This is a genomic window from Amycolatopsis ponsaeliensis, from assembly GCF_030182635.1.
GTDB classification, from domain to species: domain Bacteria; phylum Actinomycetota; class Actinomycetes; order Mycobacteriales; family Pseudonocardiaceae; genus Amycolatopsis; species Amycolatopsis ponsaeliensis.
The window spans coordinates 109,452-165,133 of sequence record NZ_JAPZLD010000021.1 but is presented as its reverse complement, the minus strand read 5'-3'; the positions used below and the strand labels follow the sequence as shown (position 1 = coordinate 165,133).

Annotated in this window: 56 protein-coding genes (2 of these 56 cut by a window edge); 27 read left to right on the top strand and 29 right to left on the bottom strand. The window is 71.8% G+C overall.

The window, feature by feature from the left end:
* On the top strand, positions 1-544 hold the 3' portion of the coding sequence (locus tag QQ657_RS29545; protein WP_284745522.1) for a permease. 5 nt of this gene lie to the left of the window's left edge; only the last 544 of its 549 coding nucleotides appear in the window; its start codon lies off the left edge, out of view; it ends in the stop codon at positions 542-544.
* Here QQ657_RS29545 and QQ657_RS29540 read toward each other — a convergent pair whose 3' ends face one another.
* Together QQ657_RS29540 and QQ657_RS29535 are read right to left on the bottom strand one after the other, a co-directional pair.
* Positions 545-841, bottom strand: coding sequence for an SH3 domain-containing protein (locus QQ657_RS29540; protein ID WP_284745521.1), 297 nt, complete (start codon positions 839-841; stop codon positions 545-547).
* 179 nt (positions 842-1,020) lie between these two features.
* Complete coding sequence (locus QQ657_RS29535) at positions 1,021-2,244, bottom strand: NADP-dependent isocitrate dehydrogenase (protein ID WP_284745520.1); 1,224 nt, start codon at positions 2,242-2,244, stop codon at positions 1,021-1,023.
* 257 nt (positions 2,245-2,501) lie between these two features.
* Here QQ657_RS29535 and QQ657_RS29530 point away from each other — a divergent pair, with 257 nt between their 5' ends.
* Genes QQ657_RS29530 through QQ657_RS29515 form a run of 4 tightly spaced genes read left to right on the top strand, consistent with a single transcriptional unit; the run spans position 2,502 to position 4,718 of the window.
* Positions 2,502-3,011, top strand: coding sequence for a hypothetical protein (locus QQ657_RS29530; RefSeq protein WP_284745519.1), 510 nt, complete (start codon positions 2,502-2,504; stop codon positions 3,009-3,011).
* Positions 3,012-3,036: 25 nt separating this feature from the next.
* A complete protein-coding gene (locus QQ657_RS29525) occupies positions 3,037-3,417 on the top strand; it encodes a DUF2203 domain-containing protein (RefSeq protein ID WP_284745518.1) in 381 nt (126 codons plus the stop codon).
* A 9-nt stretch (positions 3,418-3,426) separates the two neighbouring features.
* Positions 3,427-4,044 (top strand): class I SAM-dependent methyltransferase, encoded by a 618-nt coding sequence (locus QQ657_RS29520; protein ID WP_284745517.1) that lies wholly within the window; start codon positions 3,427-3,429, stop codon positions 4,042-4,044.
* The gene (locus QQ657_RS29515; RefSeq protein WP_284745516.1) at positions 4,041-4,718 is read left to right on the top strand and encodes a hypothetical protein; all 678 of its coding nucleotides are present in this window, start codon (positions 4,041-4,043) and stop codon (positions 4,716-4,718) included. Before QQ657_RS29520 ends, QQ657_RS29515 begins: the two co-directional genes overlap by 4 nt.
* On the opposite strand, the gene QQ657_RS29510 is transcribed toward QQ657_RS29515, so the two are convergent.
* Together QQ657_RS29510 and QQ657_RS29505 are read right to left on the bottom strand one after the other, a co-directional pair.
* Positions 4,708-5,196, bottom strand: a complete 489-nt coding sequence (locus QQ657_RS29510) for a hypothetical protein (RefSeq protein ID WP_284745515.1) — start codon at positions 5,194-5,196, stop codon at positions 4,708-4,710. The two genes, QQ657_RS29515 and QQ657_RS29510, sit on opposite strands and share 11 nt — an antisense overlap.
* 78 nt (positions 5,197-5,274) lie before the next feature.
* Positions 5,275-5,688, bottom strand: coding sequence for a DUF2000 domain-containing protein (locus tag QQ657_RS29505; protein WP_284745514.1), 414 nt, complete (start codon positions 5,686-5,688; stop codon positions 5,275-5,277).
* Between the two features lie 50 nt (positions 5,689-5,738).
* Here QQ657_RS29505 and QQ657_RS29500 point away from each other — a divergent pair, with 50 nt between their 5' ends.
* Both QQ657_RS29500 and QQ657_RS29495 read left to right on the top strand, forming a co-directional pair.
* Complete coding sequence (locus tag QQ657_RS29500) at positions 5,739-6,515, top strand: helix-turn-helix transcriptional regulator (RefSeq protein WP_284745513.1); 777 nt, start codon at positions 5,739-5,741, stop codon at positions 6,513-6,515.
* A 30-nt stretch (positions 6,516-6,545) separates the two neighbouring features.
* Entirely contained in the window at positions 6,546-7,127 is a 582-nt protein-coding gene (locus tag QQ657_RS29495; protein ID WP_284745512.1) for an HhH-GPD-type base excision DNA repair protein, read from the top strand.
* Positions 7,128-7,279: 152 nt separating this feature from the next.
* Here the strand turns inward: QQ657_RS29495 and QQ657_RS29490 are convergent, their stop codons facing one another.
* Positions 7,280-7,747, bottom strand: coding sequence for a spermidine synthase family protein (locus QQ657_RS29490; RefSeq protein WP_284745511.1), 468 nt, complete (start codon positions 7,745-7,747; stop codon positions 7,280-7,282).
* A 175-nt stretch (positions 7,748-7,922) separates the two neighbouring features.
* Positions 7,923-8,357, bottom strand: a complete 435-nt coding sequence (locus QQ657_RS29485; protein WP_284745510.1) for a TrmH family RNA methyltransferase — start codon at positions 8,355-8,357, stop codon at positions 7,923-7,925.
* A 194-nt stretch (positions 8,358-8,551) separates the two neighbouring features.
* Here QQ657_RS29485 and QQ657_RS29480 point away from each other — a divergent pair, with 194 nt between their 5' ends.
* Positions 8,552-8,740 carry a DUF1918 domain-containing protein gene (locus tag QQ657_RS29480; protein WP_284745509.1) on the top strand — a complete coding sequence of 63 codons (189 nt, stop codon included), beginning with the start codon at positions 8,552-8,554 and terminating at the stop codon, positions 8,738-8,740.
* Here QQ657_RS29480 and QQ657_RS29475 read toward each other — a convergent pair.
* Positions 8,737-9,912, bottom strand: coding sequence for an MFS transporter (locus QQ657_RS29475; protein WP_284745508.1), 1,176 nt, complete (start codon positions 9,910-9,912; stop codon positions 8,737-8,739). The two genes, QQ657_RS29480 and QQ657_RS29475, sit on opposite strands and share 4 nt — an antisense overlap.
* A 109-nt stretch (positions 9,913-10,021) precedes the next feature.
* On the opposite strand from QQ657_RS29475, the gene QQ657_RS29470 reads away from it, so the two are divergent.
* Together QQ657_RS29470 and QQ657_RS29465 are read left to right on the top strand one after the other, a co-directional pair.
* A complete protein-coding gene (locus tag QQ657_RS29470) occupies positions 10,022-10,345 on the top strand; it encodes an ArsR/SmtB family transcription factor (protein ID WP_284745507.1) in 324 nt (107 codons plus the stop codon).
* Positions 10,346-10,539: 194 nt separating this feature from the next.
* Complete coding sequence (locus tag QQ657_RS29465) at positions 10,540-11,721, top strand: MFS transporter (protein ID WP_284745506.1); 1,182 nt, start codon at positions 10,540-10,542, stop codon at positions 11,719-11,721.
* A 228-nt stretch (positions 11,722-11,949) separates the two neighbouring features.
* Here the strand turns inward: QQ657_RS29465 and QQ657_RS29460 are convergent, their stop codons facing one another.
* Together QQ657_RS29460 and QQ657_RS29455 are read right to left on the bottom strand one after the other, a co-directional pair.
* Positions 11,950-12,273 (bottom strand): DUF3017 domain-containing protein, encoded by a 324-nt coding sequence (locus QQ657_RS29460; protein WP_284745505.1) that lies wholly within the window; start codon positions 12,271-12,273, stop codon positions 11,950-11,952.
* On the bottom strand, positions 12,270-13,127 hold the full coding sequence (locus QQ657_RS29455) for a bifunctional methylenetetrahydrofolate dehydrogenase/methenyltetrahydrofolate cyclohydrolase (RefSeq protein WP_284745504.1): 858 nt from the start codon (positions 13,125-13,127) through the stop codon (positions 12,270-12,272). The genes QQ657_RS29460 and QQ657_RS29455 overlap by 4 nt, the downstream gene beginning before the upstream one ends.
* Positions 13,128-13,315: 188 nt before the next feature.
* On the opposite strand from QQ657_RS29455, the gene QQ657_RS29450 reads away from it, so the two are divergent.
* On the top strand, positions 13,316-16,126 hold the full coding sequence (locus tag QQ657_RS29450; RefSeq protein ID WP_284745503.1) for a glycohydrolase toxin TNT-related protein: 2,811 nt from the start codon (positions 13,316-13,318) through the stop codon (positions 16,124-16,126).
* Between the two features lie 40 nt (positions 16,127-16,166).
* On the opposite strand, the gene QQ657_RS29445 is transcribed toward QQ657_RS29450, so the two are convergent.
* A complete protein-coding gene (locus QQ657_RS29445) occupies positions 16,167-16,754 on the bottom strand; it encodes a pentapeptide repeat-containing protein (protein WP_284745502.1) in 588 nt (195 codons plus the stop codon).
* 28 nt (positions 16,755-16,782) lie between these two features.
* Positions 16,783-17,241, bottom strand: a complete 459-nt coding sequence (locus tag QQ657_RS29440; RefSeq protein ID WP_284745501.1) for a VOC family protein — start codon at positions 17,239-17,241, stop codon at positions 16,783-16,785.
* Between the two features lie 76 nt (positions 17,242-17,317).
* On the opposite strand from QQ657_RS29440, the gene QQ657_RS29435 reads away from it, so the two are divergent.
* The 3 genes from QQ657_RS29435 to QQ657_RS29425 are packed head-to-tail and all read left to right on the top strand — an operon-like array spanning position 17,318 to position 19,300.
* Complete coding sequence (locus tag QQ657_RS29435) at positions 17,318-18,142, top strand: helix-turn-helix domain-containing protein (protein ID WP_284745500.1); 825 nt, start codon at positions 17,318-17,320, stop codon at positions 18,140-18,142.
* Complete coding sequence (locus QQ657_RS29430) at positions 18,111-18,539, top strand: acyl-CoA thioesterase (RefSeq protein WP_284745499.1); 429 nt, start codon at positions 18,111-18,113, stop codon at positions 18,537-18,539. Before QQ657_RS29435 ends, QQ657_RS29430 begins: the two co-directional genes overlap by 32 nt.
* 32 nt (positions 18,540-18,571) lie before the next feature.
* Positions 18,572-19,300, top strand: a complete 729-nt coding sequence (locus tag QQ657_RS29425) for a class I SAM-dependent methyltransferase (protein ID WP_284745498.1) — start codon at positions 18,572-18,574, stop codon at positions 19,298-19,300.
* On the opposite strand, the gene QQ657_RS29420 is transcribed toward QQ657_RS29425, so the two are convergent.
* The 4 genes from QQ657_RS29420 to QQ657_RS29405 form a co-directional block, all read right to left on the bottom strand.
* Positions 19,293-22,598, bottom strand: a complete 3,306-nt coding sequence (locus QQ657_RS29420; protein ID WP_434056793.1) for an error-prone DNA polymerase — start codon at positions 22,596-22,598, stop codon at positions 19,293-19,295. The two genes, QQ657_RS29425 and QQ657_RS29420, sit on opposite strands and share 8 nt — an antisense overlap.
* Before the next feature lie 509 nt (positions 22,599-23,107).
* Positions 23,108-24,670 carry a DNA polymerase Y family protein gene (locus tag QQ657_RS29415; protein WP_284745543.1) on the bottom strand — a complete coding sequence of 521 codons (1,563 nt, stop codon included), beginning with the start codon at positions 24,668-24,670 and terminating at the stop codon, positions 23,108-23,110.
* Between the two features lie 244 nt (positions 24,671-24,914).
* Positions 24,915-25,613 carry a DnaE2-dependent mutagenesis accessory factor ImuA' gene (gene imuA' / locus QQ657_RS29410; protein ID WP_284745497.1) on the bottom strand — a complete coding sequence of 233 codons (699 nt, stop codon included), beginning with the start codon at positions 25,611-25,613 and terminating at the stop codon, positions 24,915-24,917.
* Between the two features lie 153 nt (positions 25,614-25,766).
* Positions 25,767-26,327: an HD domain-containing protein gene (locus QQ657_RS29405; protein WP_284745496.1), complete on the bottom strand. Its 561-nt coding sequence runs from the start codon at positions 26,325-26,327 to the stop codon at positions 25,767-25,769.
* A 55-nt stretch (positions 26,328-26,382) separates the two neighbouring features.
* Between QQ657_RS29405 and QQ657_RS29400 the strand changes: the two genes are divergently transcribed.
* The 3 genes from QQ657_RS29400 (at position 26,383) to QQ657_RS29390 (ending at position 28,180) form a co-directional block, all read left to right on the top strand.
* Positions 26,383-26,850, top strand: coding sequence for a GNAT family N-acetyltransferase (locus QQ657_RS29400; RefSeq protein WP_284745495.1), 468 nt, complete (start codon positions 26,383-26,385; stop codon positions 26,848-26,850).
* Positions 26,851-26,918: 68 nt separating this feature from the next.
* On the top strand, positions 26,919-27,668 hold the full coding sequence (locus QQ657_RS29395) for a hypothetical protein (protein WP_284745494.1): 750 nt from the start codon (positions 26,919-26,921) through the stop codon (positions 27,666-27,668).
* A complete protein-coding gene (locus QQ657_RS29390) occupies positions 27,665-28,180 on the top strand; it encodes a GNAT family N-acetyltransferase (RefSeq protein WP_284745493.1) in 516 nt (171 codons plus the stop codon). The genes QQ657_RS29395 and QQ657_RS29390 overlap by 4 nt, the downstream gene beginning before the upstream one ends.
* Here the strand turns inward: QQ657_RS29390 and QQ657_RS29385 are convergent.
* The 9 genes from QQ657_RS29385 to QQ657_RS29345 all read right to left on the bottom strand — a co-directional run bounded on the left by QQ657_RS29385 (position 28,164) and on the right by QQ657_RS29345 (position 38,050).
* Positions 28,164-28,913: a hypothetical protein gene (locus QQ657_RS29385; protein WP_284745492.1), complete on the bottom strand. Its 750-nt coding sequence runs from the start codon at positions 28,911-28,913 to the stop codon at positions 28,164-28,166. The two genes, QQ657_RS29390 and QQ657_RS29385, sit on opposite strands and share 17 nt — an antisense overlap.
* A gap of 25 nt (positions 28,914-28,938) precedes the next feature.
* Entirely contained in the window at positions 28,939-30,501 is a 1,563-nt protein-coding gene (purH, locus tag QQ657_RS29380; protein ID WP_284745491.1) for a bifunctional phosphoribosylaminoimidazolecarboxamide formyltransferase/IMP cyclohydrolase, read from the bottom strand.
* Positions 30,491-31,108 (bottom strand): phosphoribosylglycinamide formyltransferase, encoded by a 618-nt coding sequence (purN, locus tag QQ657_RS29375; protein ID WP_284745490.1) that lies wholly within the window; start codon positions 31,106-31,108, stop codon positions 30,491-30,493. The genes purH and purN overlap by 11 nt, the downstream gene beginning before the upstream one ends.
* Before the next feature lie 77 nt (positions 31,109-31,185).
* On the bottom strand, positions 31,186-32,646 hold the full coding sequence (locus QQ657_RS29370) for a cell division protein PerM (RefSeq protein WP_284745489.1): 1,461 nt from the start codon (positions 32,644-32,646) through the stop codon (positions 31,186-31,188).
* Positions 32,647-32,791: 145 nt separating this feature from the next.
* The gene (locus QQ657_RS29365) at positions 32,792-33,571 is read right to left on the bottom strand and encodes a DUF5336 domain-containing protein (protein ID WP_284745488.1); all 780 of its coding nucleotides are present in this window, start codon (positions 33,569-33,571) and stop codon (positions 32,792-32,794) included.
* 207 nt (positions 33,572-33,778) lie between these two features.
* Positions 33,779-34,669, bottom strand: a complete 891-nt coding sequence (gene sucD, locus QQ657_RS29360; RefSeq protein ID WP_284745487.1) for a succinate--CoA ligase subunit alpha — start codon at positions 34,667-34,669, stop codon at positions 33,779-33,781.
* 1 nt (position 34,670) lies between these two features.
* Positions 34,671-35,840 carry an ADP-forming succinate--CoA ligase subunit beta gene (gene sucC / locus QQ657_RS29355; protein ID WP_284745486.1) on the bottom strand — a complete coding sequence of 390 codons (1,170 nt, stop codon included), beginning with the start codon at positions 35,838-35,840 and terminating at the stop codon, positions 34,671-34,673.
* 118 nt (positions 35,841-35,958) lie between these two features.
* A complete protein-coding gene (locus QQ657_RS29350) occupies positions 35,959-36,288 on the bottom strand; it encodes a hypothetical protein (RefSeq protein ID WP_284745485.1) in 330 nt (109 codons plus the stop codon).
* Positions 36,278-38,050 (bottom strand): hypothetical protein, encoded by a 1,773-nt coding sequence (locus tag QQ657_RS29345; protein ID WP_284745484.1) that lies wholly within the window; start codon positions 38,048-38,050, stop codon positions 36,278-36,280. Before QQ657_RS29345 ends, QQ657_RS29350 begins: the two co-directional genes overlap by 11 nt.
* 1,516 nt (positions 38,051-39,566) lie before the next feature.
* Here QQ657_RS29345 and QQ657_RS29340 point away from each other — a divergent pair.
* The gene (locus QQ657_RS29340) at positions 39,567-40,247 is read left to right on the top strand and encodes a M23 family metallopeptidase (protein ID WP_284745483.1); all 681 of its coding nucleotides are present in this window, start codon (positions 39,567-39,569) and stop codon (positions 40,245-40,247) included.
* 834 nt (positions 40,248-41,081) lie between these two features.
* Here QQ657_RS29340 and pcrA read toward each other — a convergent pair.
* A complete protein-coding gene (gene pcrA / locus QQ657_RS29335; RefSeq protein ID WP_284745482.1) occupies positions 41,082-43,502 on the bottom strand; it encodes a DNA helicase PcrA in 2,421 nt (806 codons plus the stop codon).
* 108 nt (positions 43,503-43,610) lie between these two features.
* On the opposite strand from pcrA, the gene QQ657_RS29330 reads away from it, so the two are divergent.
* From QQ657_RS29330 to QQ657_RS29300, 7 genes are all read left to right on the top strand, one after another.
* Positions 43,611-44,036, top strand: a complete 426-nt coding sequence (locus tag QQ657_RS29330) for a DUF1707 SHOCT-like domain-containing protein (RefSeq protein WP_284745481.1) — start codon at positions 43,611-43,613, stop codon at positions 44,034-44,036.
* A 159-nt stretch (positions 44,037-44,195) separates the two neighbouring features.
* Entirely contained in the window at positions 44,196-44,492 is a 297-nt protein-coding gene (locus tag QQ657_RS29325) for a chorismate mutase (RefSeq protein ID WP_247060676.1), read from the top strand.
* 64 nt (positions 44,493-44,556) lie between these two features.
* A complete protein-coding gene (locus QQ657_RS29320) occupies positions 44,557-44,871 on the top strand; it encodes a hypothetical protein (protein WP_284745480.1) in 315 nt (104 codons plus the stop codon).
* Between the two features lie 668 nt (positions 44,872-45,539).
* Entirely contained in the window at positions 45,540-46,568 is a 1,029-nt protein-coding gene (locus QQ657_RS29315) for a hypothetical protein (RefSeq protein ID WP_284745479.1), read from the top strand.
* Positions 46,569-46,829: 261 nt separating this feature from the next.
* On the top strand, positions 46,830-47,690 hold the full coding sequence (locus QQ657_RS29310; protein ID WP_284745478.1) for a hypothetical protein: 861 nt from the start codon (positions 46,830-46,832) through the stop codon (positions 47,688-47,690).
* A gap of 215 nt (positions 47,691-47,905) precedes the next feature.
* Positions 47,906-49,522: a serine/threonine-protein kinase gene (locus QQ657_RS29305; protein WP_284745477.1), complete on the top strand. Its 1,617-nt coding sequence runs from the start codon at positions 47,906-47,908 to the stop codon at positions 49,520-49,522.
* 16 nt (positions 49,523-49,538) lie between these two features.
* Positions 49,539-50,633: a serine/threonine-protein kinase gene (locus QQ657_RS29300; RefSeq protein ID WP_284745476.1), complete on the top strand. Its 1,095-nt coding sequence runs from the start codon at positions 49,539-49,541 to the stop codon at positions 50,631-50,633.
* Here the strand turns inward: QQ657_RS29300 and QQ657_RS29295 are convergent.
* Positions 50,630-51,532 carry a LysR family transcriptional regulator gene (locus QQ657_RS29295; protein WP_284745475.1) on the bottom strand — a complete coding sequence of 301 codons (903 nt, stop codon included), beginning with the start codon at positions 51,530-51,532 and terminating at the stop codon, positions 50,630-50,632. The genes QQ657_RS29300 and QQ657_RS29295 overlap by 4 nt on opposite strands.
* Positions 51,533-51,638: 106 nt before the next feature.
* Between QQ657_RS29295 and QQ657_RS29290 the strand changes: the two genes are divergently transcribed.
* Together QQ657_RS29290 and QQ657_RS29285 are read left to right on the top strand one after the other, a co-directional pair.
* A complete protein-coding gene (locus tag QQ657_RS29290; RefSeq protein WP_284745474.1) occupies positions 51,639-52,607 on the top strand; it encodes a DMT family transporter in 969 nt (322 codons plus the stop codon).
* Between the two features lie 78 nt (positions 52,608-52,685).
* Complete coding sequence (locus QQ657_RS29285; RefSeq protein WP_284745473.1) at positions 52,686-53,249, top strand: hypothetical protein; 564 nt, start codon at positions 52,686-52,688, stop codon at positions 53,247-53,249.
* Here QQ657_RS29285 and QQ657_RS29280 read toward each other — a convergent pair.
* The 3 genes in view from QQ657_RS29280 to QQ657_RS29270 are tightly spaced (at most 46 nt apart) and all read right to left on the bottom strand, a layout consistent with a single transcriptional unit that may run on beyond the window.
* A complete protein-coding gene (locus tag QQ657_RS29280) occupies positions 53,207-53,887 on the bottom strand; it encodes a response regulator (protein WP_284745472.1) in 681 nt (226 codons plus the stop codon). The two genes, QQ657_RS29285 and QQ657_RS29280, sit on opposite strands and share 43 nt — an antisense overlap.
* Before the next feature lie 7 nt (positions 53,888-53,894).
* A complete protein-coding gene (locus QQ657_RS29275; RefSeq protein ID WP_434056792.1) occupies positions 53,895-55,196 on the bottom strand; it encodes a PspC domain-containing protein in 1,302 nt (433 codons plus the stop codon).
* A 46-nt stretch (positions 55,197-55,242) separates the two neighbouring features.
* Positions 55,243-55,682, bottom strand: partial view of a restriction endonuclease gene (locus QQ657_RS29270; RefSeq protein WP_284745470.1) — the 3' portion only. 184 nt of this gene lie beyond the right edge of the window; only the last 440 of its 624 coding nucleotides appear in the window; its start codon lies beyond the right edge, outside the window; its stop codon occupies positions 55,243-55,245.

Sequence of the window (55,682 nt, the reverse complement as noted above, 5' to 3'; positions counted from 1 at the left end):
CGCCGGGCACTTCGGGCTCGCGGCCGCCGTCAAGGCGGGCCGGCCGGCCATCCCCGTGTGGACGCTCATGCTCGCCACCGCCTGGCTCGACGTCGTCTTCGTGCCGCTCTACCTCAGCGGCATCGAGACCGTCGACGGCGCGGGCTACGGCGGCGGCGTCATCCACGCCGACTACACGCACTCCCTCGTCGGCGCACTTGTCCTCGCCGCGCTCTTCGGGGCGGTCGCGAGTCATTGGCTCGGCCGGGAAGCCGGGCTCATCCTCGGCGGTGTCGTCTTCTCGCACTGGCTGCTCGACCTCGTCGTGCACCGCGCCGACCTGCCGATCCTGCCCGGCAACGCCGGCGACCTGCCCACGTTCGGCTTCGGGCTCTGGCGGCTGCCCGCCGTCTCGGCCGTCGTCGAACTGCTCATGTTGGTGATCGGCATCGGCCTCTACTGGCGCGCCGCGGCGAAGCGCGACCCGAAACGCGCGCGAGTGCTGGGGCTGACCGCCGCGCTGTGCGGCGTCATCACCCTCGGCACCGACCTGCTGGGAGTCTGATCAGCAGGCGGAACCGGCGACCGGTTCGGTGAACGCGGCGGCGACCCACTTGTCGTCGGCCACCTTCCGGAAGCCGTTCTGCACGCCCGGCAACGCGTCGAACTGGGCGTCGCGCAGGTACTTGCCGACGACCTTCGCGTTGCCGTCGGCCGTCTCGCGGGCGTTGAGGACGTCCGCGGTCACGGTCACCTTGCAGCCGGTCGCCGAAGCTCCCGAAGCCTGCTTGTCCGTGTTCATCACGTAGACGATGACGACCAGGACGATGGCGCCCAAGATGAGCAGAGTCTTCTTCGACATGCCTTCCTCCAACCGCGTGCCCCGTCCCCCGCCAAGGGTAGGCAATCCTTTACCCGGACCGACAGCGCCGGACGCAGCAACCACCCGGAGGCGCCAGTCCACATCCCCACCGGTGACGCGCTGTGAACACGCGAAAGCCCCCTTCCCGGCAAACCGGGAAGGGGGCTTCGAAAAAGGGCTCAGCCCTGGGCGATCTTCTTGGCCAGGTTGTCGTCCAGCGTCGCGAGGAACTCCTCGGTCGTCTGGAACGGCTGGTCCTTGCTGATCAGCAGCGCCAGGTCCTTCGTCATCTGACCGCTTTCGACGGTCTCGACGACGACCTCTTCCAGCTTGTTCGCGAAGCCGATCAGCTCCTGGTTGCCGTCCAGCTTGCCGCGGTGCTCGAGGCCCCGGGTCCAGGCGTAGATCGACGCGATCGGGTTCGTCGAGGTCGGCTTGCCCTGCTGGTGCTGGCGGTAGTGCCGGGTGACCGTGCCGTGCGCGGCCTCGGCCTCGACGGTCCGGCCGTCCGGCGTGCGCAGCACCGACGTCATCAGGCCGAGCGAGCCGAAGCCCTGCGCGACCGTGTCGGACTGGACGTCACCGTCGTAGTTCTTGCACGCCCAGACGTAGCCGCCCTCCCACTTCATCGCCGCGGCGACCATGTCGTCGATCAGGCGGTGCTCGTAGGAGATGCCCTTGGCGTCGAAGTCGGCCTTGAACTCGGCCTGGAAGATCTCCTCGAAGACGTCCTTGAACTGGCCGTCGTAGGCCTTGAGGATCGTGTTCTTGGTGGAGAGGTACACCGGCAGGCCGCGGTCGAGGCCGTACTGCAGCGACGCGCGCGCGAAGTCCTCGATCGACTTCTTGAAGTTGTACATCCCCATGGCGACGCCGCCGCCCTCGGGGAACTTCGCGACCTCGAACTCCATCGGTTCGGAGCCGTCGTCCGGGGTGTAGCTGATGGTCAGCGTGCCCGGGCCGGGGACCTTGAAGTTGGTCGCCTTGTACTGGTCGCCGTGGGCGTGGCGGCCGATGATGATCGGCTTCGTCCACGTCGGCACCAGGCGCGGGATGTTCTGGATGACGATCGGCTCGCGGAAGATCACGCCGCCGAGGATGTTGCGGATCGTCCCGTTCGGGGACAGCCACATCTTCTTGAGGCCGAACTCTTCGACGCGTGCCTCGTCCGGGGTGATCGTGGCGCACTTGACACCCACGCCGTGCTTCTTGATCGCGTTCGCGGAGTCGACCGTGACCTGGTCGTCGGTGCGGTCCCGCTCCTCGATGCCCAGGTCGTAGTAGTCCAGGTTCACGTCCAGGTACGGGTGGATCAGCTTGTCCTTGATGAACTGCCAGATGATGCGGGTCATCTCATCGCCGTCGAGTTCGACGACGGTGCCCTGGACCTTGATCTTGGCCATGAGCAGCGGTGCTCCTTCCGCGGATCTTCGCGTTACTTCGATACGTCTCGCCGGTAGCGGTACAAGCGTACTGCTTGACCGTCCTGGATGGTTCCAGTAGTGGCCGGTATCAAGTCTCCCCCCGCCGATTGTGGCCAGGGTCACCGGGCACGACCAGCCGTTAGGCCGATCCGACCGCTCATCGAGCGAGCGTCGCGCTTCCGGGTGAACCAGGGCACGATGCCATCCGTGAACTCATCATGCGGGAGGTGACGGCCATGTCGACCCATCGGTACGGCGAGTACGAAGACGATTACGAGGACTACGACGACACGACGGAAGCGCTCGACGAACAGCCGCGCCGCGGTGTCGCCCACCTGGTCAGCGCGCTGAGCGGGCTCCTGCTCACGCCGGTCGCGCTGGGCCTGCTGAGCTGGGGCGGGCTGCGCCAGCAACAGCTGATCCAGGCCACGCTGAGCACCAACCGCGACCCGCTGGGTATCGCGCTGCTGGCCGGCGGGGCGATCCTGCTGCTCGGCGTCGCCGCGCTCGGGGCGCTGTCGGCGGTCGGCCCGATCCTCGGCGGCCTGATCTACGGGGTGCTGCCCAGCGTCGCCACGATGGCCGTGCCCGAGTGGGGATTCCGCCTGGTGAACCGGATGCCGAAGAGCGACATCGCGTACGGCATCACGGACTTCCTCTTCATCGGCGGCCTGCTCGGCGTGGGGTTCCTGCTGGTCGGCAGCGGGCTGGCCAACGCGCTGGTGCGGCGGCGCCGGGAGGCCTGAACCGCGCCGGTGGGATCATCGGCCGATGGGTTTGTTCACCGTCGCGGAGGCATGCGACGAACTGGCGCGGCTGCGGCCGGTCCTCGACGAACTGGTGCGCGTCCGGGCCGACGCGGCCGAGCTCGCGGCGTCGCTGCGTCCGGGCGGGCGCGAGACGGAGCTGGGCGGGCTGCCCGAGTGGAAGGCCGCGCAGGCCCGGCTCGACGACCTGATGACGACGGTCCAGCGCACCGGCGCCGAGCTCAAGGGGTTCGCGCCGCTGCTGGTCGACTTCCCGGCCGAGCTCGACGGGACCGACGTGCTGCTGTGCTGGCTCGAGGGTGATCGCGAGCTGAGCTGGTACCACCGGGCCGACCTGGGCTTCGCCGGCCGCCGGCCCCTGAAAATCGCTGGTCGGCCCGGCTAGGTTGGGTCCGTGGACCACGACGCGAGGGCAGCCCTCTTCGACAGCACGGCCGAGCACTACGACGAAGACACCTTCCACGCCCGGGTCGCGGACGAGCTGGTCGCGCCCCTGCCACCCGAGCCGGACCTCGTACTGGACGTCGCCACGGGGACGGGCTTCGCGGCGTACGCGGCGTTGCGACTGAAGCCGTCTCGCGTGCTGGCTGTCGATCTCTCGCCGGCGATGGTGGCTCAGGCGACGGCGAAGGCGGCTGAGCTGGATCCGTCGGGGGTGATCACCTGGCAGGTCGGGCCGGCGGTGCCGATGCCGTCACCGGACGGGTCGGCCGACGTCGTGCTGTGCGCGTCCTCGCTGCACTTCCTGGGGGCGGTCGCGTTCGCGGACTGGCGGCGGGTGCTGCGGCCGGGTGGCCGGCTCGCGTTCTCGGTCGTCTCTGGGGCGCGGTTCCGGCCTTCGGGGGCCTTCGCGGACTTCGTGCCGAGGGACATCACGTTCCCGACCGACGACGCCGAGGCGGCGGCACTGGCCACGTCGGCCGGGTTCGTGGACGTTTCGGCGCGGACTTTCACGTACCGGGGCGCGGACCGGGTGCGGAGCACGTTCGTGGTGCACGCGACGGCCCCGTGAACCTGGAGCGGTTCGCGGACGGCCACCTGACGCAGGTCACCGCGGACGGCAGCCGGGTTTCGCTGCTGCTGGAGGCGTACTCGGAGTACCGGCGCGTGCCCGGTGAGGTCTCGGTCCTCGAGGTCTTTGAGCTGAGCGCCGATCCGGCGGAGCTCCAGGCGGCCGAACCGCCGGCGCCTGACCACGCGCTGGAAGAGCCGAGCAGCCGGGAACACGACGGACTGGTGACCGTCGAGTTCTTCGCCCCGCTGCGGATCCGCGTGACAGCCGCCGCCTTCGACCTGACTCTGCTGCGAACCGAGCGGCGGGTCGTGCTCCCCATGCCGTCCGCAAACGCTTGCACCTTGGACATCGCCGAGGTGCCCCAGCTCGGATCCGACATCGTCTGGCGGATGCTCGGCGGTGACGCGGGCACGCCCGCCGATCCCGACGGCTGGTTCCTCCAGCGCCGGGACCGGCTGGCGACCTCGCAGACCGGTGTCTTCTGCCGCACGACCGCGAACCGCGTCACCTTCGAGCGGCACGACGCCGACGACGACCTCTGGCGAGCCGTCCGGTTGCTCGGCCGGCACGCGAGCCGCGTGTGGTCCGGGAACTGCGTGTTCGAGCCCGCGGACTGGGTCGCGTGGGTGACCGCCGGGACGCTACCGCCGGTGGAGCGGCTCAGGCCGTGAAGTGGACCTGGCCATGGGTGGCCGGGCCGTCCGGGCTGCCGCAGCGATGGACGAACGTCAGATCCACCCCGGTCGCATCAAGCCGGTCGATCGTGAAGTCCGCGTAGTCGTCGCCGCACGACAGGCCGCCGGTGTAGACGAAGATCCCCGGGGTGCTCAGCGCCGGGTCGCTCTGGCCGCGGAACCGCGCGCCCGTGTACGTCCCGGTGTGCAGGGTCTCCCCCGCCGGTGCGCTCAGCTCGACGCGCATGTCCTTCAGCCCCGACTGGACGTCGATCTTCAGCACGCCGTTGTACTCCCAGACGGCGATCTCGTCGCCCGGCGTCGCGTAGTGGGCGCTGCCCTCCAGCGGCCCGGCGCCGGCTTCCGAGGTGTAGTCCACCGTCTGCACCGGATCCGCCGAAGCGACCGGGACGAGCGCCAAGCCCAGCCCGGCCGCCGCCGACAGGACCACGCAGGCGCGACGAAGTGAATTCACGGAACCTCCCCATCCCGAGGCCGCCTGATGCGGCGTCATCGATCATGCTGCCAGCGCGACCGATGCCGGGGACAGGTCTCAACGGTGCAATGAAGCGCCCTTGAGGATCTTGTCCACCGCGTTCTTCGGGCCGTGCAGCGCCAGCCCGGCCAGCGCCAGCTTCTCCCCCGGCACCGCGCGGACCGCCGCCCGGTTGTCGACGTCGTTGCCCGTGTGGAACAGCTCGTCGGTGAAAAGGGAAATCCGCAGGCCGCGGCCCAGTGCGCGGGTGTGCGCCGCCGTGAGGACGTCCGCGGTGCCCGAGAACACCATCACCGGCTGGCCGAACATCGGCAGGTACTCGGTGTCGTCGGCGTCGAGGTACGGCTCGCCCATCAGCTCCGGCGTCACGTGGGCGATGCCGCTCACCAGGAACGCGGTGACGTTGAGCCGCTGCCAGGACGCCAGGTCGTCGCGGAGCAGGACGGCGATCTTCGTGTCGAAGGAACTCATGCCGGAAAGAGTCCCCCGCCGGCGACCCGCGCGTCTTGTACGTTCTTGACATGGCGCACGTCGAAGCTTGGCGGCCGGCGGTCCCGGGGATCGCCGAGGTCTTCCACGCGCGCTTCATCACGCACGCCTACCCGCTGCACACCCACGACACGTGGACGCTGCTGATCGTCGACGACGGCGTCATCAGCTACGACCTCGACCGCCACCACCACGGCGCGCTCGGGCCGGCCGTGACGCTGCTGCCGCCGAACGTCGCGCACGACGGGCGCGCCGCCACCAGCCACGGCTTCCGCAAGCGCGTGCTCTACCTGGAGACGTCGGTGCTGGGCGAGGACCTCATCGGCGCCGCGGTCGACCAGCCGAGCGTCGCCGACGGGCTGCTGCGCACCCGCATCCACCAGCTGCACGTGTCGCTGGCCGAGCCGGGCGACGCGCTCGAGGCCGAAAGCCGGCTCGCGCTGGTCGCCGAGCGGCTCCACACCCACCTCGGCCGGCCGGCAGTGCACGAACCGAAGCGCGGGCTCGCGGACGACCTGCGCGACCTCCTCGACGCGAGGCTGCCCGAAGCGCTGACGCTGGCCGAAGCGGCCGAGACGCTCGGCGCGCACCCGGCGCACCTCGTCCGCTGCTTCGGGGCGCGGTTCGGCCTGCCGCCGCACCGCTACCTGACGGGCCGCCGCGTCGACCGGGCGCGCCGGCTGCTGCTCGACGGCTCGCCGGCCGCCGAGGTCGCCGCCGTCGCCGGGTTCACCGACCAGGCCCACCTCACGCGGCACTTCAAGCGGTACCTGGGCACCACACCGTCGAGGTATTCGAAGGCTCGTTGACCTGTCCGCCGGTTGTGTCAAGATGGCCGCATGCTGCGCGAACTGCACCTGACCGGCGACCCGGCCGCCGACAAGCTGCTCAACGACGACCCGTTCGCCCTGCTCGTCGGGATGCTCCTGGACCAGCAGTACCCGATGGAGCACGCCTTCGCCGGCCCGCGAAAGATCGCCGACCGGATGGACGGTTTCGCCTTGGCGAAGATCGCCGCGACCGACGTCGAGACGTTCGTCGAGATGTGCGTCGTGCCGCCGGCCATCCACCGCTACGGCGGCTCGATGGCCCGCCGCGTCCACGCCCTCGCGGAACACATCATCGAGAACTACGACGGCCGGACCGAAGGCATCTGGCTCGACGGCCGCCCGAAGCCAGACGGCCCGGAAGTCCTGAAGCGGCTGCGTGCGCTGCCCGGGTTCGGCGAGCAGAAGGCGAAGATCTTCCTGGCCCTGCTGGGCAAGCAGCGCGGCATCCAGCCGAAGGGCTGGCGCGAGGCGGCCGGGTCGTACGGCGACCGTGGCTCGCGCCGGTCGATCGCCGACGTCACGAGCGCCGAAACGCTCGGTGAGGTCCGCGCGTTCAAGAAGGCCGCCAAGGCCGCGGCCAAGGCGGGCTAACGCACCCAGACGCGCAGCGGGCCGAGCCGTCGATGAACGGGAGGACGTCGGCTGCCGTGGCGGCGGGGTCGAGCGTCACCGCGTCCGGGTAGTACTCCGGTGTGCGCGCGCGGCCGGTCCACGCCCGCACCAGGCCGTGTTCTCCGCGACCGCTAGTTCCGCGCGAACCACAGCACGTCCGGCACGCCACGCGGGACCTCGACCGGGACCTCGCGCACGTCCCCGAAGTGCGCCCGGAGACGCGCGGTGAACGCCGGCGCCGCGCCCGCGCTCCACACCGCCAGCACGCCACCCGGGTTCAGCAGCGAGGCCAGCCGCGTCAGTCCCGCGTCGGAATACAGCTCGGCGTTGCCTTCCGTGACCGTCCACTCGGGACCGTTGTCGATGTCGAGGCACAGCGCGTCGAAGCGGTCGGACGTCCGGGACAGCCACGACACGAGATCAGCCGGAACGACCCGCACCCGCGGATCGGACAGCGCGTCTCCGTGGACCGTCCGAAGTGGACCGGACCGGTTCCACGCGATCACCGCCGGCTCGCGTTCCACGACCACGACCGAAGCCGCGCCCGCGTCGAGGGCCGCGCGCAGGGAGAAGCCGACGCCGAGGCCGCCGATCAGCACGTGGGCTCCCGGGGTCAGCGCGCGTCACCAGGAGGCGCTCGGACTCGCCGTTGCGCGTGTCCATCAGGAAGACGCCGTTCTCGATCACTTCGAGCGCTTCGCCGTCGCGGCGCAGGACCAGCTCGCCGCCACGGCCACGGACCGTCTCCACCACCTCGACCACCGTTCGACCCTCTCACAGCAGTCCAGCGAGTTTGTACAACACCAAACTCCCCGCCACCGCGACGTTGAGACTCGCGCCGGTGCCCACCATCGGGATTTCGACGACGGTGTCGAGCAGGTCGAGCGCCTCGGGCGGGATGCCGGTCTGCTCGTGGCCGAGCACGGCGATCGTGCGGCCGCGGGCGGCGGGCAGGTCCGCCAGCCGCACCGCTTCCTCCGCCAGTTCGACGCCGACGACCCGCGTGCCCGCCGCCCGCTCGCGGGCCAGCCAGCCCGGCGGATCGTGCACCCAGTGCACGCATGCCGGGCGTCGCAACGTGTTTCCTCGGCGCAACGCCTCGGGCACCCACGGGAACCGCGGCACCGCGAGGCACGCGCCCACCGCGTCACAGGTGCGCAGGAGCGTGCCGAGGTTCGCGCCGTGCAACGGCCAGAGCGGGGCGGCCACCAGGTGGCCCCAACAGGAATGTGCTTTGTTCCGCCGGGACTTCCGCAGCTCGCGCGGCGTGCGGACCCGGACCGCGGGGCTCACCGGCGCTGAGGCGCGGCGCCTCCGATTTCGCTGTTCATGCCCGGATTCTAACCCGTTCGCCGGGACCGCGGAACGATCCGCGCTCCTACCCTGGACCCGGAGGTGCAGTCATGCACGCAGGAGTGGGAGACGAAATCCAGGTACACGGCCGTACCGTCGGCTCGGCGGAACAGCGCGGCGAAATCCTCGAGGTCCGCGGGCCCGACGGCGCCCCGCCCTACCTGGTGCGGTTCGCCGACGGGCACGAGGCGCTCGTCTATCCGGGCCCGGACTGCGAAGTCCAGGCCCACGCCGACTAGACGGCGACCTCTTCCCGCGGCGCACGGACCCGGCCCCACGCGGTCCCGACGAGCACCAGCGCCACCAGGGTCAGCGCCGCCGCGACCTCGGGCAGCACCAGCGGCCCGCCGGACGTCAGCACCGCGCCCCCGACCACGCCGGACAGCCCGACGCCGAGGTAGATCGCCGACGCGTTGAGCGAGAGCACCAAGCCCGCGTGGCCCGGAGCCAGCTCGATCAGGCGGTGCTGCACCGGCGGGCTGAACGACCACGTCGCCACCCCCCACACGAACAGCGCGACACCGGCCGCGATCGGCGTCGTCGTCGCGATCGGCAGCAGCGCCAGCACGACGGTGATCCCGGCCGTCACGACGAGCAGCGGCGCGCGCGAACCCCAGCGGTCGGCCGCCCGGCCGCCGGCGAAGTTGCCGACCGCGCCGCCGACGCCGTAGCAGAAGAGCAGTACCGTGACCGCCGTGCCGTGGACGCCCGCGGTCGCGGCCAGCAGCGGGGACACGAACGTGTAGACCATGAACGCGGCGAGGCACCCGAGGACCGTCACGGCCAGCATGACGAGCACGCGCGGGTCGCGGCCGGCGGCGAACCGTTCGGCCAGGGTCACCCGCGGCGGCGCGGCGACCGACGGCAGCGCCATCCGCACGGCCAGCGCGCTCGCCAGCGAGAACGCGGCGACCAGCGCGAACGCCGTCCGGTAGCCGAGGTGCTGCGAAATGAGGCTGCCCAGCGGCACGCCGAAGATGAGCGCGACGGTCAGCCCGCCGAACACGAGCGCGATCGCGCGGCCCCGGCGTTCCGGGCTCGTCAGCTGGGCCGCGACGGCACTCGCCGCGGGGGTGAACACCGCGGCGCCGATCGCGGTCACCACCCGGGCCAGCAGGAGCGTGCCGTAGCCGGGCGCGAGTGCGGCGAACAGGTTGCCGGCGGCGGTCACGGCGAGCGCGGCGACCAGCAGCGTCCGGCGCTCCCAGGTGCCGGTGACGGCGGCGAAGATCGGCGAGCCGACCGCGTACGCGATGGCGAAGGCGGTGACGAGCTGCGCCGCGGCGGTGGCCGAGACGTGCAGCTCGCCGGTCAGCGCCGGTAGCAGCCCGGCCACGATGTACCCGCTGGTCCCGACGCCGAACGCGCCGAAGGCCAGCACCGAGATCCTCGAGGACGAGGGTGTGGACATGGGTGGGTCCCCCAAGCGGAACGGGTGATTGGTTCGACGAACGTCGTAGTTCGACCATCACCGTACTACGGCCCTCCGACAATTTCGACCGGCGTCGTACAATGAGCTCATGGCCAAGACCGCCCCACTGCCGCCGATCTTCCACCCGGCACTGGACGAGATCACCGTCGAAGGGGTGCTGCGCGCCCTGGCCGACCCGGTGCGGCTGGGCATCGTGCGCCAGCTCGCGGCGGCGGACTGCGAGCTCGCGTGCGGCGCGCTGACCGTTCCAGTGACCAAGTCCACAATCACCCACCACCTGAGCATCCTGCGCCAGGCCGGCGTCGTGGCCGGCCGCCAGGAGGGGACGACCCGGTTCAACTCGTTGCGCCGCAACGATCTCGACACCCTGTTCCCGGGCCTGCTGAACGGCGTTCTGGCCGCTCCGCGCTGATCATCGCGTTACGGTGTGGATCGTCACTCGTTATCGGGATGACAACGCACCCCTTCCCTTGTTGGACTGTGGGCAGGACAGCCGACGGCGCTGGGGCCGCATGGCTGTCCTCTTTTGTGTCCACCGACTGAACCGATCCAGTCCCTGAGGCTGGGTTGGCCAAGTAATCGTTTACCCACCCTGGAAGGAGTGCCGTGCCCGTCGCGCTGCTCGCGCTCGCCATCGGAGCCTTCGGCATCGGAACCACCGAGTTCGTCATGATGGGCGTGCTGCCCCAGGCGGCCGCCGACTTCGGCGTCGACATCCCGACCGCCGGCTACCTCATCTCCGCCTACGCCCTCGGCGTCGTCGTCGGCGCCCCGCTGCTCACCGCGGTCGCCGTCCGGCTGCCGCGCAAGACCATGTTGCTGGCCATGATGGGCCTGTTCACGCTGGGCAACGCCCTGTTCGCGCTCGCCCCGAACCAGGAGTTCGGCATCGCGTTCCGGTTCCTGGCCGGCCTCCCCCACGGCGCGTTCTTCGGCGCCGGCGCGGTCGTCGCGTCCAGCCTCGTCGGCCCCGGCCAGCGCGCCAAGGCCGTGTCGATGATGTTCCTCGGCCTGACCCTCGCGAACGTCATCGGCGTGCCGCTGGGCACGCTGCTGGGCCAGCGGGTCGGCTGGCGCGCCACGTTCGGCGTCGTCGCCGTGATCGGTCTGGTCGCCGCGGCGGCCATCGCGAAGCTGGTGCCCCACCAGGGCCGGCCCGCGGAGGCGTCGCTGCGCAACGAGCTCGGCGCGTTCAAGCGGCCGCAGGTGCACCTCGCGCTGGCGATCGTCACGTTCGGACTCGGCGGCGTCTTCGCCTGCCTGTCCTACATCACGCCGATGCTGACCGACGTCGCCGGCTACTCGCCGTCGAACGTCACGCTGCTGCTGTCCCTGGCCGGGGTCGGCATGACGATCGGCAACCTGCTCGGCGGCCGCCTGGCCGACCGCGCGCTGATGCCGGGCCTGTACGCCGCGCTGCTGGCGCTGGCCTGCGTGCTCGGGATCTTCACGATCACCGCGCAGGGCAAGGTCGGCGCCGCGATCACGATCTTCTTCGTCGGCGTCGCCGGGTTCATGATCGGCCCGATGATGCAGGCGCGGATCATGGAGAAGGCGGGCGGCACGCCGTCCCTGGTGTCGGCCGCCGTCCAGTCCGCGTTCAACATCGCCAACTCGATCGGGGCGTACCTCGGCGGTCTGGTGATCGCCGGCGGGCTCGGCCTGGTCGCCCCCAACTGGGTCGGCGCGCTCCTGGCCGTCTTCGGACTGACGCTGGCCATCGTCTCGGGCACCCTGGACCGCCGCGAAGCCCGCGCCGAACGGCGTGAGCTCGCGATGGCTTCCTGACCCGCGCCGAGGCCGGTCCGGACAGACCCCTCGGCGGGCGCAGGTCAGCGGCTCGCCGGCGGTTGTCTTGAATGAGTCATTCAGGTCTTCGGAGGTCCTGAATGACTCATTCAAGACGTTTGGCTGGGGCACCACACCCGCCGACCGGCGCAGGGACAGCCGGGTCGTGCGACTTCGCCGGAGCTCCGAAAGCGGCACTTTCACGTGAAAGTGCCGCTTCTCGGCGTCCTAAGAGGCGCTGAGCGGGCCGCCGATGATCGTCAGGGCCACGTACAGCACCGCCGCCGCGAGGCCGGTGTAGGTCACGATGTCGACGACCTTGCCGCGGATCACGAGCAGCCCCGCTCGCTCCGTCGGCAGCACCGCCCGCAGCACCCCGGCGAGGAGGAGTGCGGCGCCGATCAGCGCCGCGCCCTCCCGCCAGTGGTACTGGACGATCCGCAGCACCGCGACGGCCACCACCAGCAGCACCACCGCGAACGGGAGCTGGGCGAACCGGCCCGGCCGGCTCCGGCGGTCGTGGACGTCCCGCCGGTCCTCGGTCATCGTCATCGGCCCTGAACCGAGCGCTCCGCCGCTTCGACGACGTTGCTCACCAGCATCGCCCGGGTCATCGGCCCGACCCCGCCAGGGTTCGGCGAAATCCAGCCGGCCACCTCGGCCACGTCCGGGTGAACATCGCCGGTGAGCTTGCCGTCCACGTGGGACACGCCGACGTCGAGCACCGCGGCGCCCGGCGCGACCATGTCCGGCGTGATGATCCCCGGCACGCCGGCCGCGGCGACGATGATGTCCGCGCGGCGGACTTCGGTGGCGAGGTCGCGGGTGCCCGTGTGGCACAAGGTGACGGTGGCGTTCTCGCTGCGGCGGGTCAGCAGCAGGCCCAGCGTGCGGCCGACGGTGATGCCGCGGCCGACCACGGTGACGCGCGCGCCGTTCAGCTCGACGCCGTGGCGCTTGAGCAGCTCGACGATCCCGTACGGCGTGCACGGCAGCGCGCCCTGCTGGCCGAGCACGAGCCGGCCGAGGCTGACTGGGGCGAGGCCGTCGGCGTCCTTCTCCGGGTCGATGCGCTCGAGCACGCGGTTCGCGTCGAGGTGCTTCGGCAGCGGCAGCTGGACGAGGTAGCCGTGGCAGGCAGGGTCCGCGTTCAGCTCGTCGATGACGGCCTCGAGCTTCTCCTGGGTGATGTCGGCCGGCAGGTCGCGGCGGATCGAGTTGATCCCGATCTTGCCGCTGTCGGCGTGCTTCATCCGCACGTACGAGTGCGAGCCCGGGTCGTCGCCGACCAGGACGGTGCCCAGGCCCGGCGTCACCCCCTTCGCGGCCAGCGCCGCGACGCGCGGCTCGAGCTCCGCGAAAATGGCGTTCTTGGTGGCCTTGCCGTCGAGAATCTTCGCCGTCACGGGGCCCATTCTGGCAAAGCGACCCCCGCGCGTCGCTTCCAGGCGCGGGTGGTCGCAGCCCGTAGAGTGATCGTCACCCCCACACGGTCCACTCGCGACGCTGCCCGCGATCAAGCTGTGATCTACCGCACGTCGCATCGCACGAGGTCAGGCCGGGTGCCGCCGGGTCGCCGAGCGGCAAAACCCACATGCGGGGTGCACTCGCGCGCGCGAACAGTCAAAATGTCCCCGTGGCACAACCGACGACGCAGCTGAACGCGACCGAGCAGGACACCCTGGTCAAGCAGATCGGACTTGCCCTGCTCCGTGCCGCCCCGCGCGACTGGCGCAAGGTCACCGCGGAGTATCGAGCCGTCGGGAGGTACCACGAGCTCGCCGGCCAGATCGTCACCGAGGACGGCACGGTGCACGAGTGGCTAGCCACTCACGACATCGCGACCCTATTCGGCAGGCTGCGCGGGGGCATGTACCGCGACGGCCGCGGGACGTGGTTCAACGCGCGCTACCAGCTCGACCACCCGTCCAGCTACAACCTCGAGTACAACCGCGACGAGCCGGTGTGGAACCTCGTGCCGCCGCCGCAGGCCTACTCCGACGAGCTGCGGATGTTCCCGCGCACCGAGGACAACGTGCCCGAGTGGCTGATCCGGCGGATGTCCGGGCTCGGCCCGGAGCAGCCGGGGCCGCACTTCCGGATCGCCCGGATCTTCGACACGATCGGCCCCGCCGGCCGCCCGGTGATCAACCGCCCCGACCTCGAGGTCGAGGAGCAGGACCGGCTTCTGGAGTACCTCGACCACGCGCCACTGGTCGTCACCGAGCGCGGCTACGACATCGACCGGCTGGCCGCGGCGCCCGAGGCCACCGTGCCGGTCGCCTTCCACAGCGACGGCCAGTGGATCTGGCCCGCCGCCGTCAACTTCTACCTGCGCAAGTACGGCGTTTCGCCCGAGTCGGACCTGGTCGAGCACGTCCGGGCGGTCGGCTTCAAGCTGCCACCGGTCGACGAGCCGACCCTGCAGGCCGCCGGCGCGTACCTGACCCGGGGCAACCAGCCGCCCCCGCAGCAGCAGCGCCCGGCCGGTCCGCCGCCCCAGGGACCCCCGCCGCAGGGCCCGCCGCCCCAGCAGCAGGCGCCCGCGGGCCCGCCGCCGACCCTGGTCGCGCCGGCGGTGCCGGTCGTGCCGCCCCAGCAGCACCAGGAGCCGCCCGCGCCGGTGGAACCGGCGGCCCACGCCCCCGAGCCGGAAGCCCCGGCCGAGGAGCACGCCTACGCCGAAGAGACCGAGTTCGCCGAAGAGGGCTACGACGACCAGGAGTTCGACGACCGCTTCGCCGAGGAGGACGCCTACGGCGAGGAGGAGTACGAACACCCCGAGCACGCCGCCGGCTCCAACGGCACTTCGCCGGAGCCGGGCCGGGTGCCCGACCTCGAGGAGACCGCGGAGTACGTCCCCGACCAGCCGATCGGGCACGAGGACGAGCCGCATGACCCCGTGAGCCGGTCCCCGCACGAGGCTGAGGGCGGGTTCGACGACGAGCAGGCGCCGGAGCCCGCCTCCCACCGCGAGGACGACGCGCACCCCGCGTTCGACCCGGGTTCCCACCGGGACGACGAGCCGGCGCACGCGGCCTTCCAGCCCGATCAGGAGCAGGCCGACGAGCCCGCCCACGCGGCGTTCCAGCCGGATCAGGACGAGCCGGCGCACGCGGCCTTCGCGCCCGGCCTGGACGAGCCGGTGTTCCCGCCGGGCCGGTCCCGGCCGGACGAGGCGCCGCGCGGCGGGTTCCAGCCGCCGGAGCGTCCCGATTTCGACCCCGGCCCGCCGACCATGATCACCCAGTCCGAGGTGCCCGGCGTGCTGCCGGTGCCGGAGCCGCCGGCGCCCGAACCCGAGCCCGCCCCGCCCCGCTCGGGCCGCCGTGCGCTGCGCCGCGAGACCCCGGACCACCCGGTGCTCGCCGGCCTGCAGACCAAGCTGGACGAGCTCGAGGTGCCCGAAAGCGGCTACAAGCTGGGCGAGCCCGCCGAGCACGGGTGGAGCGTCGAGCAGGTCGACGACGGCTGGCGCGTCGGCTGGTACGACGGCCAGCTCAGCAACCCCGCGGTGTTCGGCGACGCCGAGGACGCGGCCGCGTTCATGCTCGGCAAGCTGCTGCTCAACCCGGAAGGCCACGTGCCCGAGGAGCCGCCCGCTCCCGAGCCGGAGCCCGAACCCGAGCCGGAACCGGTGCCGCAGCGGGTCGTCGCGACGCTGTCGCCGGAGGTCGCGACCGGGTCGTACCCGGTCCGCAAGCCGGAGCCGGTGCCCGCCCAGGAGCAGACGGCGTTCACGAGCGCCGAGGAGCTGTTCGGCGACCTCGAGGACGACGAGCCGCCGGCCCCGCCGCGCCAGCCCGCGCCGGTCCCGGCCGGGCCGCCGCCCCTGGCCCAGCAGCAGGCCGGTCCGCCGCCCGCGGCCCCCGCGCCGCCCCGGCGTGAGCCGCCGTCGACGCCGACCGTCCTGGCGGCCCCGGTGTCGCCGGGTGCCCCGCCGATGGGTGCTCCGGCCGCACCGCCCGTGCCACCCGCACCGCCCGCGCCGCCGCGTCGTGAGGAGCCGGCCCGCCCGGCCGTCAACGGCGGTGGTGGCGGTGGCCAGCAGCAGTGGCCGATCGGCCCGATGTCCGGCGAGCCGCCGCTGACGCTCTTCCGTGGCAAGGAGCTGCGCGAGCTGCCCGCGGGCAGCGAGCTGGACCGTTTCGGCGGCCCGAACGGCAACCTGACGTACGCGGCGGGGACGCCGTTCGCCGAGCGGTCCCTGGTGCCCGAGTGGGTGAACCGGCCGTACCACGTCTACCGCGTGCAGCGGCCGCTCGAGGCGCTGGCCGGCGTCGCGATCCCGTGGTTCAACCAGCCGGGCGGCGGGTCGGCGTACCTGCTCCCGGCGTCGATCGAAGAGCTCGTCGCCGAGGGCGACCTGATCGAGCTCGACCCGGGCGAACCCCCGATCGACTGATCTTCGAAGGCCCCGGCAGCGCGCTGCCGGGGCCTTCTTTTCAGCGGATGACGAGCCCGTGGGCGGCGGCGAAGGCGATGGCCGTCTCGACGTCGACTTCGGCACCCCGCAGCTCGGCCTGGACCAGGGCGTTCGCGTCGAGACGCGCACCGCGCAGGTCCGCGCCGTCGAGCTTCGCGGCCTGGAGGCGGGCGCCGGTCAGGTCACTGCCGCGCAGATCGGCGCCGGCGAGGTCGGCCTCGGTCAGGTTGGCTTCGCGCAGCCGCAGCCCGGAGAGGCCCAGCTTGCGCAGCCGCGCTTTCGCGAGCGACGCCAGCGAGAGGTCGCACTCGGTGAGGGCGATGCCGCCGAACCCGCACTCGGCGAACGACGACCCGAGCAGCGAGCACGACGTCCACCGGCTTTCGACGAGCACCGAGCGGTCGAAGGTGCACGAGCGGAACGCGGACGCGTCGTGCCGCGAGCGCGACAGATCGGCCCGGCCGAAATCGCAGTCGTCGAAGGTGCAGCCACGCGTGCGCAGCCCGCTCAGGTCCGCGCCGGTGAAGTCACACCCGGTGAACCGGCGCTTTTCCCACCACTGCCCGGACAACACCGCTTCGCGGTAGTCCTCCCCCGTCTCCAGCACGGCCCCAGGGTGCCACACACACCGGCGGCTAGAGCTGCGCACCCTGGACGTAGTTCATCGCCTCGATGTACTCGGGCAGCTGCGCGCGCCGCGTCATTTCGGCTTCGTCCAGGTTCTCCAAGCGGGTCTGGATCCACCACAGGTTGCCGAAGGGATCACGCACGCGTCCGACGCGGTCGCCGAAGAACAAGACCGTCTGGCGGGTCACCTCGCTCGCACCCGCTTCGATCGCGCGTCGCTGGGTTTCCTCGCTGTCCGGCACATAAAGCCGCAGGAATGCCGGGGTCGCGTCCCAGCCGTCCGGCGAGTCGAACGCCATCACGACCGCGTCGCCGATGCGGACCTCCGCGTGGCCGATCTTCCCGTCTTCGCCGATGACGCGACCGAGTTCCTCGGCGCCGAAGGCCCGCTTCAGGAAGTCGAGCAGACCGGCGGTGTCGTGGCCGATGATCCACGGGGTGACCGTCGTGTAGCCGTCGGGAACCATGTTTCCTCCTCGGTTCGGTGTGGTCCCGACGGTAAGATCGAAATAGGTCAGTTCCTGACCGCTGCATACTGGGCCCATGGGAGTTCCGCTGCGGCCGCTGGCGGTCACCTCGCGCACGCGGTCGAGCTACCGCGAAGTCGCGCCGCCCGCCGCGCTGGCCGGAGTCCTGGCCTGTGGCTGGCACGGACACACCGGCTGGGCACGTCCGTTGCGCGTCCTCCCGGACGGCTGTGCGGACCTCGTCTGGGACGGCGCCTCGCTCGCCGTGGTCGTCACCGTCGGCGCTCCCCTGCGGCTGTGGGTCCCGGCGTCAGCCTCCCGCGTCGGCGTGCGGCTGCGGTGCGGCGCTGCGGCCGCCGTGCTCGGCACGGCCATGCCGGAACTGGCGGCCGTGACGAGGCTGAGCGATCTCTGGGGCGCGGACGCCCGTCGCGCCGAGGAAGTCCTGGCGGCTACGGATGATCCCGACACCCAGCGCGGAATCCTCGAGACGCTCGTCGCTCGCCGGAGGGCGACGCCGGACCGGCGCGTGCTGGCTGCCGTCCAAGCTCTCGGTGCGGCCACGCGGACGTCCGATGTCGCCGTGGGGCTCAGCGAACGCGCGCTGCGGCGGCACCTCGTCCACGCGGTCGGCGCCGGGCCGAAGCAGCTGCACCGCATCCGGCGGTTCCAGCGGTTCCTGCGCTCTTTGGAGTCGCTTTCGGCCGGGCGGGCGTCGCTGGCCGGCGTCGCCGCCGGGCTCGGGTACGCCGACCAGTCGCACCTCGGCCGCGAATGCCGGCGCCTGTCCGGTTCCTCCCCCGCGGCACTCGTGCGCGTGGCCGAAAAGTTCCAGACGCCGGCCCGGCCCGCGCGCCACGATCGTCCCCATGTTCCGAGTCACCATCGCGGTGCGCGCTGACGACCTCGACGTCAACGGCCACGTCCGCGGCGCGGCCTACCTCGCCTACGCCGACCACGCGCGCTGGGTGTGCGTGCGGGCGGCGGGCATCGACCCGGCCGAGCTGACCGCGCGCCGGATCGGCCCGGTCAACCTGGAGACGACCGTGCGGTTCCACCGTGAGCTCGTCCCGGGCAGCGAGGTCTCGGTCAGCTGCGACTTCCAGTGGGGCTCGGGTAAAACTTCCCGCGTCGTGCAGGAGTTCCACGCCCCGGACGGCACGCTCGTCGCCTCCGTGTCGTCGGTGTCGGGTCTGCTGGACCTCGACCGGCGGCGGCTGCTCCCCGACCCCGGTGCGTACTGGCAGGAGCTGGCCGCGCACCCCGAACTGCTCGGTCTGGCCCCGAAAACCGCGTGAGCTTTCCCGGCCCGATCACTACGGTGACGACCGTGCCCGACCACGACTACGTCGATCCCTACCTCGCCTCGCTGTACGACGCGATGAACCCGCGGGAGAGCAGCGGCGACTTCGCGTTCTACCTGCCGATGATCATGGCGGCGGAGTCGGTGCTGGACGTCGGCTGCGGCACCGGTTCCCTGCTGCACTGGGCGCGCGAGTCCGGCCACGAAGGACGGCTCGTCGGCCTCGACCCCGCCGAGGGCATGCTCATCCAGGCCCGCCGCCGGGACGACATCGAGTGGGTGCACGGCGATTTGTCGACCGCCGCCTGGGACGGCGAGTTCGACTTCGCCGTGATGACCGGGCACGCGTTCCAGGTGCTGCTCACCGACGAGGAGCTGCGAACGGCGTTCTCGGCGATCCACCGCGCCCTCAAACCCGGCTGCCGGTTCGGTTTCGACACCCGCAACCCGGCGGCCCGCGCCTGGGAGCGGTGGACGCCGTCGAACGTCTGGGACGCCGGCGAAGTGCGGTCGTGGAACGAGGCCGGGCCGTTCGAGAACGGGTACGTCAGCTTCAAGACGACGTACGAGAGTCCGGGCTGGGACGCGCCGCAGTACAGCGAGAGCACCTTGCGGTTCCTGGATGTTCCTTCCCTGGACGAGTTCATCGCGGAGGCCGGTCTGGTCGTCGACGAGCAGTACGGCTACTGGGATCGCACCCCGGTGACCGATGCCAGCCCCGAGATCGTCACGATCGTGCGGCGTCCCCTCACCTGAAGTCCCGCGACTTCGCCTTGATCCGCATCGGCAGCGCCTCGACGCGGTCGGCGAGGACGCTGACCACGCCGTCGTACTTCTCCACCACCCCGCGAATCAGCAGCGCCGGGCTGGCGCGCGCGACGCGGTGGTAGCGCTGCCACAGGCCGAGCGTGCAGATCACGTTGACCATCCCCGTCTCGTCCTCGATGTTGAGGAAGGTGACGCCGCCCGCGGTCGCCGGGCGCTGCCGGTGCGTGACGGCGCCGCCGATCAGCACGCGCGCGCCGTCTTCGAGGTCGGCCAAGCCGTTCGCCGGGACGACGCCGAGCGCGTCGAGGCGGTCGCGGATGAACTCGGTCGGGTAGCTGTCCGGCGAGACGCCGGTGGCCCAGACGTCCGCCGCCGCGAGGTCGAGGCCGTCCATCCCGGGCAGCACCGGGGCCGTCCCGCCGACCAGACCCGGCAGCTTCTCCGGGCGTTCCCCGGCGACGGCACCCGCGGTCCACAGCGCCTGCCGGCGGTCGCCGCCGAACCCGGCGAACGCACCGGCCGTGGCGAGCGCCTCGATCTGCGGGGTCTTCAGCCGCACGCGGCGGGCGACGTCGGCCATGTCGGTGAAGTCGCCGTTCGCCTTCCGCTCGGCCACGATCCCCTTCGCGACGTCCTCCCCGATCATCCGCACGGTGCTCAGCCCGGTGCGCACGGCGTGCCCGTTGTCCGGCAACGGTTCCAGCGTGGCGTGCGGGAGGCTGCGGTTGATGTCCGGGCCGTGCACGGTGACGCCGTGGCGCCGCGCGTCGGCGACCAGCGACTGCGGCGAGTAGAAGCCCATCGGCTGCGCGCGCAGCAGGCCCGCCAGGAACGCGTCCGGGTGGTAGTACTTGAAGTAGGCACTCGAAAACACGAGGTGCGCGAAGCTCAGCGCGTGGCTTTCGGGGAAGCCGAAGTTCGCGAACGCCTTGAGCTTCAGGAAGATCTTCTGCGCCAGCTCGTCTTCGACCCCGTTCGCGGCGGCGCCTTCGAGGAACCGCTGCCGCAAGCGGTCCATCTTCCGGTCCGAGCGCTTCGACCCCATCGCGTGCCGCAGCTGGTCGGCCTCCGCCGCGGTGAAGTTCGCGACGTCCAGCGCGATCTGCATCATCTGCTCCTGGAACAGCGGCACGCCGAGGGTCTTCTCCAGGGCCGTCGCCAGCAGCGGGTGGTCGTAGTCCCACTCCTCGATCCCCTGCTTGCGGCGGATGTACGGGTGCACCGAACCGCCCTGGATCGGGCCCGGCCGGATCAGCGCGACTTCGACGGCGAGGTCGTAGAACTTGTCCGGCTTGAGCCTGGGCAAGGTCGCCAGCTGCGCGCGGCTCTCGACCTGGAACACGCCGATGGCGTCGGCGCGGCAGAGCATGCCGTAGATGTTCTTGTCGGTGAGGTCCAGCTCGGCGAGGTCGATCTTCTCGCCCTTGTACTCCTCGACGAGGTCGAGCATGTAGTGCAGCGCCGAGAGCATGCCGAGGCCGAGCAGGTCGAACTTGACGAGCCCGGCGGCGGCGCAGTCCTCCTTCTCCCACTGGATGACGCTGCGGTCGGCCATCCGCGCCCATTCGACCGGCACGACCTGGCTCACCGGCTCGTGGCACATGACCATCCCGCCGGAGTGGATGCCCAGGTGCCGCGGGAAGTCCTCGAGGGCGAAGGCGAGCTGGACGACGTCGTCCGGGATGTCGTGGTCGTGGTCCTTTTCGGTGCTGCGCAAGGAACCCCAGCGGTCGATCTGCTTGCTCCAGGCGTCCTGCTGGCCAGGTGAGTAGCCCAGTGCTCTCGCGGCGTCGCGGACGGCGGACCGGGCGCGGTAGGTGATCACGTTCGCGACCTGGGCGGTTCTCAGACGGCCGTGTTTCTTGAAGACGTACTGGATGGCCTCCTCGCGGCGGTCGGACTCGATGTCGAGGTCGATGTCGGGATAGCCGTCGCGGTCCGGGGCGAGGAAGCGTTCGAAGAGCAGCTTGTTGGCCACCGAGTCGACCTTCGTGATGCCGAGCGCGTAGCAGACGGCCGAGTTCGCGGCCGAACCCCTTCCCTGGCAGAGGATGTCGTTCTTGCGGCAGAAGGTGACGATGTCCCAGACGATCAGGAAGTACCCGGGGAAGCCGAGGTCTTCGATGATCGCCAGTTCGTGCTCGATCTGGTCGATCGCCTGCTTTTCGTGGGGTTTTCCGGCGAACCGCTCCTTCACGCCATCTTCGGTCAGCTTCCTGAGGTAGACCGCTTCGCTTTCCCCGCCGGGAACGTCGAAGGGCGGCAGCTTGGGCGCGATGAGCTTGAGCGGGAACGCGCATTCCATGCCGAGCAGCGCGGAGCGGCGGACGGCGCCGGGGTAGCGCCGGAACAGGACGTCCATTTCGGCGCCGCTGCGGAGGAACGCCGTCCCGGCCGCGGGCAGCCAGCCTTCGAGTTCGTCGATGCCGCGGCGGGCGCGGATGGCGGCGAGGGCGTCGGCGAGCGGGGCGCGTTCAGGGCGGGCGTAGTGCGCGGCGGTGGTGGCCACGGTCGGGAGGCGCAGTTCCTCGGCCAGCTTCGTCAGGACGTCGTTGTGGGTGCTGTCGAGCGGCTGGCGGTGGTCGGTGAGCTCGACGTAGACGTTGTCCTGGCCGAAGCGGTCGGTGAGTTCTTTCAACGCTTCGGCGGCGGCCCTTGGGCCATTCGTGACGAGGGCGGAGCGTACGGCGCCTTTGCGGCAGCCGGTGAGGACGACGCACTGCCCGGCGACCTCCTCGGCGACGGCGTCGAGGTCGTAGATGGGCTTGCCCTTTTCGGCGTTTTCGTGGATCTGTCCGGCGGTGATGGCGCGGCAGAGGGCCCGGTAGCCCTGGTCGCCGCGGGCGAGCAGCAGGAGGTGCTCGCCTTCGGGGTCGGCGACGCCGTTCTGCGGGTTGCGGAGGCCGAAGCTGAGCTCGGTGCCGAAGACTGTGTTGACGCCGAGTTCCCGCGCGGCCTCGGCGAAGCGGACGACGCCGTACATGCCGTCGTGGTCGGTGAGGGCGATGGCGTCGAGCTGGAGGCGAGCGGCTTCTTCGACGAGCTCTTCGGGATGGCTGGCGCCGTCGAGGAAGCTGAAGTTGGAGTGGCAGTGCAGCTCGGCGTAGGGGACGCGGACGGTCTCGCCGCCGTCGTCGTTGCGCCGGGTGGGGAGATCACCGGGCCGCTGGTAGGCCTCGCGGCGGCGGCCCCAGGCGGGGCTGTCACCGTGGTCGCCGGCAGGCACCCCGCCGGCGAGGGTGCGGGCGAGGTCCTTCCAGCGGACGGGTGGGTTGTTCCAGCCCATCTATCGCTCATCCTGCTGCCGGCGGCGGTGCCAGCTGCTGGGGTGGTTCCAGCGGCTCCGGGCTTCGGCTTCGGTGAGACGCTGGGGTTCCGCGGGTTCCTCCGGCCCGCGGCTCCGATCGGCTTCACCTGGCACCCGGGACTCAGCGGCTTCCTCTCGCAGCCGCCCCGACGGGTGGTTCCGACGGCTCCGAGCCTCGGCACCGCTCATGCGGCAGCCGTTCTCCTGCGATGCGCGCGGAACCGGGAGCGCGATCACCGGGCACACCCACTCCTCGTCGAGCTCGGGCTGCGCGGCAGGCAGCTGCCCGCGAACCGTCCACCTTCCGTCCGAGTCGGGCTGGGGTGCCGGGAGCTGCTCGCCGGCCACCGAGCCCTCATCGGCAGCCCGTCCCCCCTCAGCCGCCGGGCTCGGTACTTCGCGCAGCCACTCGCGCTCTTCTCGGGGCGTTGCTCCCGGTTCGGCGCGCAGCCAGGCCCGGAGCTTTCGTGCGTAGTCCTCGTCCATGCTCAGTCGTACACTCCCTCGACCGTCCACAGTGGATTTTCCGTGCCCGCGCAGTGCACCAGCACCGCGTCGGGCGGGTCGTCCGGCTCGCCCGCGACCAGCAGTTGCAGCCGCGCCCGTCGCGGGCCCGGTCTTCGGCGGTCGCCCGCCAGCGGCCACGGCCCCGCCCACCCCACGACCTCCCGGGGCGCGCCGCCGGTGATGCTCAGCCCGCGCGGGACCGCCGTGAGCTGCTCGCGCGCCGTGATGCCCACCGGGCGGCCCTCGGCGTCGAAGACCCGGGCCGGCACCGGGCGGTCGAGGACCGTCGCCGGGGACGGTGCCGGCAGCCGCCCCGGCCAGGTCGCGTCCGGCGGCGTCGCCTGCTCGCGTGGGTCGCCCCAGGGCACCAGCCGGACGCGGCCCGCCGGGTCGCGACCGCCGTCGAGCAACGGCGTCACCACGCCTTCCGGCCCGAGCAGCCCCTGGACCCGGACGAACGCGCGCGCCGCGCGTTCGTCGTCCTCGTCGGAACGGCCGTTCTGCCACAGGTCCAGCTGCAGCGACCGGCCTTCGACCGTCTCCTCGGGCTCCAGCCGCAGCCGCACCACACCCGACGTCGGACGCCGGCCTGGCGCCGCGCGCAGCCAGCCTTCGAACTGCCAGCGCACGCGGTCGGCGACCCCGGCGGGCGTCAGCGGTTCCGCGCACCGCCACGCGCGGCCGAGGTGTTCGCCCTCTTCGGTGACCGCGTAGATGCCGAGCCGGGTGCAGGCCAGGCCGTGCCCGGCCAGGTCGGCGCAGAACCGCGTCGCGAGGCCCTTGGCGAGGAACGCGGCGACGTCGACCCGCTCGACGACCGGGTCGAACTCCTCGGTGAGCGTCAGTTCGGGCGGCGGGCGTCGCCGCAGCGGCGGACGTTCGGAGCGGCCCCGCGCCAGCCGGTGAGCGAGGACGCCGGTCGCACCGAAGCGGTTGACGACGTCGCGCTCCGGGAGTTCCGCGAAGGCGCCGAGCGTCCGCAAGCCGAGCCGGCGCAGCAGGTCGACGAGCTCCGCGCGCTCGGCGCCGGGCTGGTCGAGCTCGGTGACGGGCAGCGGCGCGAGGAACTCGGCGACGCGCCCGGGTTCGACGAACTCCCCGCACCGCGCGGCGAGCGTCGCGGCGAAGAGTCCTTCGGCGACGCCGACCTGGCATTCCACGCCCGCCGCGGCGGACACTTCGTCGACGAGCCGCTCGACGAGGGCGTGTTCCCCGCCGAAGTACCCGGCGGCACCGGCGACGGGAACGGCGACGAGCCCCGGCCGCACGACCTCGACCCCGACGACGAGCGCCTCGACAGTTCGAGCGACGGCTTCGAAGAGGCGCGCGTCCCGGCCGTCGTCGGCGGCGAAGACGGCCAGGTCCGGGCAGTTCGACTGCGCCTCCCGCCGCCGCATGCCGCGTCGGACACCGTTCCGCCGGGCAACGGCATTGCTCGCGACAACCCGGTTCGCACTGAAAACGGCGGCGGGCTCGGTAACGGGAACACCCCCGACGGCCGCGGCGGCGACCACGGGCCAGTCCGGGCACCAGAGGACGAGCATCCGGGTGGGGAGATCGGAGGAACGCCGTGGCGCGGGGACGGTCATGCGCCCTCCTCGCGAGGGCCGCGGCTCGCCGAGCCGGTGTGACGGAGCGGTCGACACTCGTGATTGGAGGGACGACACACGTACCCGAAGGGTCGGCCCGCGTACCTCGAGAGTCGGCCCACGTACCTGGAGGGTCGGCTCGCGTGATTGCGTGGACGACACGCCGTGGCCCGGGTGGGGGTCCACTTTGGACGGGAGGTCATGCCGTGGCCTCCGAACGGAGGGCGTGGCCACGTTCGGCGGAGCTCACAGAGCCGGCGGAGCCGGGGAGCGTCAGCGAAGCCGAGGTAGGGCGCGCCGCCGCGCCGCGGCCGTGGACCCTTACCTGCACCCTGCGCTCACGCAGGTGGCCGTAACCGTCCGCGAGACCGGACCAACCCGAAAACCGGCACGACAGCTCGACGTCCGCTGCCGGCCACGCGCCGGACGCCAGCAGGACCGCCCCGCGGTGGCGGGCCCGCGCTGACAACCGCCGCGCCACGGCTGCCTGCACCTTCTCCGCGTTGACCACCACCAGGTCCACGCCGTCGAGCAGCGCCGCGACCACCGCCGGGAGCTCCGCGCCCGGACGTGGGACCAGCGCCACCCGGCCGAGGTCCACGCCGTACTCGGCCGCCGCCGCCAGCCCCAGCGACGGCATGCCGACCACAGCCGCCCACGACCCCGCGGCCGTGGCCTCGGCGAGCAGCGCGAACAGCAGCGATGTCCCCCCGTGGACCGCCACCGTGCTCCCGCGCCGGAGCCCGGCGGCGGGCAGCAGCCCCGCGAGCGCCGGAACGACCGGGAGCACCTTCCCCGCCGCCCGCGCGCGCTCGGCCTGGGCCGCGACCCGGCTCGCCGTGCTGACCCCGGGCAGGGCCGCCAGCCGGGCCACCGGCGGCTCCACCACAGCGGTCACCGCACGCACCTCCCCACCACGGACTAGGCCGGCGGTCGGGCCTCTCCCAAAACACGACCGACGGCACTGGTTCGCCGCGGGGAAGGCGGCGGTTCCACATCGAACACCTGTTCGACGTACACCATAAAACCGCGAACCACCCGAGGTGTCAAGTCACCCGTCAGTGGGGTACGAACCCTGGAACGCCAGCCGCGAATCGGCCTCCGAAGCGATCCGCGAGAGCTCGTCGTCCAGGGCCATGAACGTCTCCCACGCCGGGCCGCCGAGCCAGGAAACGACCCGCTCCTCCAGCTCCGGCACCCGCTTCGCCTTCCACACCTTGTCCGCCAGGCTGACGAGCAGATCCTCGCCGGTGACGTCCGGAGCGGACCAAGAACCGTGCGTCCGCGCGAAGCGCGCCAGATCCTCGGGGATCCCGTGCGACACCAGCAGCGCATACCCGGCGGGCTCGTGCGCCGACCCCGGGCCGGACAGCTCCGCCGGGTGCAGGACCTTCCCGATGTCGTGCGTGGCCGCGCCGAACAGCACCGCGGCGGCGTCGAACGAAGCCCGCCCCGCCGCCCAGCCGGTCAAGGACAGCGCGACGTCGTGCACCACCCGCAGGTGCGCCCCCAGCCGCGGCGGCGCCCCCAGCGTCTCCAGCAGCTCTCGCGCCCGCGAAGGCAGTGGGGCGTATCCGGGGGCGTCCAGCGCGGCACAGAGCAGATCGGTCACCCCGCCAAGGTAATGAAGTTGCCCGCGCCGAGCCCCGATCGCTAGACAGACCCTCGTGGAGCTCACCGAAGTCCGGCCCGAAGACTGCCCGGAACTGCTCGTCCTGCAACGCTGCTGCTGGGTCCAGGAAGCCGTCCTCAACGACACCCTCGACATCCCCGCGCTGCACGAAACCCTCGAAGACGTCCGCGACTGGACGAAGACCTGGTCGGTGTGGGTCCTGCGCGACGGCCACCGGCTGGTCGGCGCCGTCCGCGCCCGGCTCGAAGGCGACTGCTGGGAGCTGGGCCGGCTGATGGTCGCGCCGGATCTCGCCGGCCGCGGGCTCGGCCGCCGGCTGCTCGAGCACGCCGAGACGCACGTCCCCGCCGAGGCACGCCGGTTCGCCCTCTTCACCGGAGCCCGCAGCACCCGCAACATCACGCTCTACCAGCGGGCCGGCTACCGGCTCACCGACGCACCCGAAGCCGGCGGGCACATCAGCGGCGCGGTGTACCTGGAGAAAAACGTCACACAGCGCTAAAAACCCGGTCCACCCGCCTGACGCTGCGGCGTCGGCTAGATTCCCCGGTGGACTTCTGGGGGTGGGCGATGACCAAACGGCCGGTTCTGTGGATCGCCGGAGCGCTGGTCGCCGCGGGTGCGGTGCTGGCCGTCGTGCTCACCGCGGGCGGCGGGGTGCCCGGTGCCAAGGCCGCGGCCCCCGGGCCGACGACGATGGGCGTGGAATGGCGCTCGTTCCGCGCCGACGTCACCGGGATCCGCCCCGGCCCGGAGGAAACCAGCCTGTTCGTGCAGGTCGCCCTGCCCGGCAAGGACCCCGGCTGCGTCCGGGAGCCGCGCATCGAGCAGATCGTGGAGACCAAGACCGACGTTCGCGCCGACGTCGTCTACTCGACCCGGCCCGCGGCGGGCGGCTGCCAGGACAAGGTGCCCTCCGAGCTGCTGCTGGCCACGGCCACCCCGGTCGCCGACCGCACCGTGATCCTCAACGGCGACAACGGCAACGCCTGGCACAAGCTCGGTGCCGGCTGGGGCCACTGCGCGCCCCAGGGCACCTGCGCCCCGCCCGCCGACCACTGCGATCCGGCCTGGATCGGCGCCGCGGTGTCCGCGACGGGCGCCGAGAGCGCGGGCACCACCCGCGTCTGCGACCCGGCCTGGCTGGTCCTCGACCTGCTGGTGCGCCAGACCGACCCGCCCGCCCGCGCGGTCTTCCGCTGGAGCGACGCGGGCTGGACGTCGTTCGCGCAGGTCAAGTCGGCAGGCTGCCCGGAGATCCGGGCGGCCGACCCGAAGTTCCCCGTCGCGCTCTGCAAGACGCTGCCCGCGCCCGCGTGAGCGTCGCGCTGCGGCCCTTCCGCGAGGAGGACCTGCCGGTCCTGGACCGCTTCGCGACCGACCCGGCGGTGCTGGGCACGCACCAGTGGACCGGGTTCACGGACCCGCGGGTGCGCCGCCGCCGCTGGGCCGAGGACGGCTACCTCGGCCCGCACGACACGGCGCTGGCCGTGACGGCGGACGACGTCGTCGCCGGCATGGCGAGCTGGGAAGCGGCCGACCGTGGTGGCCCCGCGGGCGGCTGCTTCGAGATCGGCCTGACGCTGCTGCCGGAACACCGCGGCCAGGGCGCCGGCCTGGCCGCGCACCGGCTGCTCGTCGCGCATCTCTTCGCGGTCACCCGTGCCCATCGGCTCGAGGCGTTCACCGACGGCGGCAATGTCGCCGAGCAGAAGACGCTGGAGCGGGCCGGGTTCCACCGCGAAGGCGTGATGCGCGAGGTCACCTGGCGCGACGGCGGTTGGCGCGACGAAGTGATCTACGCGCTGTTCCGCCCTAGCGCAGCTTCTTGACGATCTCGCTGCCGACCGCCTTCACCGCGTCGTCGGTGTCCTGCTGCGGCATCGGCGAGTTCGAAAAGAACCCCTTGTCCCAGCCGGACACCTCGACGATGACGACCGTCGTGCCCTTCAGGACGTGCAGTTCGGAACCGCTGAAGGCGCTCTTCGTGACCAGCCGGACCAGCACCGCCTTGTCGCCGACGCCCTTCACGTCGGTCGGCGGGACCGCCGGGTCGATCGGCTCGTACAGGTGGTTCGCCGAGTCCCGCGCGTTCTCCCCGGAGTACCCGGTGATCCGGACGCTCAGGGTGGCGTCGCGGACGTTCTCGTCCGGCCCGGGCTTCCAGCTGCAGTTGACCTGCTTCAGCCCCGGCACGTTCGCGGTGCCCGGGCCGCCCAGCGCGAAGCTCGGGAAGCCCGCCTTCTCCAGCGCCTGGGCCGGGACCTGGCACTCGGCGGGCACCGGCGACGACGACGGTGCCGCGCCGGTGCTCGCGAAGTAGTCGCTCGCGAAGATGCCGAGCGGGATGCCCGCGCCCAGCAGCACCACCACCGCGCCGACGATCCCGAGGATCAGCCCGGTCCGCTTCTTCTTCGGCGGCGGCATCGGCGCGCCGTAACCGGGATACCCCTGCTGCGGATATCCGGGCGGCGGGTAGCCGGGCTGCTGCGGGGGATACGGCCCCTGCTGCCCATAGCCCGGCTGCCCCGGCTGACCCGGTCCGTACGGCGGTGGTTGCTGCATCGAGCCCTCCCTCTCGAAGCGCGGGTCAGTGCGCGAAGTGGCGCGTCCCCGTCAGGTACATCGTGACCCCCGCCTTCTCCGCGGCCGCGATGACCTCGGGGTCGCGGACCGAGCCACCGGGCTGCACGACCGCCCGCACACCCGCCTCGACCAGCACTTCCAGGCCGTCCGGGAACGGGAAGAACGCGTCGGACGCGCCCACCGAACCCTTGGCCCGGTCGCCCGCCCGCGACACCGCGAGCCGCGACGAGTCGACGCGGTTGACCTGGCCCATGCCGACGCCGACGGTCGCGCCGTCCGCGGCGAGCAGGATCGCGTTCGACTTGACCGAGCGCAGCGAGCGCCACGCGAACTCGAGGTCACGCAGGGTCTGCTCGTCCGCCGGGGTGCCGGTGGCCAGCGTCCACGACGCCGGGTCGTCGCCGGGAGCGTCGATCGCGTCGACGGTCTGCACCAGCACGCCGCCGGAGATCTGGCGGAACTCGATCGGGGCCGGGTGCGCGATCTCCGGCAGCTTGAGCAGCCGGATGTTCTTCTTGCGCTGCAGGATCTCCAGCGCTTCGGCGTCGAAGTCCGGCGCCAGCACGACCTCGGTGAACACCTCGGCGATCTGCTCGGCCGCCTCGCGGCTGACCGGGCGGTTCGTCGCGATGACGCCGCCGTAGGCCGAAACCGGGTCGCACGCGTGGGCCTTGCGGTGCGCCTCGGCGATGTCGGTGCCGACCGCGATGCCGCACGGGTTGGCGTGCTTGATGATCGCGACGGCGGGCTCGGCGAAGTCGAACGCGGCGCGGCGGGCGGCGTCGGTGTCGACGTAGTTGTTGTAGGACATGGCCTTGCCGTGCAGCTGCTCGGCGTGCGCCAGGCCGGCCCGGTGTCCCTGGTACAGCGCGGCCTTCTGGTGCGGGTTCTCGCCGTAGCGCAGCACCTCACCGCGTTCCCAGCTGATGCCGGAGAACTCGGGGAAGCCGGAGTCGTCCGCGGGCGCGTAGACGTTGGAGAACCACGAAGCGACGGCGATGTCGTAGGACGCCGTGTGCGCGTACGCCTGCGCGGCGAGGCGCTTGCGGTCGGCGAGGTCGAAGCCGCCGTCGGCGACGCGCTCCAGGACCCAGCCGTAACGGGCCGGGTCGACGACGACCGCGACGCTGCCGTGGTTCTTCGCCGCGCCGCGGACCATGGCCGGGCCGCCGATGTCGATGTTCTCGACGCAGTCCTCGGGGCTCGCGCCGGACGCGACGGTCTGCGTGAACGGGTACAGGTTCACGACCAGCAGGTCGAACGCCGCGATGTCCAGCTTGCGCAGCTGCTCGACGTGGTCGGGGTTGCCCTGGTCGGCGAGCAGCCCGGCGTGCACGCGCGGGTGCAGCGTCTTGACGCGGCCGTCGAGCGACTCGGGGAAGCCGGTGACGTCTTCGACCGGCGTGACCGGGACACCCGCGTCGGCGATGACCTTCGCCGTGCCGCCCGTGGAGACGATCTCGACGCCGGCCGCGTGCAGGCCGGTCGCGAGGTCCAGCAGGCCCGCCTTGTCCGAGACGCCGATCAGCGCCCGGCGGACCGGGCGCCGTCCCAGGTCAGTGCTCACGAAATGTCACCTTTCGTCCGTCCACGGTGCAGCCACCGCGGCCGAGTCGCTCGATCGTTTCCACCAGCAGCCTGCGCTCGACGGCCTTGATCCGTTCGTGCAGGACGTTCTCGTCGTCGTCGCTTTCCACGACGACCGCCTCCTGGGCGATGATCGGCCCGGTGTCGACCCCGGCGTCCGCGAAGTGCACGGTCGAACCGGTGACCTTGACGCCGGCTTCGAGCGCGTCGCGCACCGCGTGCATCCCCGGGAACGACGGGAGCAGCGCCGGGTGCGTGTTGACCACCGTGAAGCGGCCGAGGAACTGCTCGCCGAGGATCTTCATGAACCCGGCGGACACGACTAGGTCGGGCTCGTACGCCGCGACGGCCTCGGTCAGCGCCTTGTCCCAGGCGGCGCGGTCGGGGTGGTCGGCGACGCGGACCGTGAACGACGGGACGCTCACGCGTTCGGCGCGGGTGAGGGCCTCGATGCCGGTGCGGTCGGCGCCGACGGCCACGACCTTCGCCGGGAAGCCGGACCGCTCGGTGGCGTCCAGCACCGCCTGCAGGAGGGTGCCGGAGCCCGACGCGAGCACGACGAGCTTCACCGGAGTGGGCAGGTCCAACCGTTGAGACAGAGCGGGCTCCTTGCCGCGGGCGGTGCGCAGCCGGGCGCACGGCGCTTCACCAGGTCACGTCAACCCTAACGGTCGGTCTCGGCCGCCTCGACGTCGCCGCAGGTCTCGGTGCCTCCGGTCACAGCCTCGTCGTCCTCGGGGACGTCGTCGGCCGGTTCTTCGAGGCCGAGTTCGGCGTCGGCTTCGGCTTCGAACTCCGCATCCTCGTCGGGTTCTGCTTCGGGCTCTTCGGTTTCTTCGTCCTCTTCGGACGCTTCGAGTTCTTCGACGGCCTCGGCTGCTTCGTCGACGTCGACCTCTTCGGCGTCCTCGAACGCTTCGTTGTCTTCGAGCGCTTCGGGCGGCGCCGGCGGCTCGTGCTCGCCCGTGAAGAACGCCGTGAACGAGCCCGGGATGACGATCCAGCAGAACGCGACGACCGACGCGACGCCGACCGGCACGCTCACCGGGTCGAACGGGCCGTCGCCGAGCCGCCCGCCGGACAGCGTGCCCAGCAGGACGCAGCCGAGGGCGACGACCGCACCGGCCACCGCGACCGCGCGGATGCGCTGCGCCGGGTCCGCGTCCACCTTGCGCAGCGACCAGCCGACGAGCACACCGGCCGCCGCGGGCAGCACCAGCAGCGCCGGCCACCACGCCGCGTGGTGCTCGGGCAGGCCGCCCAGCAGCGGGACGCCGGGGACGGCGCCGCCGCGGTAGCCGAACATCCCGACGTTCAGGTCGCCGATCGAGAAGCCGGGCCCGGTGACGAACGACAGCACGGCCGTCACGGCGTTCGGCAGGTACAGCACCGACAGCAGGAACATCCCGAAGCTGCTGCCGAGCGCGGGCTCGTACATGTCGGCGACCGTCCGCCACGACAGCGCGGTCGCGAGGGTGAAGACGGCGGCACCGCAGGCCACCAGCACCGCGAGGCCCAGCGCGCCGGCCCGCAGCCCGCGCAGGGCGAGGGGGTCGAGGCGCTCGGCGACGACGTCCGGCAGCCCGCAGCACCGGATGATGCCCACCGCCGCGGCCGCCGCCGCGAGCAGCCCGGGCACGGCGAAAGCGACCAGCGGGTTCGCCGTCACCGACGAACCCTGCGCGCACAGCGCGATGACGAGCCCGAACAACGCGTGCGCGCCGGTGATCGCGGCGAACACCGGCAGCGCCTCGCGGGGTGACCGGCAGCCGAGGCGCACGGCGGCGCCGGACGCCGTCCGCGCGGCCAGTGCGAGCGCGCCCAGCGTCGGCAGCAGCGGCAGCACGCCGAGCGGGTGGACGCCGAGGTCGAGCCGGACCTGGTGCGCGGCGAGCCAGCCGGGCCCGGCGGCCAGCAGCACGCCGGTGCCGGAGAAAACGGTGCGCGGGGCGGTGAGCGCCACCAGCGTCAGCACGGTCGCGACGGCGGCGTAGCCGGTGACCAGCGGGCCGAGGGCGGCGGCGAGCAACACCCGCACCCGCGCCGCCCGGGAAAGTACGACGTCGGGTTCGAGGTCGCCCACCGGCTCCTCGCGGGAGTCGGTGAGCAGGTCCATGATCCGCACCCTGACATCCTCGCTGGTCCGACCGGGTGAGCCACGCCGCCGCCGGCCGGCGTGGGGAAGCTAACCCACCCGGTCGAGTAACCCCCGAAGTGCAAAACACCCGCTGTGACACACAACGTCACAGCGGGTGTTTCGGACGGCTACGTCAGCTCGACTTGCCGAAGCCACCGGGCGGCGTGCCCGGGTTGTCCGACGGCGGCTGCTGGAAGAACGAGCCCTGCTGCGGCGCGTACGTCGTGGCCTGCTGCCCCGGCGGCGGCGTGGTCGACGGCGGGTTCGGCGAGCCGTACTGGCCCTGCGAGAACGGCGCCGACGGCTCCCCGGCCTGGGCGACCGGACCCGGGCCGTGGCCCGGCTGCTGCTGGCCGTACTGCTGCCCGGGCTGGCCGTACTGCTGCTGCTGGCCCGGCTGGCCGTACTGGCCGCCGTAGGACGGCGCGGCGGGCTTCGGCGCCGGCGGCTTGATGACGTCGTACTCGAGCAGCAGCGCACCGACCGCGGCGACCATCTGCAGGATCCCCAGGATCAGGATGACGGTGACGATGCCGGGCGACGTCTGCATCCCGACCAGCGCGTCCAGGATGTAGAGCGCGCCGAGGACGCTGAACAGCGCCGCGAAGGGCAGCGTCTTCGGCCCCTTCGGCAGCGCGTGCATCCCGGCGAGCAGGCCACCGCCCAGCAGGAACACACCACCGAGGCCGACGTCGCCGGCGTCGGAGAAGCCGAGGAAGTACTGGACGAGACCGAACAGCGCGACGCCGAGGGCGAGCAGCAGCGGCAGGTTCTGCGTCAGGTTCGCGGCGCCCGAGGACGCCTGGTGCGAGTGCGGCGGCTGCTGCGCCGGGAAGCCACTGGACGGCGGTCCGGGGGGCTGCTGGCCGCCACCCTGCTGGGGGTAGCCAGGCCCACCGCTGGGGAAGGTCATCGGGATGCACTCCTGTCGGTTCGACCGGCACTCCGGGGCACGAGGGCGCCCGGGAAAGACGAGGCGGCTTGTGTGCGCAGAACGCTAGCGCACTCGCAGGCCACCAGCCCATCAGACGCGTGAATACCTCGGGAGGTTTCGTCCTGAAACGCGGAAAGGCCGGGCACCCAGCGGATGCCCGGCCTCACCAGGAGTTATCCCTCGGAATCAGCCGAGGTTGTTGTACAGCTCACGCGCGAGGACGGCGGTCTCGCTCGGGGTCTTGCCGACCTTGACGCCGGCGGCCTCGAGGGCCTCCTTCTTCGCGGCGGCCGTGCCGGAGGAGCCCGACACGATGGCGCCCGCGTGGCCCATGGTCTTGCCCTCGGGCGCGGTGAAGCCCGCGACGTAACCGACGACCGGCTTCGTCACGTGCTCCTTGATGTAGGCCGCGGCGCGCTCTTCGGCGTCGCCACCGATCTCGCCGATCATCACGATGACCTTGGTCTCGGGGTCCGCCTCGAACGCCTCGAGGGCGTCGATGTGCGTGGTGCCGATGATGGGGTCACCGCCGATGCCGACCGCGGTGGAGAAGCCGATGTCCCGCAGCTCGTACATCATCTGGTAGGTCAGCGTGCCGGACTTCGACACGAGGCCGATCTGGCCCGGGCCGGAGATGTCGGCCGGGATGATGCCGGCGTTCGACTTGCCGGGGCTGATCACGCCCGGGCAGTTCGGCCCGATGATCCGGGTCGTGCCGCCCTTCGCGACCGCGTGCGCCCAGAAGTAGGCCGAGTCGTGCACCGGGATGCCCTCGGTGATGACGACGGCCAGCGGGATCTCGGCGTCGATCGCCTCGACGACCGCGTCCTTCGCGAACTTCGGCGGCACGAAGATGACCGACACGTCGGCGCCGGTCTCCTTGATGGCCTCTTCGACCGTGCCGAAGACCTTGAGGTCCTTGCCCTCGATGGTGACGGTCTGGCCGGCCTTGCGGGCGTTGACGCCACCCACGATGTTCGTGCCGGACTTCAGCATCTTGGTCGCGTGCTTCATGCCCTCGGAGCCGGTGAGCCCCTGCACGATGACCTTGCTGTTCTCGTTCAGGAAGATCGACATCTCACGCACCTGCCGCGGCGAGCTCGGCAGCCTTGTCGGCCGCGTTGTCCATTGTGTCCACCACGGTGACCAGCGGGTGGTTCGCGTCGGCCAGGATCTTGCGACCCTCCACGACGTTGTTGCCGTCCAGCCGGACGACCAGCGGCTTGCTGGCCTCGTCGCCCAGGATCTTCAGGGCCTCGACGATGCCGGTCGCCACCGCGTCGCAGGCGGTGATGCCGCCGAAGACGTTGACGAAGACGCTCTTCACATCGGTGTCGTTGAGGATGACGTCCAGCCCGGCCGCCATGACCTCGGCCGACGCGCCGCCGCCGATGTCGAGGAAGTTCGCCGGCTTCACGCCGCCGTGCTTCTCGCCCGCGTACGCCACGACGTCCAAAGTGGACATGACGAGGCCCGCGCCGTTGCCGATGATGCCGACCTGGCCGTCGAGCTTGACGTAGTTGAGGTTCTTGGCCTTGGCCTTCGCCTCGAGCGGGTTCTCCGCGTCCTTGTCCACCAGGGCCTCGTGGCCCGGCTGGCGGAAGTCCGCGTTCTCGTCGAGGGTGACCTTGCCGTCGAGGGCGATGATCTTGTCCTGCGGGTCGCGGACCAGCGGGTTGACCTCGACCAGCGTGGCGTCCTCGGAGACGAAGGTCTCCCAGAGCTTCACGACGACGTCGGCGGCCTCGTCGATGATGTCGGCCGGGAAGTTGCCGGCCTTCAGGATCTCAAGCGCCTTCGCCTTGTCGACACCGGTGATCGAGTCGACCGGGATCTTGGCGAGCGCCTCGGGGCGCTCGACGGCGAGCTGCTCGATCTCCATGCCGCCCTCGGAGGACGCCATCGCCAGGAAGGTCCGGTTGGACCGGTCCAGCAGGAAGGAGAAGTAGTACTCGGACGAGATGTCCGAGGCTTCGGCCACCAGCACGCGACGCGTGATGTGGCCCTTGATGTCGAGGCCGAGGATGGCTTCCGCCTTCTCCTTCGCCTCGTCGGGGGTCTGGGCCAGCTTGACGCCGCCCGCCTTCCCGCGGCCGCCGACCTTCACCTGCGCCTTGACGACGACCTGGTTACCGATCTGCTCCGCGGCGGCCTTGGCTTCTTCGGGGGTGCTAGCCACCGAGCCCGGCAGAACCGGTACTCCGTGGGCGGCGAAGAGATCCCTCGCCTGGTACTCGTAGAGGTCCACTACTCCAGTCTCCTGACGACACGCCACTGCAGGTGGTCCGCGACCGGACCGCGCTGTCGGACCAGTCGAGGTTAGCGACCTGCGTAGACGCAGGGGACTCCGCACCTGGTGAAGTCGGTCACCGTACGCGGTCAGGCGGTGTTCCCGCGGTGTGAGACCGCCCACCGGGGAACAGTTCCACGGCTTCTTCCGGGGATTTCCCGGCGACCGGGACCACGCGGACGGGGTCGAGCGCCTGTTCGAGATCCGGCGGCGGCCGCTCGCCGAGCACGGCGACGACGTCCGGGTCCTCCTGCTCGGCGGTCCGGAGGATCTGCTCGGCGGTGTCCAGCCGGCCGGCGTGGACGACCTCCATGCCTTCGTCGCGCAGCACGCGGCCCAGCGCGACGGCGGCCGGGTCGGGGCGGGTGAACTCGACGACGAGCACCCGCGTCCGCTCACGGCTCACCGCGGCTCCCGGCAGCCGACATACCGGCCGCGACGAGCAGCGCGGCCACGGCGGCGAGGGCGAGCCAGAAGCCGGTCGACGGGCTCGCGTCGCCGAGGGAGCTGCCGACGAGCGGCAGCTCCGCGGCGTGCAGCGCGGTCAACAGGGCGGCACCGGTCAGCAGGACCGCCGCGGGTTTGGGCCGCGACCGCAACGCGAGCGCGGCCGCGCCGACGATGACCACGACAGCGGTCAGCAGTCCCCACGAAGGCGTGTCGAAGTTCGACCAGAGCCCGGGCGCGACGTAGCCGGGCACGCTGAAGACGGGCAGCCCGAACGCGGCGACGGCCAGCACCCCGCCGGCGACGACGGGGGTGAGCAGGCCGGTGCCCGCCTCGGTGCCTTGGTCGGCGTCCTCGCGTTCGACGACCCCGGTCCCGGCGGCGGCGAGCGCGACCAGGGCGGCGAGCACGAGCGCGGCGAACGTCCAGGCCGCGCCGGCGCCGAGGTCGTAGGTGAAGACGGGGGTGGCGCCGGAGGTGCCGCCGAGGTCCGCGCCCCCGAAGCCGGCGAGGTTGCCGGCCTGGGTGGCGGTCAGGGCGGTGTTGAGGACGGCGGTGCCGGCCAGGACGATCCCCGCCCAGGCGAGCCCGAGCACGGGCCGGGCCGTCGCGGCGGTTTTCGGCAGGAGCGTCCCGAGCGCGGGGACGGCGACGACGAGCGCGGCGACGAGCAGGAACCACCGGGCAGGGCTTTCGGCGGCGGCGCTGACCGGGGCGGCGGCACCGGGGTTGAGCGCGGTGACGGCGACCTGCGGCGCGAAGCTGCCGACCAAGGCGGCTGCCGCGGTGGCGAGGCCGAGCAGCCCGGTCGTCAGGCGCCACCAGAAGATGCCGGGGACCTTGACGTCACGTTCGGTTTCTTTCGGCGTTTCGCTGAGGCGGGTGAAGGCGAGGCCGGCGATGACGGCGGTCGCCGCGAGCACCAGGAGGGGGCCCCAGGTGACGTGGAGGTCGTCGCGGAGGAGCCCCGCCAGCACGGGCGGAGCGGCGACCCCGAAGGCGGCGGCGGTGAGGCCGAGCAGGGTGCCTTTCGCGGTGCTTTCGGACGGAGAGGCGAGCGCGAGGACGGCGGCCAGCGGCAGCGCGGCGGCGAGCAGGAGGTAGCCGCCGAGGGCGGGCCAGGGCCCTTCGAAGGCGGCGCGGGCGAGGAGGAAGCCGTTGTCCGAGCCGACGGGGGCGGTGAGCAGCCCGACGGAGGCGGTCACGGCGAGCAGCGGGACAAGCAGGCGCCAGCGTCGCCGTTCGGGTTCTTCGTAGGTTCGCCCGGCCCGCCAGGCGGCAATCCCGGCGGCCCCGGTGAGCAGGTCCCCGGCAACGAGCAGCCAGAACCCGGCACCGACGGCCGAGCCGCCGACGAAGCGGTCGGGGAGGTAGAGCTCCGGCCGGATGGTGAGGGGGCCGTTGACGGCGAACTGCAGGTCGAGCACGAGCCGGCCGGGGGCGAGGGCGGCGAGGCCGAGGAGGAGGCCTTTGGCGAGGTTGGGTTTTCGAGCGGCGGCGGTCCAGATGGCGGCGATGGCGGGGGTGAGTGCGAGGACGGCGAGCCACGGCCAGCTGGTGAACCCGGGTTCGGCGGCTGGGGAGATCGGGGTGAGCGCGGCGGCGGTGAGGGCGACCGCGCCTAGGGCGGCGAGTGCCAGGGCGATGGTGAGGGGGCGGGAGGGCGTGGTGTCCTCGGCCCAGGTGGGGATGGGGTCGGTGGGCTCGGGGCGGGTTTTCACCGAGGTTGGGGATGTGGGGCGGGCGGTTGCCGATGGGACTGGTCCGGCCTTCGCGGCTTCGGACCGAGTGCTCGCCGCACGAGTTCTCACAGGTCTGGCCTCGGCCTTTGCCGCGCGGGTGGGCCCGGCCTTCGCCGCCTCGGTTGGGGGCTGGCTGGCCGCAGCTTCCGCCGATTCGGTGGTTTCGGCGGGCGCTTGCCGGGAAGTCTGTGCGCGAGGGGGCTTCCGCTTGCCGGTGGGAAGGGTGGCCGCGGGGTCCTGCGGGGAGGCCGGGGAGCCGGGGGTGCTCCCGGTCGGAGGCTCTGAGCGTGGGGGCATTGCCCGCGACGCTAGCAAGCTCGGCGGGCGCGGGAGGCCCCAGCGGGGCACGAGTCGGCGAGCGGCGCGGCTTGATCCAGCAACGCGAGCCGGCGAGGGGCGCAGGCTTACCCGCTGGCGCGGATCGCCAACGGCGCGAGTGGGCGAGCGATACGCGCTGTCGAGTGGCGCGAGCTGTCCAGCAGTGCGGACTGGCGAGCGGCGCGGCTTCTCCAGCAGCGCAAGTCTCCAGCAACGCAAGTCGGCAGGGGCGCAGCTTGTCCGGCGATGCGAACCATCGGGCGGCGCGGGTAGATCTAGCAGCGCCGGCCGCCCAGAGACGCGGATGGTTGAGCAGTGCGGGGTTGTCCAGCAGCGCGAGTCAGCGAGGACGCACCTTGTCCGGCGGCGTGAGTCGGCGAGGAGCGCAGCTTGATCTAGCAGCGCGGGTTGGCGAGCGGCGCGTTTGGTGAGCGTCCGGCGTGGGCCGATCTTGCGGGCCGGGCACGCGCTGATGAGCGGGGCGGACGCGTCGCTTCGTCACGCGTAACCCTCGGATCCGCGCGCGCAACCCCGAGAAGTCGGGCAAACCCGGCGGCTTGGGGCTGGAACTCGGTGCGAGTCGGTGAGCGGTTCGCGGGCGTCGATGAACGGTCGACTCTTGCTCTCGGCCGAGCCTTCGTCAGGCGGCCGCCTGAAGCCCCTGCGCCCGCCGTCGGCTGTTGTGAGGCGTCGGAGATGTTTGAACATCCCCTGGCAAACGCTTATTCCGGACCCTTGGGCAGCCAACCCCGCCCGTCGGTCCATAACCGCCCGCAAGAGCTGTAAGGCAAGTCACAACCAATGCAGTAAACCCTCTCTAACTTTGCGTAATCTCCACAGGTGGACGCAAGATCCACACCACCCGATCGGCCGCCCGGCGGGGCAGATCTTGCTTACAGCGGTGCCCCTTCGTTACTGTCCCCCGGTCCCCATTACAGTCAGGTCACGAAGTAGGACGACGAGCGAACCACCCCCGAGGTTGGCTCACCGGGTTCCCCCGCCCGCAGTCCTCCGACCCGGCTCCCCGACGATGGAAGGCCCTGTCTTGGCTTCACACCGCTCCCCCGGCGGCCAAGCTCCTTCCCCGGCACTGAAGGACGCACTCGAAGGTGCAGTCGTTCGTGTCCGGGGTGCGCACCGCATCGCCCCGCCCTCCTCGGCCCTTCGTGGCCGGGTCGTGGTCGCCGCGGTCGCTGCCGGTGCGTTCGCTGCCGCCGCTGCGGGCTCGACCCTCAAGACAGTCACCGACTCCGACGCCGCCTACACCCCGCTGGCCAACAGCCACGACGCCAGCGCGTCGCTCACCGCGGGAGGTGCGGGCATCGGGGGCGCCCCGGAGCTCCTGCCGACCGGCCACACCGTCGACGCCTCCGCCGAGGCCGCGAAGCTTTCCGACAGCGCTTCCATCACGCAGGCCCGTGAGCAGCGTGAAGCCGACGCCGCCAAGAAGGCCGCCGAAGAAGCCGCTCGCCCCAAGACCTGCCTGCCGGCCCACGGCACCTTCACCTCGGGCTTCGGTGCCCGGTGGGGCACGAGCCACCTCGGCATCGACATCGCCAACTCGATCGGCACCCCGATCTACGCCGCCTCCGACGGCAAAGTGATCGAGGCCGGCCCGGCCAGCGGCTTCGGCCTGTGGGTGCGGGTCCAGCTCGACGACGGCACGATCCAGGTCTACGGCCACATGAACAGCTTCTCCGTCAAGGAAGGCCAGACGGTCAAGTGCGGTCAGCAGATCGCCGAGATCGGCAACCGCGGCCAGAGCACCGGCCCGCACCTGCACTTCGAGGTGTGGCAGAACGGCACCAAGAAGATCGACCCCCGGCCCTGGCTGGCCGCGCGCGGCATCGTCCTCTGATCCGTTCGTTCCACACCGGTGCTCCACGAGCACCGGGAAACCCGGCTGTAGAGCCATGATCCGCCGCTGAGGGCCGAAGGCGCCCCTCACCCGAGCGGACATCCGCTCCGGCCGGGAGACCGCGGCAGTCCGAGCGCGATCGCCTGCTACAGGCAGACAGCTATGGACCACGGCCGCGAAGACAGCCCAAGCGCGGCGGATCCCTCTCGTAGAGCGGCGAGCCGCATCGGCGATCGAGAGCCCTCCAGGCCGCTCCGCACCCCTCGGGGCATCCGAGATCACCTTCGGCCCCGCAGAAGCCGCCGGAAAGCGCCTCAGCGCCTGGAAACGGCTAACGCTGCCCGCCCGGCAATCGCCGGACGAAGTACGCCACCGCGACCTGCCACACCGTGCACAGCTCCGTGGACCTCCGGACCGGCAACCAGCCCCAGGGCACAGCTCCCCCTGCGCCCCCCGCGGAGCGGACACGCGCGGCTCGACGTGTCGTCCAGCGGCGTCCCCGGCCGCAGGTGACACATCGCCCGTCCGCTCCGAGCTCGTGCTGCCTGAGCAGCGCTCGCCAGGCGGCGGCCAGCCGGCACGCCTCCGCTCCCGCACGCGAGGGAATTCCTGAAGCCCCCGAAGGGCCCGGACCCCGATCCGGAGCCGTCGACCCCAGGACTCCTCGCAGGTATTTTTGTACCCCTTCGGCCAACAGGTGAAACAGCACCGCGTCCACACCGCACTACCCCCTCCGTCGAACTCGTGTTCGACTGCGGGGTCCGTTCTACCGGTGGGGTACGACGATTCCGGCGGCGATCGCCGGGATCGCCGCCGGGTTCACTCGGACGGGTGTTACAGCTTCACCATCGGCACGCTGCCGATCAGCATCAGGCGGACCTTGCCTGCCGCGCCGAAGTCGATCGTCGCCGTGGCGCGCGGGCCGACGCCGTCGCACGAGATCACCGTGCCCAGGCCGTACTTGTCGTGGCTGACGCGGTCGCCGACATCCAGCTTCAGCGCCACCGTGTCCTTCCAGCCTTTGCCGAACGACGGCGTGCCCGAAGAGGAAGACGGCGAAGAAGACCGCCTGCCGCCCCACGTGGTCGCCGCCCGCGGAGTGCCGCCGCCGCGCGAACCGGACCCGAAGCCGAACCCGGCGCTGGACGGCTCGAGCCGCCGCCAGTCGACAAGATCGCCCGGCAGCTCGTCGAGGAACCGCGAAGCCGGGTTCATCGACGGCTGGCCCCAAGCCGACCGCGTGATCGCGCGCGAGACGTACAACCGCTTGCGCGCCCGCGTGATCGCGACGTACGCCAGCCGCCGTTCCTCGGCCAGCTCGGTCGGGTCGCCCAGAGCACGCATGTGCGGGAAGACGCCGTCCTCCCAGCCGGTGCAGAACACCACCGGGTACTCCAGGCCCTTCGCGGTGTGGACGGTCATCAGCGTGACCACGCCCGCGCCGCCGTCGCCTTCCTCGCCACCGTCCGGAGAAGGCACCGAGTCGGCGTCCGCCACCAGCGACACGCGTTCGAGGAACGCGGGCAGCGACCCCGGCGCCGGCACCCCGGGCTCCACGACCAGCTCGGCGTTCTCGTCCGCGACGACCTCGGCGGTGATCTCGGTGAACTCCCGCGCCACCGTGACGAGCTCGTCCAGGTTCTCGACGCGCGTGTGGTCCTGCGGGTCGTCCGATTCTTCGAGCTCGATGCGGTAACCGGTCTTTTCCAGCACGGCTTCGAGGACATCGTGGACCTCGGCGCCGGAAGTGATCAGGTCGCCCAGTTCGTCGAGCAGCCCGACGAACCCGCCGATCGCCTTGACCGAGCGCGGGTTCAGCAGCGCCACCTTGCCCTCGACGGCGTCCCGCAGCGCGGCCGCGAACGAGATCCGCTCGCGCTCGGCGTGCGTCGCCACGACGGCTTCCGCGCGGTCGCCGATGCCGCGCTTGGGCACGTTCAGCACGCGCCGCAGGCTGACCGTGTCCTCCGGGTTCGCCAGCACGCGCAGGTACGCGATCATGTCGCGGACTTCGCGCCGCTCGTAGAACCGCACGCCGCCGACGACCTTGTACGGCAGGCCGAGCCGGATGAAGATCTCTTCGAAGACGCGGGACTGGTTGTTGGTGCGGTAGAAGACGGCGACGTCGGAGTAGTCGGCTTCGCCCTTCTCCGCCAGCGCGTCGATCTCGCCCGCGACGAACGCGGCTTCGTCGTGGTCGTTGTCCGCGACGTAGCCGACGATCTTCTCGCCGTCGCCCGAATCCGTCCACAGCCGCTTCGCGCGGCGGTTCGGGTTCCGCTCGATGACGGCGTTGGCCGCGGACAGGATCGTCTGCGTGGAGCGGTAGTTCTGCTCCAGCAGGATGGTGTGCGCGTTCGGGAAGTCCCGTTCGAACTCTTCGATGTTCCGGATCGTCGCGCCGCGGAAGGCGTAGATCGACTGGTCCGCGTCACCGACGACGACCAGCTCGGCCGGCTCGACGCCCGACTCGTTCGGCGTCGTCCCGGCCAGCTCGCGGACCAGGGTGTACTGCGCGTGGTTCGTGTCCTGGTACTCGTCGACCAGCACGTGGCGGAAGCGCCGCCGGTAGTACTCGGCGACGTCCGGGAACGCCTGCAGCAGCGAGACCGTGCGCATGATGAGGTCGTCGAAGTCGAAGGCGTTGGCCTGGTTCAGCCGCCGCTGGTACTCGACGTAGACCTCGGCGACGCGCCGCTCGAGGTCGTTGGCCGCGTTCGCCGACGCCTCGTCGGGATCGACGAGCTCGTTCTTCAGGTTCGAGATGTGGATGGCCAAAGTGCGGGCCGCGTAGCGCTTCGGGTCGATGTCCAGATCCCGCGCCACCAACGTGATCAGCCGCTTGGTGTCGTCCGAGTCGTAGATCGAGAAGCTCGACGACATGTCCAGCGTCTTGGCTTCCCGGCGCAGGATCCGCACGCACATCGAGTGGAACGTGGACACCCACATCGCGTTCGCGCGGCGCCCGACGAGCGCGGCGACGCGGTCGCGCATCTCGGCGGCGGCCTTGTTCGTGAACGTGATCGCCATGACTTCGCCGGGGTGCACGCGGCGTTGCCCGAGCAGGTAGGCGATCCGGCGGGTCAGCACCCGGGTCTTGCCCGATCCCGCGCCCGCGACCACCAGCAGCGGGCCACCGGCGTGGGTGACGGCTTCGCGCTGGGACGGGTTCAGGTCGTCGAGCAGATCGGCCTGCCCGCCGGAAGCGGGCTTGCGCGCGGGGGTCTCGGCGGGGAGATCGAAGAGGGTGTCCATCGTCTGTCCACGCTACCCCGGGCGGGTGGGCTACCGCGCCAGGCGTAGCGGGAGGTGTCGCCTGGCGCCTGACGCGCGGCGGGCCCGCCGCGCGGAGCATCGGTTGGCATGGAAGACAACCGCACCGCCCGCATCCGGGCCGCCGACGCCGATCGCGAACGCGTCGCCACCACCGTCCAGACCGCCGGCTCCGAAGGCCGGCTCACCCTCGACGAGGTCGAAGAGCGCCTCACCCACGTCTACGCCGCCCGGTTCACCGACGAACTGGCCACGCTCACCGCCGACCTGCCGCGGCCCGCGCCGGCCCGCCCCGGCTTCCCGTTGACCCGGGCCGCGTTGCGGCGGCACCCCGCGCTGCGCCTGCACCTCGCCGTGGTGGTCGCGATCGCGGTCGTGGCGATCGTCCGCTGGGCGGTGCTGGGCGCCGGCGTCTTCTGGCCGGCGTTCCCGATCTTCTGGCTCGCGGTGAGCCTCTTCGTTCATGCCAGGGTGCGCTCGTTCCGGGAGCTGCCCGGCACGGCTGTGCCATACTGACCCCATGCGGCACGCAGAGCGATTTTTTTACGGGACCCGGACTCCGGCTCCCGTGATCGCGTAGTGCCCGAACCGCCATCACCGCCAGCCCCGGAGTCCACGGACCCGGGGCTGTCGCCGTCCCTGGGGCCGGATCCGGGCTTCAAGGAAGAGGTCCCGATGAACGCACAAGCGACGAACGCCGACGGCCAGCCCGCCGAGGACACTCCGGCCGGGGACGACATCGCGTCGCTCCGGCAGGAGATCGACTGGCTGGACAAGGAGATCCTGCGGCTGGTGAAACGCCGGGTCGAGGTGTCCAAGACGATCGGGGCCGCGCGGATGGCCGCCGGTGGCACGCGCATCGTCTACAACCGCGAGATGGACGTCCTCGCGCGCTACCGCGAACTGGGCCCGGACGGCCGTCAGCTGGCGATGGCGCTGCTGAACCTCGGCCGCGGCAGGCTGGGCCGGTAACGGTTGTCCGAATTCCGGGTCTTCCCTGAGGCACCGGGGCCCCGGCTACGGGCAGACTGTGGTCATGGACTGGCTCGTGAACCTCATCGCCGTCATCGTCGCGCTCGCGAGCGTGCTGGCCGCGCTGGGCCATGTGGGGTATCTGGCGATGCTGAACAACGCGGCGGGTAAGCGGGCCGGCGGCGCGCCGGTCGCGCAGTACGTGCGCGGGCGCTGGGCCGTTGCCGGCGGTACCACCGCGGCTTCGCTGTTCGCCTGGTTGCTCACGGCCGGGGGACCGACGCTCGACATCCTGGCGATTCTCGTCGCGGCGGGTAGCGGCGTGGTGGCGACGAAGGCGCTGCAGTCCACCCGTGACCGTTATCGCACCGGCGGCTGAAACCCGCTGAGCTGGGCTGATGGCGCTGGGTGAGATTTCGTAGCGTCACTTTCCCCCTTTCGGTCGCGCCCGACCGAGTGAAACCTCTGCAACTTGCAGGTTTGGGGGCGACTTTCTACGCCGGATGCTCCTAGGGTTGACGCCGTGAGGACCCTTGCGTCTGGGTCGGGCGAAGCCCGGGAGGCGCGCGGGGGCACCGGCCCCGCGCGCCCAGTCTCGCATGCGCGTGCATCTGCGCAGGATTCGGAACGCGAAGCCGCTCGTGAGGACGGTGCTCCGATCGGGTTCTCCTTCCGCCGGACGGCGTCACGGCGGGTCCGCCAGGTGGTCGAGCCGACATGACCCACGGCACGGAGTTCCACGGACGCGGCAGTGCGCCCGCGCATCCCGGGCGGCACCGGCTCGGCACCACGGACGGCTGGACACCCCCGTTGTCCCAGAACCGCGCCGGGCGGCGCCACGCGGCCGGCCCGCCGCCGGTCGACCCGCCCGTGTCCGGGTCCCTCCCCCTCGCTCAGCCGAGGTCCGAGGTCGATCCGCTCGCGCAGCCGAGGTCCGCGGCAGATCCTCTCGCGCAGCACAGGTCCGGGGCAGACCCCCTCGCTCAGCCGAGGCCCGGGGTCGACCCGCTCGTGCAGCACGGGTCCGAGGCGGATCCGCTCCCGCCGATGTCCGGCACGCTCCCGCAGCCGTCGCTGCCCCAGCCCCGCGACCGGCGGCCCGCACCCCCGCTGTTCCCCGCGGCGCACGGCAGCCTCCCCCTGGCCGACGACGTCGAGGACACCTCGCCGTCGCGCCCCGCGTCCCGCGCCGACCTGGCCGCCCGCCGCACCCGCGTCTCGCTGGCCACGCCGCAGCCGCGCAGCGCGGACCCGGAGGACGACGACGTCCGCATCTACGCGGCGCCCCCGATCGACGGGCTCGGCGTCGGCGGTTTCACCATCGGGTCGGTGCCCGCGTCCGTGACCCCGCCCAAGACGTGGAAGAAGGCGGCCTGGTTCGCCACCGGCGCGTCCGGCGCCGTGGTCGTCGGGCTGCTCTTCGCCGGGTCCTACCTGGTCGGGAAGCCGCCGGTGGACCAGGCCGTGCAGGGCGCGTGGCCGGGCTACCAGGGCGCGCCGACCATCATCGACCCGACCGGCGGGGTCGAGCCGCCGTCCCGGCAGGGCGGTTCCGCGCCGGGCCCGGACGACAGCACGCCCTCGGCGGACCAGCCGGCCGGGCGGACCAGCGGCGGTGGCGCGGGCCCCGTCGACGGCGTCCCCGCGCCGCCGCGGACCGGCGGCACCACCGACTCGGAGACGTCCGGCACGACCACGCCGAGCGCGCGGCCGCAGAAGCCCCCGGTCACGCCCGCCCAGCGCGAAACCCCGGTCAAGCCGCCCTGGTGGTACTCGTTCCCGCCGGACGCGCAGACCATGGGCGACAACTCGGAAAAGTTCTTCAACACCGTCACCACCGACCCCGCCGCGGCGTCGGCGGTGACCACCGGTGAACTCCACGACCAGGGCCCGCAGGCCCTCGCCGAGCGGTACGCGGACGTCGCGTACTTCGAGGTCCGGAAGATCAGCGTCGACCAGCAGCGCGGCGTCACGGTGAACACCGTCGAGATCACCCACACCGACGGGACCAAGACGATCGAGGAGCGCACGCTGACGTTCGGGGACGGCGACAAAATCGCCGCTGACGGCCAGTAACCAACCCTGCACGTGCGGTTCGCCCGTTCCGATGCACGTGCGGTGCGCCGAGCGGTTACCCCTGGTCCGGGTGGGTGACATAAGCTGCCGCTCGTCGTATCGCGACGGCATTCCGGCGACAGAGCCTGGTGGTGCCCGTCCGCACAGGTGTTACCTGACGGCAGCGGATCCGGAACCGGCCACGAGTCGGCCATCCGGACCAACGGAAACCCGGCCGAACGGCCGAGTGACCGTCCCCGGAACCCCAGAGCGAGGACATTCGTGCTTGATCGGCAGCGCACACGGCGTGAGGTACCCAACGCCGTCCGCGTCGAGGACGTGATCCCGGCCGAGATTCTCGACGGCGTCGGCGATGCCGACCGCGACTATCTCGAGCAGGTCTTCCGCGATCCGCAGAGGTTCCTGCCGCCGCGCCCGGAACCCGTCCGCGAGGCGGCGCAGGCCGAAGACGCCGACGAGCCGGAGAGCCGGTTCGTCCGCCGCGCCAAGCTGGCCGGGCTCGTCGCCGCCGGGGCGCTCGTCGCCGGTGCGGTGGTCGCCGCGCCGATGCTGACCAGCGCACACCGCGCGGTGTCCGAAGGCGGCCAGTCCACGCCCGCCGGCTTCACCGGTGCCGCGGAGCTCGGCGGCCTCGCCGTCCCGCAGCACCAGGCCGGCGGCGGCGCGCCCGAGCAGCGCAGCGCCCCGACCTCGGGCACGCACTCCGGCGGCGCGCCGTCGGCCGACGAGTCGACCACCGACGGTCCGCGGACCCAGGCCGCGCCCGCCACCGCGGACGCGGTGCCGGACAAGGCCGCCGACGCGCGCAGCGCGGCCCGGAAGATCCAAGCCGTCAAGGACTTCTACGCCGCCATCGCACGGGACTCGACGGGCGCGCTCGCGCTGCTGAGCCCGTCGCTGGCCGACGGCGCGGCCGGTGAGCTGGTCCGCACCTGGAGCTCGATGGACGCCATCGACGTCCAGGAGGCCGACACGCAGATCAAGCCGGACGGCTCGATCCTCGCGGTCGCGACGCTCCACCGGCCGGACGGCGCCCTGGTGCGCGTGACCCAGCTGTTCCGGGTCGCCGACACGGGCGGGTTGATCACCGAAGCCGAGCTCGTCTCGGCCCAATACATGTAGCCCTCGGCGATCACGCCTTCACCCGTGGTTCAAGTGCCCGTACCGGATTCGTGTGCGCAGAGTGAGCGCCTAGCCTTGTCACGGGCCGATCTCGGGAGAGTCGGCACACAGCCCACGACATGTGCATACGCTCCAGCGAAGCGGCGTGCGCGTGGCCGCGTCACCAGGCACCGATCCTCACGCCCTGGTGAAGTCGGAGCCCAAAGGGAGGTCGCGTGAGCGACGAGGGTCGCCTGGTCGCCGGTCGGTACCGCATCGCGGGCCGGATCGGCACGGGCGCGATGGGAGCCGTCTGGCAGGCGCAGGACGAGGTCCTGGGCCGCACGGTGGCCATCAAGCAGCTCCTTCTCCAGCCGCACCTGGACGAGCACGACGCGGAGGACGCGCGGCAGCGCACGATGCGTGAGGGCCGGATCGCGGCCCGCCTGCACCACCCGAACGCGATCTCCGTCTTCGACGTCGTCACCGACGACAACGGGCAGCCGTGCCTGATCATGGAGTACCTCAACTCCACCAGCCTGGCCGCCGTGCTGCAGGAACGCCGCACGCTGCCGCCGACCGAGGTGGCGCGCATCGGCGCCCAGGTCGCCGCGGCGCTGCGCGAGGCGCACGCGGTCGGCATCGTGCACCGCGACATCAAGCCGGGCAACATCCTGCTCGGCGCCAACGGCGTCGTGAAGATCACCGACTTCGGCATCTCGCGCGCCAAGGACGACGTCACGGTCACCAAGACCGGGATGATCGCCGGCACGCCCGCGTACCTGGCCCCCGAGGTCGCCATCGGGGGTGATCCCGGTCCGGAGTCCGACGTGTTCTCCCTCGGATCCACGCTCTACGCGGCGTGCGAGGGCCAGCCGCCGTTCGGGCTGTCGGAGAACACGCTGAGCCTGCTGCACGCGGTCGCGGCCGGGCACATCAACCCGCCGCGCCAGTCCGGCCCGCTGGCCAGCGTGCTGGCCGTGCTGCTGCACCCGGACACCGAGCACCGGCCGACCGCCGAAGAGTGCGAAGAGTTGCTGGCGGCCGTCGCCCGCGGTGAGCTGCCGCTCGGCGGGCCGGCGGACGAGACCATGATGGCGCCGTCCGCGGGCATCCTGGGCGCGGCGGCCGTCGCGGACCCGAACGCGACCCAGATGTTCGACGAGATCCCCGCGGGCCACTCCGGCAGCCTCCTCGACGGCCAGGCCCCGACGCAGGCCGTGCCGTACTACGACGAGGACGACTACCCGGAAGGCACCGGCTACCCGGAGGACGACTACGACGGGTACCGGCGCTACCCCGAGGACGACCAGCACTACGTCGGCGGCGTGCCGCCCGGCTTGGCCGCCACCCGCGCGGTGCCGGTGCCCCCGCACGACCAGGGCCCGTACGCGGACGATTACGACGACTACGACGACGAGCCGGCCCCGCCGCCTCCGCCGCGGCGTCCGCAGACCAGCCCGGCCGACGATGACGACGAGAAGCCCGGCGCCTGGAAGCGCCCGGCGATCATCGGCGGCGTCGTGGTCGTGGGCCTGGTCGCGCTGGCCGTCTGGCTGCTGAGCCCGAACAACCCGGAGGCGCCGGCCTCACCGATTTCGAGCAACCGGCCGACGCCCGCCGCGACGTCGGAGTCACTGCCGTCGACGACGGAAGAGTCGCCCAGCACGGCGGATGTGCCGCCGCCGGTCTCGGAGACGACTTCGTCGAAGCGGACCACGTCGCGGCAGACCGAGCCGCAAACGACTCCGAAGACAACGCCGAAGACGACGACGCCGACATCGACCACGCCCGTCGAGACAACGCCCACCACACCGTCGACGTCAACTACGCCGCCCGCCGGCAACTCCTGATCTCCCGAGGTTTGTGTTGAGCTCTGAAGGCACCATCGTCGGCGGCCGGTTCCGGCTGGACCAGCCGATCGGCCGCGGCCGCGCGGGCATCGTGTGGCTGGCGTTCGACACGCGGCTCTTCCGCACCGTCGCGATGAAGCGGATGTACCTGCCGGTCGGCGCGGGCGACCGCGCCGAGCAGGCGCGCGCGGGCGCCATGCAGGAGGGCAAGGACGCGGCCCGGATCGAGCACCCCAGCGCGATCAAGGTGTTCGACGTGCTGCCCGACGGCCAGGACGTCTGGCTGGTGATGGAGTACATCCCGTCACGCAGCATGGCGACGTTCCTCGCCGAGCACGGCAGGCTCACCCCCGACCAGGCGGCGCAGCTGGGGATCCAGCTCGGCAACGCGCTGACGGCGATCCACTCGGCCGGGTTCGTGCACCGCACGCTCGAGCCGGGCACCGTGCTGCTGGCCGACGACGGCGGCGTGAAGCTCACCGACATCGGCATCAGCGGCGGCGGGCCTCACGCGGCGTACGTGGCGCCCGAGGTCGCGCGGGGACTGCCGCCGACGCCGGCAGCGGACGTCTTCTCCCTGGGCGCGACGCTGTACACGTCCGTCGAGGGCGTGCCGCCCTTCGGCGAGGACGGGCAGTCGTCGGAACGGCCGGCGCAGAACGCGGGCGTGCTGACCGCGGCGCTGCGCAAGATGCTGCGTTCCGATCCGACCACCCGGCCGACGATGGCGGACACCGTCCGGTCGCTGAGCGCGATCACCGAAGGCCGCGAGACGGCGTTCATCCCGCCGACCGCGCCGGGGATGCCGCCGCCCCCGCCGCCGCCCTTCAACCCGGGGCTGGCGGCCGCGGGGCCGCCGATGCCGCCGTCCGGACCGCAGTTCCAGCAGCAGGTCCCCGTCGCCGCGCCGGGCTACTCCCCGGCGGAGGAGACGCAGCGGATGCAGCCGGTGGCGCCGCCGACGCAGTACGCGCCGCCGCCCGCGCCGGGACCCCAGCCGCAGGCCCAGGCGTGGAACCTGCCGGTGTCGAAGAAGACGCTGATCACCGTGGCCGCGATCCTCGCGGCGGTGCTGGTCGGCATCCTCGTCTCGGAGCTGTTCTTCGTCTAGGCCACCTTGGCGGTCGCCGCGCGCATGGCTTCGAGCAGCGTGCGGACGGCCGGGTGGCCCCACGCCCGGGACGCGACGGCCGCGTGGATCGCGCGGACCGGCTCGGGGTTGCGGATCTTGCGGACGACGACGCCCGGGTGCTGCGCGCCGAGCCCGAGCTCCGGGATCAGGCCGACGCCGATGCCGGCGGCGACGAACCCCTGCGCCGTCTGGTAGTCCTCGGACTCGACCACGACGTTCGGCGTGAACCCGGCGGACGCGCAGGCGCTGTCGAGGATGTCGCGGCAGACGCCCGGCAAGCCGTCGACGCCGACCCACGGCTCCTCGGCGAACTCCGTCAGGTCGAGCACGCGCTTGCGGGCCAGCGGGTGGGTCTTCGGCAGCACGGCCCGGTACGGGTCGTCGAGCAGGTGGACGAGCTCGACACCCTTGCCGGGCGGCCGCTTGCGCGGGAAGACGGTGATCGCGACGTCGGCGTTGCCCGCTTCGACGTCCATCATCGGGTCGTCCGGCTCGACCAGCTTGAGGTCCAGGCGGACGCCGGGGTGCTCACGGCGGACGGCGGCGATGGCGGGCGGGACCAGGGACGCCCCGGCCGTCGCGAAGTAGCGGATGGCGACGCGGCCGATGCGGCCCTCCTTGAGCTCGGTCAGCGCCGCTTCGGCCTTCGCGAGCTCGGCGCTGAGCGTCTCGGCGTGCTCGGACAGCAGCGCGCCCGCCGGCGTCGGCCGGACGCCGCGTCCGACGCGTTCGAGCAGTTCGGTGCCGGCTTCGCGTTCCAGCGCGGACAGCTGCTGGCTGATCGCGGACGGCGTGTAGCCGAGGTTGCGGGCCGCGGCGGTGATCGACCCGCTGGTGATCACGGCGCGAAGGACCTGCATGCGGCGGACGTCGAGCATGCCCTTGATCGTACAGCTGAGCTTAACGGTTCATGCAGTTAATTTCGCTTGTCCTTACGTCTTTCCGCGACGAAGCTGGCGCTTGATCAGCGAAGGAGGACCTGGGGTGGGCGAGACGAAGACCTTGCTGCGGATCGGCGCGCTGGCGTTGATGTGGGGCTCGAGCTTCTTCTGGATCAAGCTGGGGCTGGGGATGTTCTCGCCGGTGCAGCTGGTGCTGGCGCGGCTCGTGCTCGGCGCGGCGATGCTGCTGGTGCTGTGCCGGCTGCAGCGGGCCCGCCTGCCGCGCGACCGGCGGGTGTGGGGTCACCTGGCCGTCGCGGCGTTCTTCCACAACGCGCTGCCGTTCCTGCTGTTCGCGATCGGCGAGACGACGGTCGACTCGGGGATCACCGGGGTGCTGAACTCGACGACGCCGCTGTGGGTGCTGCTGGCGGCGCCGATGATGGGGACGTCGTCGCGGATGACCGGCACCAGGCTGGCGGGGCTCTTGGTGGGTCTCGGCGGGATCCTGCTGATCTTCGCACCGTGGCAGGCATCGGGGCTGCTGAGCTGGGGCGCACTGGCATGCCTCGCGGCGGCGGCGAGCTACGGCTTCGCGTTCGTCTACGAGGGCAAGTACCTGTCGTCTTCGACGTCTTCGCCGTACGCGATCTCGGCCGGGCAGATGCTGCTGGCCAGCGGGATGCTGGTGCTGGCGCTGCCGGCGGGCGGGTTCACACCGGTGCACGTGTCCCCCGGGCCGCTGCTGGCCATCCTGGTGCTGGGCATCGGCTCGACGGGCTTCGCGTTCGCGCTGAACTACCAGCTCCTGGCGAGCGAGGGCGCGGTCGCGGCGTCGGTGGTCGGGTACCTGCTGCCGGTGGTCTCGGTCCTGCTGGGCGCGGTGTTCCTGGGCGAGCAGCTGAACCTGCGGGTGATCGCGGGCATGGTGGTCGTCCTCGGCGGGGTCGCGCTGACCCGCCTCCAGAAGCCGGAGCGAGTGGTCGTGGAAGTGCCGGGTGTCCAGGCGGATGGGCTTGGTGACGACACCACCGGGCGCGCACCGCGGCCGCTCGCTCCTCTGGCGGACTGAAGCGCGGTCCGCCGTAACGACACAGCCGACAGATCCGACATTCCGCCCGACCAATGAGCGCGGCATCGCGGAGTGCGGATGGAAACGGTAGAAGCCATTGCGGTCGGAATCTTGTCCAGTGTCGTGGCATCGGCATTGTGGATTTTGATCCTCAGCCGCCTGACCCCGAAATTGATCATTTCACCGGAGATCGCCGAGGATCCCGTTTCGCCGGTGTTCCGCATCAAGGTGGTGAACCTGAGCCGTCGCGCCGCGGTGGATCTCCGCGTCGAGGCGCATCTCGTCACACCGATAGGTGCCAGGGGTGGCAGCGTCAACCGGCGTACGACGCTCAAGTGCGGCAACCCACCGCTCGTGCTGCCTCGCCGCGACAGATCCAGCAAGGAGCACGACAACGCTTATCGTCTGCGCATCGACTCGAACGTCCGCGAGTTGCAGTCAGCCCATTCGAGCTCGTTCATCAGGCTGCAGATCTTCGCGCGCCACGAAGTGACCGGCATGGGGAAGATGTTCGAGCAGCGCTACCACCACCCGAGTTCCGAAATAGTCGTGGGCAGTTTCGTGCACGGTCACGACATGACTCTCGTTCCCGAAGAGCCTCAGACGAGACGGCGGTCGGAGGCCCAGCGAGACAGTTCGTAGCGGTTCGAGAGCTGGGTCTTCCGCAGGACGCTCGAAACGTGCGTCTCGACGGTCTTCACCGAGATGAACAGCTCCGACGCGATCTCCTTGTACGCGTACCCGCGCGCCAGCAGCCGCAACACGTCGCGCTCGCGCGGGGTCAGCAGGTCCAGCTCCGGGTCGTTGATCGGCGCCGAACCCGGGCGGTCGGCGAACGCGTCCAGGACGAAGCCCGCCAGGCGTGGGGAGAACACCGCGTCGCCGTCCGAGACGCGGACCACCGCGCGGACCAGCTCCTTCGATGAGATCGTCTTCGTCACGTAGCCGCGGGCGCCCGCGCGGATGACCGCGATGACGTCCTCCGCCGCGTCCGACACCGACAGCGCCAGGAACACCACGTCCGGCAGCTCGGGACGGACCCGGCGCAGCACCTCGGCGCCGCCGCCGTCGGGCATGTGGACGTCGAGCAGCACCACCTGGGGCTTCGTGCGGGCGATGCCCGCCACCGCCTCGGCCACCGAACCGGCCTCGCCGACCACCCGGACTTCGTCCGTGATCGAGTCGAGCTCGGTGCGGACCCCCGCGCGGAACAGCGCGTGGTCGTCGACCAGGAACACCTTCACCGGTTCACGCTGGCTGTCAGTCACGAGTTCGAGCATAGCCGCCTCACGCTGCCCCCTTGCCCGCTTTCACCGGCATGGCGAGCTGCACTTCGGTGCCCTCCCCCGGCGCGGTGCGCACCTTGCACGTGCCGCCGTGCCGGGTCATCCGGCCGCGGATCGAGTCGGCGAGGCCGTGGCGGTCGTCCGGGACCAGGTCGGGGTCGAAGCCCTTGCCGCGGTCGCGGACGAACACCGTCACCGACGTCGGCTCGACCTCGGCGAAGACGCTGACCTCCTCGACGCCGGCGTGCTTCGCCGCGTTGACGATCGCCTCGCGTGCGGCCTGGACCAGCGCGACCAGCGCGTCGTCGAGCTCGGCGTCGCCGACGACGACCTGGCCGACGGAGATCGCGAACGTGTCCTCGACCTCGCCGCACGCCGTGGCGAGCGCTTCGGACAGCTGGCCGCTGGTCGGGGTTTCCTCGTCCTTCTCGGCCGGCTTGCCGTAGCCGTTCGGGCCGTAGAGCCAGCCGCGCAGCTCGCGTTCCTGGCTGCGGGCCAGCCGCGCGACCTCGCGCGGCTGCTCGCTCTGCTTCTGGATCAGCGCGAGGGTCTGCAGGACGGAGTCGTGCAGGTGCGCGGCGATCTCGGCGCGTTCGTCGGTGCGGATGCGGGCCTTGCGCTCGTCGGAAAGGTCGCGGACCAGCCTCAGCCAGAACGGGATGGTCAGGACGGCGACGCCGATGAGCGTCGCGATGACGGCGATCAGGGCGAACTGGACCTGGTCGAGGCTGCCGCTGCGCAGCGCGACGACGCCGATGCCGGTGATCACCAGCGCGACGCCGGCGACGATCCGGATCGCGGCCGACCAGCCACCCCCACCGAGGAACGCTCCCGCGAAGCCGTCCTTCGCGCCGACGCGCCAACGGCGACGCTGCGACTCGTCGGCCTCGCGCCAGACGACGGCGAGACCGATCATCGCGACGGCGAGCGGCACGGCGACCCAGCCGCTGATGAACCCGGTGAGTGTCCCGCTGGCGACGGCGAGGCCGACGCCGAGCGCGATCAGGCCGAACGCCTGCTGGCGTTCCTTCGAGGTGGGCGCGGTCGCGGTTTCTTCGGTCTGTTGCTGGACGAAGACCCAGAGGAGCCCGTAAGCGAGCAGGCCGGCCCCGTTGAGGGCGGCGAGCAGCGCGAAGGCCGTCCGCACCCAGACGACGGGCACCCCGAGGTGATCGGCGAGCCCCCCGGCGACCCCCGCGATCGCCCGGCCGGACCGGCGCCGGAACATCTTGGGCTTGTCCGGGACGGCCACCTGGTCGGGGGTTACGTGGTCGAGGGCTTCCTGCACGTGGTCCATGGTCACACGTGGTCGGGCGGGGGTGCATCGGGGAAAATCCCGGACCGCCCGATCAGTGCCAGGGCGCCGGACCGGTCCGGCTCGCCCAGGCGGCGAGACCGTGCACGTCGAACAGGCGGATGCCGTGGTGAGCGGCGTACTGCCGGGCCTGTTTCGTGAACGTCGAGGTGGTGACCACCGCGGCGACGCGGGCGCCGTGGACGGTGTAACAGGTGCCGCCGAAGCGCTGGAGGTCCGGGCCGCCGACCTTGTGCGTCCCGCTGAACCGCTTCGCCTGGAGCACGATCTTGCGGCCGTCTGGTGCGTAAGCGACCACGTCCGCGCCGAGGTCGCCGGCGCGGCCGGTGACCTGGGCTTGGGAACACCCGTCCCGCGCGCACAGGAACGCGAGCGCGCGCTCGAACTCGTTCGGCGCCATCGCGTGGTAGCGCGCGATCTCCTGTGACCGGGCGACGTCGAGCTCCCACGCCTGCCGGGTTTCACGTGCCCGCC

Excerpts from the sequence above, each read along its gene's own strand:
- QQ657_RS29540 (WP_284745521.1), bottom strand. The coding sequence starts at position 841 with ATGTCGAAGAAGACTCTGCTCATCTTGGGCGCCATCGTCCTGGTCGTC.
- QQ657_RS29535 (WP_284745520.1), bottom strand. The coding sequence starts at position 2,244 with ATGGCCAAGATCAAGGTCCAGGGCACCGTCGTCGAACTCGACGGCGAT.
- QQ657_RS29530 (WP_284745519.1), top strand. The coding sequence starts at position 2,502 with ATGTCGACCCATCGGTACGGCGAGTACGAAGACGATTACGAGGACTAC.
- QQ657_RS29525 (WP_284745518.1), top strand. The coding sequence starts at position 3,037 with ATGGGTTTGTTCACCGTCGCGGAGGCATGCGACGAACTGGCGCGGCTG.
- QQ657_RS29505 (WP_284745514.1), bottom strand. The coding sequence starts at position 5,688 with ATGAGTTCCTTCGACACGAAGATCGCCGTCCTGCTCCGCGACGACCTG.
- QQ657_RS29500 (WP_284745513.1), top strand. The coding sequence starts at position 5,739 with ATGGCGCACGTCGAAGCTTGGCGGCCGGCGGTCCCGGGGATCGCCGAG.
- QQ657_RS29495 (WP_284745512.1), top strand. The coding sequence starts at position 6,546 with ATGCTGCGCGAACTGCACCTGACCGGCGACCCGGCCGCCGACAAGCTG.
- QQ657_RS29480 (WP_284745509.1), top strand. The coding sequence starts at position 8,552 with ATGCACGCAGGAGTGGGAGACGAAATCCAGGTACACGGCCGTACCGTC.
- QQ657_RS29475 (WP_284745508.1), bottom strand. The coding sequence starts at position 9,912 with ATGTCCACACCCTCGTCCTCGAGGATCTCGGTGCTGGCCTTCGGCGCG.
- QQ657_RS29470 (WP_284745507.1), top strand. The coding sequence starts at position 10,022 with ATGGCCAAGACCGCCCCACTGCCGCCGATCTTCCACCCGGCACTGGAC.
- QQ657_RS29460 (WP_284745505.1), bottom strand. The coding sequence starts at position 12,273 with ATGACGATGACCGAGGACCGGCGGGACGTCCACGACCGCCGGAGCCGG.
- QQ657_RS29450 (WP_284745503.1), top strand. The coding sequence starts at position 13,316 with ATGCGGGGTGCACTCGCGCGCGCGAACAGTCAAAATGTCCCCGTGGCA.
- QQ657_RS29440 (WP_284745501.1), bottom strand. The coding sequence starts at position 17,241 with ATGGTTCCCGACGGCTACACGACGGTCACCCCGTGGATCATCGGCCAC.
- QQ657_RS29435 (WP_284745500.1), top strand. The coding sequence starts at position 17,318 with ATGGGAGTTCCGCTGCGGCCGCTGGCGGTCACCTCGCGCACGCGGTCG.
- QQ657_RS29430 (WP_284745499.1), top strand. The coding sequence starts at position 18,111 with ATGTTCCGAGTCACCATCGCGGTGCGCGCTGACGACCTCGACGTCAAC.
- QQ657_RS29420 (WP_434056793.1), bottom strand. The coding sequence starts at position 22,598 with ATGGGCTGGAACAACCCACCCGTCCGCTGGAAGGACCTCGCCCGCACC.
- QQ657_RS29415 (WP_284745543.1), bottom strand. The coding sequence starts at position 24,670 with ATGCTCGTCCTCTGGTGCCCGGACTGGCCCGTGGTCGCCGCCGCGGCC.
- QQ657_RS29395 (WP_284745494.1), top strand. The coding sequence starts at position 26,919 with ATGACCAAACGGCCGGTTCTGTGGATCGCCGGAGCGCTGGTCGCCGCG.
- QQ657_RS29385 (WP_284745492.1), bottom strand. The coding sequence starts at position 28,913 with ATGCAGCAACCACCGCCGTACGGACCGGGTCAGCCGGGGCAGCCGGGC.
- QQ657_RS29365 (WP_284745488.1), bottom strand. The coding sequence starts at position 33,571 with ATGACCTTCCCCAGCGGTGGGCCTGGCTACCCCCAGCAGGGTGGCGGC.
- sucD (WP_284745487.1), bottom strand. The coding sequence starts at position 34,669 with ATGTCGATCTTCCTGAACGAGAACAGCAAGGTCATCGTGCAGGGGCTC.
- pcrA (WP_284745482.1), bottom strand. The coding sequence starts at position 43,502 with ATGGACACCCTCTTCGATCTCCCCGCCGAGACCCCCGCGCGCAAGCCC.
- QQ657_RS29330 (WP_284745481.1), top strand. The coding sequence starts at position 43,611 with ATGGAAGACAACCGCACCGCCCGCATCCGGGCCGCCGACGCCGATCGC.
- QQ657_RS29325 (WP_247060676.1), top strand. The coding sequence starts at position 44,196 with ATGAACGCACAAGCGACGAACGCCGACGGCCAGCCCGCCGAGGACACT.
- QQ657_RS29320 (WP_284745480.1), top strand. The coding sequence starts at position 44,557 with ATGGACTGGCTCGTGAACCTCATCGCCGTCATCGTCGCGCTCGCGAGC.
- QQ657_RS29315 (WP_284745479.1), top strand. The coding sequence starts at position 45,540 with ATGTCCGGCACGCTCCCGCAGCCGTCGCTGCCCCAGCCCCGCGACCGG.
- QQ657_RS29295 (WP_284745475.1), bottom strand. The coding sequence starts at position 51,532 with ATGCTCGACGTCCGCCGCATGCAGGTCCTTCGCGCCGTGATCACCAGC.
- QQ657_RS29285 (WP_284745473.1), top strand. The coding sequence starts at position 52,686 with ATGGAAACGGTAGAAGCCATTGCGGTCGGAATCTTGTCCAGTGTCGTG.
- QQ657_RS29280 (WP_284745472.1), bottom strand. The coding sequence starts at position 53,887 with ATGCTCGAACTCGTGACTGACAGCCAGCGTGAACCGGTGAAGGTGTTC.